The sequence below is a fragment of the Arcobacter acticola genome (assembly GCF_013177675.1).
Taxonomy (GTDB): Bacteria; Campylobacterota; Campylobacteria; order Campylobacterales; family Arcobacteraceae; genus Aliarcobacter; species Aliarcobacter acticola.
On sequence record NZ_CP042652.1, the window covers coordinates 2,767,858 to 2,825,528 of the forward strand.

58 protein-coding genes and 3 tRNA genes (2 of these 61 only partly in view) are annotated in these 57,671 nt (G+C 27.5%); 10 read left to right on the forward strand and 51 right to left on the reverse strand.

Features of this window, described 5'->3' with window-relative positions; genetic code table 11:
- From AACT_RS14135 to AACT_RS14150, 4 genes are all read right to left on the reverse strand, one after another.
- On the reverse strand, positions 1-1,010 hold the 5' portion of the coding sequence (locus AACT_RS14135) for a tyrosine-type recombinase/integrase (protein WP_172127957.1). 244 nt of this gene lie to the left of the window's left edge; only the first 1,010 of its 1,254 coding nucleotides appear in the window; the start codon lies at positions 1,008-1,010; the stop codon falls past the left edge of the window.
- Between the two features lie 196 nt (positions 1,011-1,206).
- Positions 1,207-1,282: transfer RNA gene (locus AACT_RS14140), tRNA-Cys, on the reverse strand.
- 67 nt (positions 1,283-1,349) lie between these two features.
- Positions 1,350-1,438, reverse strand: a tRNA-Ser gene (locus AACT_RS14145).
- A 9-nt stretch (positions 1,439-1,447) separates the two neighbouring features.
- A tRNA-Leu gene (locus AACT_RS14150) sits at positions 1,448-1,534 on the reverse strand.
- Between the two features lie 194 nt (positions 1,535-1,728).
- Here AACT_RS14150 and ilvD point away from each other — a divergent pair.
- From ilvD to AACT_RS14170, 4 genes are all read left to right on the forward strand, one after another.
- Complete coding sequence (gene ilvD, locus AACT_RS14155) at positions 1,729-3,417, forward strand: dihydroxy-acid dehydratase (RefSeq protein WP_172127959.1); 1,689 nt, start codon at positions 1,729-1,731, stop codon at positions 3,415-3,417.
- 116 nt (positions 3,418-3,533) lie between these two features.
- The gene (locus AACT_RS14160; RefSeq protein ID WP_172127960.1) at positions 3,534-4,967 is read left to right on the forward strand and encodes a Do family serine endopeptidase; all 1,434 of its coding nucleotides are present in this window, start codon (positions 3,534-3,536) and stop codon (positions 4,965-4,967) included.
- Between the two features lie 10 nt (positions 4,968-4,977).
- A complete protein-coding gene (locus AACT_RS14165) occupies positions 4,978-5,655 on the forward strand; it encodes a response regulator transcription factor (RefSeq protein WP_216658243.1) in 678 nt (225 codons plus the stop codon).
- Positions 5,652-6,875: an ArsS family sensor histidine kinase gene (locus tag AACT_RS14170; protein ID WP_172127964.1), complete on the forward strand. Its 1,224-nt coding sequence runs from the start codon at positions 5,652-5,654 to the stop codon at positions 6,873-6,875. Before AACT_RS14165 ends, AACT_RS14170 begins: the two co-directional genes overlap by 4 nt.
- A gap of 20 nt (positions 6,876-6,895) precedes the next feature.
- On the opposite strand, the gene AACT_RS14175 is transcribed toward AACT_RS14170, so the two are convergent.
- Together AACT_RS14175 and cbiB are read right to left on the reverse strand one after the other, a co-directional pair.
- Positions 6,896-7,324, reverse strand: coding sequence for a hypothetical protein (locus AACT_RS14175; protein ID WP_172128715.1), 429 nt, complete (start codon positions 7,322-7,324; stop codon positions 6,896-6,898).
- The gene (gene cbiB, locus AACT_RS14180; RefSeq protein WP_172127966.1) at positions 7,324-8,211 is read right to left on the reverse strand and encodes an adenosylcobinamide-phosphate synthase CbiB; all 888 of its coding nucleotides are present in this window, start codon (positions 8,209-8,211) and stop codon (positions 7,324-7,326) included. Before cbiB ends, AACT_RS14175 begins: the two co-directional genes overlap by 1 nt.
- A gap of 92 nt (positions 8,212-8,303) precedes the next feature.
- Here cbiB and AACT_RS14185 point away from each other — a divergent pair, with 92 nt between their 5' ends.
- Entirely contained in the window at positions 8,304-9,722 is a 1,419-nt protein-coding gene (locus AACT_RS14185) for an SDR family oxidoreductase (RefSeq protein ID WP_172127968.1), read from the forward strand.
- Here AACT_RS14185 and AACT_RS14190 read toward each other — a convergent pair.
- From AACT_RS14190 to AACT_RS14275, 19 genes are all read right to left on the reverse strand, one after another.
- Positions 9,719-11,110, reverse strand: coding sequence for a cobyric acid synthase (locus AACT_RS14190; protein ID WP_172127970.1), 1,392 nt, complete (start codon positions 11,108-11,110; stop codon positions 9,719-9,721). The two genes, AACT_RS14185 and AACT_RS14190, sit on opposite strands and share 4 nt — an antisense overlap.
- A gap of 9 nt (positions 11,111-11,119) precedes the next feature.
- A complete protein-coding gene (locus tag AACT_RS14195) occupies positions 11,120-12,475 on the reverse strand; it encodes an ATP-binding protein (protein ID WP_172127972.1) in 1,356 nt (451 codons plus the stop codon).
- 147 nt (positions 12,476-12,622) lie between these two features.
- Positions 12,623-13,756 (reverse strand): hypothetical protein, encoded by a 1,134-nt coding sequence (locus tag AACT_RS14200; RefSeq protein WP_172127974.1) that lies wholly within the window; start codon positions 13,754-13,756, stop codon positions 12,623-12,625.
- Positions 13,757-13,943: 187 nt separating this feature from the next.
- Positions 13,944-14,201, reverse strand: a complete 258-nt coding sequence (locus tag AACT_RS15740; protein ID WP_172128717.1) for a type II toxin-antitoxin system RelE/ParE family toxin — start codon at positions 14,199-14,201, stop codon at positions 13,944-13,946.
- Positions 14,189-14,398: a hypothetical protein gene (locus AACT_RS14210; RefSeq protein ID WP_172127976.1), complete on the reverse strand. Its 210-nt coding sequence runs from the start codon at positions 14,396-14,398 to the stop codon at positions 14,189-14,191. Before AACT_RS14210 ends, AACT_RS15740 begins: the two co-directional genes overlap by 13 nt.
- A gap of 244 nt (positions 14,399-14,642) precedes the next feature.
- Complete coding sequence (locus AACT_RS15490) at positions 14,643-14,930, reverse strand: PDDEXK nuclease domain-containing protein (RefSeq protein ID WP_228720592.1); 288 nt, start codon at positions 14,928-14,930, stop codon at positions 14,643-14,645.
- Positions 14,931-14,950: 20 nt separating this feature from the next.
- On the reverse strand, positions 14,951-15,436 hold the full coding sequence (locus AACT_RS15495; RefSeq protein WP_216658206.1) for a DUF1016 N-terminal domain-containing protein: 486 nt from the start codon (positions 15,434-15,436) through the stop codon (positions 14,951-14,953).
- Between the two features lie 244 nt (positions 15,437-15,680).
- Positions 15,681-15,968: a type II toxin-antitoxin system RelE family toxin gene (locus AACT_RS14220; RefSeq protein WP_172127978.1), complete on the reverse strand. Its 288-nt coding sequence runs from the start codon at positions 15,966-15,968 to the stop codon at positions 15,681-15,683.
- Positions 15,969-16,190, reverse strand: a complete 222-nt coding sequence (locus AACT_RS14225; RefSeq protein ID WP_172127980.1) for a ribbon-helix-helix domain-containing protein — start codon at positions 16,188-16,190, stop codon at positions 15,969-15,971. It lies immediately after the preceding gene.
- Positions 16,191-16,242: 52 nt separating this feature from the next.
- Positions 16,243-16,929, reverse strand: coding sequence for an SDR family oxidoreductase (locus tag AACT_RS14230; RefSeq protein WP_172127982.1), 687 nt, complete (start codon positions 16,927-16,929; stop codon positions 16,243-16,245).
- 15 nt (positions 16,930-16,944) lie between these two features.
- Positions 16,945-17,550, reverse strand: a complete 606-nt coding sequence (locus AACT_RS14235) for a hypothetical protein (RefSeq protein ID WP_172127984.1) — start codon at positions 17,548-17,550, stop codon at positions 16,945-16,947.
- Entirely contained in the window at positions 17,544-18,557 is a 1,014-nt protein-coding gene (locus AACT_RS14240) for an aminotransferase class I/II-fold pyridoxal phosphate-dependent enzyme (RefSeq protein ID WP_172127986.1), read from the reverse strand. Before AACT_RS14240 ends, AACT_RS14235 begins: the two co-directional genes overlap by 7 nt.
- Positions 18,554-19,300: an adenosylcobinamide-GDP ribazoletransferase gene (locus AACT_RS14245; protein WP_172127988.1), complete on the reverse strand. Its 747-nt coding sequence runs from the start codon at positions 19,298-19,300 to the stop codon at positions 18,554-18,556. The genes AACT_RS14240 and AACT_RS14245 overlap by 4 nt, the downstream gene beginning before the upstream one ends.
- Positions 19,297-19,794 carry a bifunctional adenosylcobinamide kinase/adenosylcobinamide-phosphate guanylyltransferase gene (locus AACT_RS14250; protein ID WP_228720497.1) on the reverse strand — a complete coding sequence of 166 codons (498 nt, stop codon included), beginning with the start codon at positions 19,792-19,794 and terminating at the stop codon, positions 19,297-19,299. The genes AACT_RS14245 and AACT_RS14250 overlap by 4 nt, the downstream gene beginning before the upstream one ends.
- A complete protein-coding gene (locus AACT_RS14255) occupies positions 19,791-20,390 on the reverse strand; it encodes a MarC family protein (protein ID WP_172127990.1) in 600 nt (199 codons plus the stop codon). The genes AACT_RS14250 and AACT_RS14255 overlap by 4 nt, the downstream gene beginning before the upstream one ends.
- Before the next feature lie 67 nt (positions 20,391-20,457).
- On the reverse strand, positions 20,458-21,111 hold the full coding sequence (locus tag AACT_RS14260) for a GDSL-type esterase/lipase family protein (RefSeq protein WP_172128721.1): 654 nt from the start codon (positions 21,109-21,111) through the stop codon (positions 20,458-20,460).
- Positions 21,112-21,124: 13 nt separating this feature from the next.
- The gene (cobT, locus tag AACT_RS14265) at positions 21,125-22,189 is read right to left on the reverse strand and encodes a nicotinate mononucleotide-dependent phosphoribosyltransferase CobT (protein WP_172127992.1); all 1,065 of its coding nucleotides are present in this window, start codon (positions 22,187-22,189) and stop codon (positions 21,125-21,127) included.
- Between the two features lie 69 nt (positions 22,190-22,258).
- Positions 22,259-22,918: a response regulator transcription factor gene (locus AACT_RS14270; protein ID WP_172127994.1), complete on the reverse strand. Its 660-nt coding sequence runs from the start codon at positions 22,916-22,918 to the stop codon at positions 22,259-22,261.
- Between the two features lie 24 nt (positions 22,919-22,942).
- Positions 22,943-25,114: a sensor histidine kinase gene (locus tag AACT_RS14275; RefSeq protein ID WP_172127996.1), complete on the reverse strand. Its 2,172-nt coding sequence runs from the start codon at positions 25,112-25,114 to the stop codon at positions 22,943-22,945.
- Between the two features lie 110 nt (positions 25,115-25,224).
- On the opposite strand from AACT_RS14275, the gene AACT_RS14280 reads away from it, so the two are divergent.
- Entirely contained in the window at positions 25,225-26,631 is a 1,407-nt protein-coding gene (locus tag AACT_RS14280) for a DASS family sodium-coupled anion symporter (RefSeq protein WP_172127998.1), read from the forward strand.
- Between the two features lie 16 nt (positions 26,632-26,647).
- Here AACT_RS14280 and AACT_RS14285 read toward each other — a convergent pair whose 3' ends face one another.
- The 3 genes from AACT_RS14285 to AACT_RS14295 form a co-directional block, all read right to left on the reverse strand.
- Complete coding sequence (locus AACT_RS14285) at positions 26,648-27,391, reverse strand: sulfite exporter TauE/SafE family protein (protein ID WP_172128000.1); 744 nt, start codon at positions 27,389-27,391, stop codon at positions 26,648-26,650.
- Positions 27,392-27,462: 71 nt separating this feature from the next.
- On the reverse strand, positions 27,463-29,244 hold the full coding sequence (gene dsbD / locus AACT_RS14290) for a protein-disulfide reductase DsbD (RefSeq protein ID WP_172128002.1): 1,782 nt from the start codon (positions 29,242-29,244) through the stop codon (positions 27,463-27,465).
- Between the two features lie 10 nt (positions 29,245-29,254).
- Positions 29,255-29,617, reverse strand: coding sequence for a thioredoxin family protein (locus tag AACT_RS14295; RefSeq protein WP_216658207.1), 363 nt, complete (start codon positions 29,615-29,617; stop codon positions 29,255-29,257).
- A 144-nt stretch (positions 29,618-29,761) separates the two neighbouring features.
- Here AACT_RS14295 and AACT_RS14300 point away from each other — a divergent pair, with 144 nt between their 5' ends.
- Positions 29,762-30,115, forward strand: a complete 354-nt coding sequence (locus AACT_RS14300; protein ID WP_172128004.1) for a rhodanese-like domain-containing protein — start codon at positions 29,762-29,764, stop codon at positions 30,113-30,115.
- On the opposite strand, the gene AACT_RS14305 is transcribed toward AACT_RS14300, so the two are convergent.
- The 7 genes from AACT_RS14305 to AACT_RS14335 all read right to left on the reverse strand — a co-directional run bounded on the left by AACT_RS14305 (position 30,112) and on the right by AACT_RS14335 (position 36,223).
- Positions 30,112-30,567, reverse strand: coding sequence for an ATP-dependent zinc protease family protein (locus AACT_RS14305; protein ID WP_172128006.1), 456 nt, complete (start codon positions 30,565-30,567; stop codon positions 30,112-30,114). The genes AACT_RS14300 and AACT_RS14305 overlap by 4 nt on opposite strands.
- Positions 30,568-31,617 (reverse strand): succinylglutamate desuccinylase/aspartoacylase family protein, encoded by a 1,050-nt coding sequence (locus tag AACT_RS14310; RefSeq protein WP_172128008.1) that lies wholly within the window; start codon positions 31,615-31,617, stop codon positions 30,568-30,570. It abuts the gene before it with no gap.
- An 8-nt stretch (positions 31,618-31,625) separates the two neighbouring features.
- A complete protein-coding gene (gene rimK / locus AACT_RS14315) occupies positions 31,626-32,558 on the reverse strand; it encodes a 30S ribosomal protein S6--L-glutamate ligase (RefSeq protein WP_172128010.1) in 933 nt (310 codons plus the stop codon).
- Positions 32,559-32,569: 11 nt separating this feature from the next.
- Positions 32,570-32,992 carry an ATP-dependent zinc protease family protein gene (locus AACT_RS14320; RefSeq protein ID WP_172128012.1) on the reverse strand — a complete coding sequence of 141 codons (423 nt, stop codon included), beginning with the start codon at positions 32,990-32,992 and terminating at the stop codon, positions 32,570-32,572.
- Positions 32,993-33,050: 58 nt separating this feature from the next.
- The gene (locus tag AACT_RS14325) at positions 33,051-33,275 is read right to left on the reverse strand and encodes a hypothetical protein (RefSeq protein WP_172128014.1); all 225 of its coding nucleotides are present in this window, start codon (positions 33,273-33,275) and stop codon (positions 33,051-33,053) included.
- 63 nt (positions 33,276-33,338) lie between these two features.
- Positions 33,339-35,387, reverse strand: coding sequence for an EAL domain-containing protein (locus tag AACT_RS14330; RefSeq protein ID WP_172128016.1), 2,049 nt, complete (start codon positions 35,385-35,387; stop codon positions 33,339-33,341).
- A gap of 29 nt (positions 35,388-35,416) precedes the next feature.
- Positions 35,417-36,223, reverse strand: a complete 807-nt coding sequence (locus AACT_RS14335; protein WP_172128018.1) for a phosphatidylserine decarboxylase — start codon at positions 36,221-36,223, stop codon at positions 35,417-35,419.
- Between the two features lie 118 nt (positions 36,224-36,341).
- Between AACT_RS14335 and AACT_RS14340 the strand changes: the two genes are divergently transcribed.
- Positions 36,342-36,581, forward strand: a complete 240-nt coding sequence (locus AACT_RS14340; RefSeq protein ID WP_172128020.1) for a hypothetical protein — start codon at positions 36,342-36,344, stop codon at positions 36,579-36,581.
- A 7-nt stretch (positions 36,582-36,588) separates the two neighbouring features.
- Here the strand turns inward: AACT_RS14340 and mltA are convergent, their stop codons facing one another.
- From mltA to AACT_RS14365, 5 genes are all read right to left on the reverse strand, one after another.
- The gene (gene mltA, locus AACT_RS14345) at positions 36,589-37,707 is read right to left on the reverse strand and encodes a murein transglycosylase A (protein WP_172128022.1); all 1,119 of its coding nucleotides are present in this window, start codon (positions 37,705-37,707) and stop codon (positions 36,589-36,591) included.
- Positions 37,704-38,006, reverse strand: a complete 303-nt coding sequence (locus AACT_RS14350; RefSeq protein ID WP_172128024.1) for a hypothetical protein — start codon at positions 38,004-38,006, stop codon at positions 37,704-37,706. Before AACT_RS14350 ends, mltA begins: the two co-directional genes overlap by 4 nt.
- Positions 38,007-38,017: 11 nt before the next feature.
- Positions 38,018-39,904, reverse strand: coding sequence for a molecular chaperone DnaK (gene dnaK, locus AACT_RS14355; RefSeq protein ID WP_172128026.1), 1,887 nt, complete (start codon positions 39,902-39,904; stop codon positions 38,018-38,020).
- A gap of 193 nt (positions 39,905-40,097) precedes the next feature.
- Complete coding sequence (gene grpE, locus AACT_RS14360) at positions 40,098-40,658, reverse strand: nucleotide exchange factor GrpE (RefSeq protein WP_172128028.1); 561 nt, start codon at positions 40,656-40,658, stop codon at positions 40,098-40,100.
- Between the two features lie 8 nt (positions 40,659-40,666).
- Positions 40,667-41,488, reverse strand: coding sequence for a heat-shock protein (locus AACT_RS14365; RefSeq protein ID WP_228720498.1), 822 nt, complete (start codon positions 41,486-41,488; stop codon positions 40,667-40,669).
- Between the two features lie 284 nt (positions 41,489-41,772).
- On the opposite strand from AACT_RS14365, the gene AACT_RS14370 reads away from it, so the two are divergent.
- Together AACT_RS14370 and AACT_RS14375 are read left to right on the forward strand one after the other, a co-directional pair.
- Positions 41,773-42,726 carry a TAXI family TRAP transporter solute-binding subunit gene (locus tag AACT_RS14370; protein WP_172128030.1) on the forward strand — a complete coding sequence of 318 codons (954 nt, stop codon included), beginning with the start codon at positions 41,773-41,775 and terminating at the stop codon, positions 42,724-42,726.
- A 116-nt stretch (positions 42,727-42,842) separates the two neighbouring features.
- Positions 42,843-44,951, forward strand: a complete 2,109-nt coding sequence (locus AACT_RS14375; RefSeq protein WP_172128032.1) for a TRAP transporter permease — start codon at positions 42,843-42,845, stop codon at positions 44,949-44,951.
- A 29-nt stretch (positions 44,952-44,980) separates the two neighbouring features.
- Here the strand turns inward: AACT_RS14375 and AACT_RS14380 are convergent, their stop codons facing one another.
- The 11 genes in view from AACT_RS14380 to AACT_RS14430 are tightly spaced (at most 57 nt apart) and all read right to left on the reverse strand, a layout consistent with a single transcriptional unit that may run on beyond the window.
- Complete coding sequence (locus AACT_RS14380; RefSeq protein ID WP_172128034.1) at positions 44,981-45,703, reverse strand: response regulator transcription factor; 723 nt, start codon at positions 45,701-45,703, stop codon at positions 44,981-44,983.
- Between the two features lie 48 nt (positions 45,704-45,751).
- Entirely contained in the window at positions 45,752-48,277 is a 2,526-nt protein-coding gene (locus tag AACT_RS14385; RefSeq protein ID WP_172128036.1) for a PAS domain-containing sensor histidine kinase, read from the reverse strand.
- Positions 48,278-48,286: 9 nt separating this feature from the next.
- The gene (truA, locus tag AACT_RS14390) at positions 48,287-49,009 is read right to left on the reverse strand and encodes a tRNA pseudouridine(38-40) synthase TruA (RefSeq protein ID WP_172128038.1); all 723 of its coding nucleotides are present in this window, start codon (positions 49,007-49,009) and stop codon (positions 48,287-48,289) included.
- Between the two features lie 5 nt (positions 49,010-49,014).
- Positions 49,015-50,031 carry an LptF/LptG family permease gene (locus tag AACT_RS14395; protein WP_172128040.1) on the reverse strand — a complete coding sequence of 339 codons (1,017 nt, stop codon included), beginning with the start codon at positions 50,029-50,031 and terminating at the stop codon, positions 49,015-49,017.
- On the reverse strand, positions 50,028-50,801 hold the full coding sequence (locus tag AACT_RS14400) for a prepilin peptidase (RefSeq protein ID WP_172128042.1): 774 nt from the start codon (positions 50,799-50,801) through the stop codon (positions 50,028-50,030). Before AACT_RS14400 ends, AACT_RS14395 begins: the two co-directional genes overlap by 4 nt.
- On the reverse strand, positions 50,788-51,474 hold the full coding sequence (locus AACT_RS14405) for a di-trans,poly-cis-decaprenylcistransferase (RefSeq protein WP_172128044.1): 687 nt from the start codon (positions 51,472-51,474) through the stop codon (positions 50,788-50,790). The genes AACT_RS14400 and AACT_RS14405 overlap by 14 nt, the downstream gene beginning before the upstream one ends.
- A complete protein-coding gene (gene coaBC, locus AACT_RS14410; protein WP_172128046.1) occupies positions 51,467-52,738 on the reverse strand; it encodes a bifunctional phosphopantothenoylcysteine decarboxylase/phosphopantothenate--cysteine ligase CoaBC in 1,272 nt (423 codons plus the stop codon). The genes AACT_RS14405 and coaBC overlap by 8 nt, the downstream gene beginning before the upstream one ends.
- Before the next feature lie 6 nt (positions 52,739-52,744).
- Positions 52,745-54,043, reverse strand: coding sequence for a bifunctional UDP-N-acetylglucosamine diphosphorylase/glucosamine-1-phosphate N-acetyltransferase GlmU (glmU, locus tag AACT_RS14415; RefSeq protein WP_172128048.1), 1,299 nt, complete (start codon positions 54,041-54,043; stop codon positions 52,745-52,747).
- 14 nt (positions 54,044-54,057) lie between these two features.
- Positions 54,058-55,992 (reverse strand): ankyrin repeat domain-containing protein, encoded by a 1,935-nt coding sequence (locus tag AACT_RS14420; protein ID WP_172128050.1) that lies wholly within the window; start codon positions 55,990-55,992, stop codon positions 54,058-54,060.
- 57 nt (positions 55,993-56,049) lie between these two features.
- Positions 56,050-57,621 carry a helicase-related protein gene (locus tag AACT_RS14425; RefSeq protein ID WP_172128052.1) on the reverse strand — a complete coding sequence of 524 codons (1,572 nt, stop codon included), beginning with the start codon at positions 57,619-57,621 and terminating at the stop codon, positions 56,050-56,052.
- A gap of 3 nt (positions 57,622-57,624) precedes the next feature.
- Positions 57,625-57,671: the 3' portion of a type II toxin-antitoxin system RelE family toxin gene (locus AACT_RS14430; RefSeq protein ID WP_172128727.1), read on the reverse strand. Its footprint extends 79 nt past the window's final position; the window shows 47 of its 126 coding nt (coding positions 80-126); its start codon lies off the right edge, out of view; it ends in the stop codon at positions 57,625-57,627.

The following is a 57,671-nucleotide window of genomic DNA, read 5'->3' on the forward strand; positions in this document are numbered from 1 at the left end:
AATTCCATAATCTTTAATGCTTTATTTGGACTCTCTTTATTTATGTGTGTATTATTATCAAAACCAAGAAATACATAATCTTGATTATTAGTGTGTAGGATTAATTCTCTTTTTTGTTCTTTTAGTATAGATATTACCTCATCGGATAAAGGCATTTTAAAATCTTCATAATTTGGATTTTTCAATTTCATCTGATTTCTAGGAATAGTCATAAGCTTTTTATCAAAATCTATTTGACTCCATTTAAGTGTACATAAATTTTCTGCTCTTAAAGGTATATGCAACACTAATCGCAAACAGTTCTTTACACTAAAACTACCGTGATAATTGTATATTGAATTTGTAAGCTCTTTCAATACTTCTTTATCTGTAATTTGAGCCATATGCTTAACTGTTCTTTTAGTGATAAGATGTGTTTTATTTACTTCTACTAAAAGATTTCTTTCACAGTATCCATTTAATACAGCAAACCCAAATAAGCTTTTTAGGTATCCGAATAATTTAGATGCAGTTTCTGGTGCTGTTTTATTTTTTGCTTTAATAACTGTTACAATATCTTGTATTGATACATCATTCATTTTTTTGTTTTTTAAATATGGTAAAACATCTTTTTCAAAACGATTCTTTTTCCAATCGTATTGTTCTATTTTTGCATTTGGTTTTTCATTTTCTAACCATTGATACATCACGTTTTTAAAGCTGTTTGTTTCTTCTTTCTTTTGTTGTTCTTTTTCTTTATTGAAATAATCTATTGGATTTATATTGTTATCTATGAGTTTTTTATATTCTGCTCTTTTTTCTCTTGCTTCTTTTAGTGTAGTAGTTGGATAACTTTTGAAGGTAGTTTCTTTTGAGCTACCATTTAACATAAACCTAAAAACCCATATTTTACTACCATTAGGTTTTATTTGAAGTCTTAACCCTCCACCATCATTTAAATAGTATTGTTTTTCTTTTGGTTTAGCTTGTTTAACTTCAGTATCTTTTAGTTGATTTAGTTCTCTACTCATTAAAGCCCCTCATAGGATTCTTTATCCATAAATTGGGGGTATGTCTTTTTGAGTAAAATATAACCCCCAAATATACCCCCAAATAAATATTAGTTTAATATGAATTAAGTTAGATTACATTAACATAAGAATGCTTTAAAAATGTTGATTTATTGGGATTTGTTTAGATTAAATTAGATTGATTGAAATTATGAAGTGGAGGAGGTAGTCGGACTCGAACCAACGCATGTCGGATTTGCAATCCGAGGCATTACCAGCTTTGCTATACCTCCAACAGAAATGTATAGTGGTTTATAAATCACATAAATTGAAAAAAGTTAGATGATTTATTTTAAATAATGGCAGAGGGCAAGGGATTCGAACCCTCGGAGGCTTTCACCTCGCCGGTTTTCAAAACCGGTACGATAGACCAACTCTGTCAACCCTCTACATTATAATGGTGCGAATGATCGGAATCGAACCGATACTCCGAAACCGGAATTGGATTTTAAGTCCAACGCGTCTACCTATTCCGCCACACTCGCAATATACTTTAGGTAAGCAACTTAGGTATTATCTACTTAAATTGGACGGGAATTATAATAGATTTTTTTTACCTTGTCAAGAGTTTTTTGAAAGAATTTTAAAATTTGTAAAAATTTATCTATTTAATAAAAATTGAACAGCAAAAAATGTATAATCTAGCATATTAATTATGCATATTTTAAAGGATAATACAGTGAGAAGTGATGAAGTAAAAAAAGGATTTGATAGAACGCCACATAGATCGTTATTAAGAGCTACAGGACTTAAAGACGAAGATTTTGAAAAACCATTTATTGGAGTTGCAAACTCTTTTATTGAGTTAATTCCAGGACACTTTTTCTTAGATAAAGTATCAGCTATTATAAAAGAAGAAATCAAAGCAAATGGTTGTGTACCATTTGAGTTTAATACTATTGGTGTTGATGATGGTATTGCTATGGGTCATGATGGTATGTTATTTTCATTACCTTCAAGAGAGTTAATCGCTAATTCTATTGAAACAGTAATGAATGCACATAAATTGGATGCAATGATTGCCATTCCTAACTGTGATAAAATTGTTCCAGGTATGATTATGGGTGCTTTAAGAGTAAATGTTCCTACAATATTTGTATCAGGTGGACCAATGGAAAAAGGTTATACTCAAGATGGAACTCCTATTGATTTAGCAACTGCTTTTGAAGCTGTTGGTAAACATGAAGCAGGTGAAATGAGTGATGAAGAGTTAAAAGATATCGAATGTAATGCATGTCCAAGTGGTGGTTCATGTTCAGGTATGTTTACAGCTAACTCTATGAATACACTTATGGAAGCTATGGGTATTGCACTTCCTGGAAATGGAACAATCTTAGCTTTAACACCTGAAAGAGAAGTTTTATATAGACAAGCTGCTAGAAGAATCTGTGAAATTGCACTTGATGCACAAGCAAGAGAAAAATATAAATTAACAAATATTTTAAATGATAATGCAGTTAGAAATGCCTTTGCAGTTGATATGGCAATGGGTGGTTCTTCAAACACTGTTTTACATATGTTAGCAATTGCAAGAGAAGCAAAAGTTAATTTCAATCTTGAAGATATTAATAAAATCTCTAAAAGAGTTTCACATATTGCAAAAATTTCTCCATCTTTATCTACTGTTCATATGGAAGATATCAACAAAGCTGGTGGTGTAAACGCTGTTATGAAAGAGATGAGTAAAAGAGGTGATGATATTTTATTAGATAACCTTACAATCTCTGGTGAAACATTATTAGAAAAAATCAAAGACTCTTATATCAAAGATACAAATATTATTCACACTATTGATAATCCATATTCACAAGTTGGTGGATTAGCTATTCTTTATGGTAACTTAGCGCAACAAGGTGCTGTTATTAAAACTGCTGGAATTACAGGAGCTAGAGCAATGACTGGTAAAGCTGTTTGTTTTGATGGACAAGCACAAGCTATCAAAGGAATTGTAAGTGGAAAAGTAAAAGCTGGTGATGTTGTAGTTATCAGATATGAAGGTCCAAAAGGTGGTCCTGGAATGCAAGAAATGCTAGCACCTACTTCACTTATTATGGGAATGGGACTTGGAGATAAAGTTGCACTTATTACTGATGGAAGATTTTCAGGAGCTACAAGAGGTGCATCTATTGGTCACGTGAGTCCTGAAGCTGCTGAGGGTGGAATGATTGGATTATTAAAAGATGGTGATGAAATTCATATTGATGTAGATGCATATGTTTTATCAGTAAATTTAAGTGATGAAGAAATCGCAAAAAGAAAAGCTGAGTTTGTACCTCTTAAAAAACCTCTTAACTCTTCTTGGTTAGGTCAATACAGAGCACTTGTAACAAATGCAAGTTCTGGAGCAGTTTTAAAAACTGATTTATAAAAAATAAATAGGGAGGAACCCCTATTTATTAACCATGCATTAACTATTGATTGGAAAATAGTTTACTCTTTTAGCTTAGAATCATACATATATAAAAATTAAAAAAGGATTTAAAAGTGAAGAAAAAACTTTTGATTATTTCTACATTAATTGCAACTCAACTATTTGCAAAAACTATAGATTTTGAGATGATGGATAAAAATCCAGTAAGAGTTACACCAAATTCAAATAATGAAATTTTATCTTTTAATGACAGTGTTAAGAATTCAGTAAATTCAATAGTAAATATTTCCGCAAAAAAACACGTTGATACAAATTTAGATTCAGTTCCATTACAACAAATGTTCAACGATCCATTATTTAAAAGATTTTTTGGTGATCAATTTGGTGAAAATCAATTTAAACAAAATAGAGTTCAAAGATCTTTAGGATCAGGTGTTATTGTTTCAAAAGAGGGATATATTGTAACTAATAATCATGTTATTGAAAATGCAGATGAAATCACAGTTACAATTGGTGATGATACAACTGAATATAATGGAAAATTAATAGGTCGTGATGCAGACAGTGATATGGCTGTTATTAAAATCGAAACAGAAAAAACATTAACTCCAATCAAAATTGGTGATTCAAATAGTTTAAAAGTAGGAGATCTAATTTTTGCAATTGGAAATCCATTTGGTATTGGAAGCACAGTTACTCAAGGAATTATCTCAGCTTTAAATAAAAATAAAGTTGGAATTAATAGATATGAAAACTATATTCAAACAGATGCTTCAATAAACCCTGGAAACTCAGGTGGTGCCTTAGTTGATAGTCGTGGTGCTTTAATTGGTATTAATACAGCTATTATTTCTAAAAGTGGTGGAAATAATGGAATTGGCTTTGCAATACCAATTGCAATGGTTCAAGATGTTGTTACAAAACTAGTAGCAGATGGAAAAGTAACACGTGGTTATTTAGGTGTAGCTATTGGTGATGTTGATAATGAACTAGCAAAAGTTTATAAAAGAAAAGAAGGTGCTTTAATTTTAGATATATCAGCTGATACTCCAGCTTCTAAATATGGACTAAAAAGAGGTGACTTAATTTATGCAATAAATGGAAAAGCTGTAAAAGATAGAACTTCTTTACAAAATACAATTGCATCTTTTAAACCTGAAGAGAAAATTGTACTTCAAGTTGAAAGAGATAGAAAAGATATTGATTTAAATATTGTATTAGGAGATAGAACTTCAAGTCTTGCAGAAGTTCAAACGGATAGTTCAGTACCTGTTCTTGGTGGATTAAAATTAAGTTTAATTGATGCAGAAAATCAAAAGAAATTTAGATTACCAACAGAAATAACAGGAATACTGATTTCAGATGTTGAGCCTAAATCACAAGCTGAGGAATCAGGTTTTCAATCAGGCGATGTTATTATTCAAATTGAAGACATTGAAATCAAAACGTTTGCAAATATTGATGCAGCATTAAAAAAATATAAAGAAAAATATAAAAGAGTTTATGTAAATAGATATGGTCAAACTATTCTATTCGTAACACAATAAAGGATTTCCCATTACAAAAGTACTTATGATAGAAGATGATTTAGAATTAGCTCAAATCATCTCAGATTATTTAAAATCATTTGATATAGAAGTTACAAATACAGATAGTCCATATAATGGTCTATCTATGTTAAATGTACACAAAGACTATCAACTTATTATTTTAGATTTAACTCTTCCTGAAATTGATGGACTTGAATTAATTCCAAAAATCAGAGAAAAGTCAAATATACCTATTATCATAAGTTCAGCTCGGGATGACATTCTCGATAAAGTTATGGGATTAGAAAGAGGGGCAGATGATTATCTTCCAAAGCCTTATAACCCAAGAGAACTTCAAGCTAGAATTAAAACTATTCTAAAAAGAGTTGAAACAAAAAACGAAACAAAAAAAGTTGAAACAAACTCTATGTTTCAAATTAAAGAAAGTGATATGCAAATATTATTTAAAGACACTGCACTTACTTTAACACTTGCAGAATATGATATTTTGAAATTACTTATTCAAAGAAATCATGGTGTAGTTGCACGTGAAGATTTTATTTATGCAAGTGATAATATAGAAGATGATTCATCACTTAAAAATATTGATGTAATTATTTCAAGAATTAGAACAAAGCTAGGGAAAATCGATCATAACAACACACATATTAAATCAGTAAGAGGTATCGGATATCAGTTAATATGATTAGAAATGTTTCCATATCGACTTTTATTAATATTATTTTTTCATTAGCTCTTGTATCTATTTTTATAACTTTTGGAATGTTTATTAATCATGATAAACAAAAACATGAGATTGCTTTACAAAATAGATATGAGTTGATTGCAGAAAACTTTTTAAGTTCATTTCAAAATCAACCAACCGTTGAATCTTTACTTGCTTTATATAAGAAATTTAAAGTTACGCCTATTGAAGATAGAGATAGAAAATTAAAAATCATTAAAAATGCACAAGAATTAACAATAACACAAAACTATTTAGGAACTTATAGGGTATATAAATATGCTGATAAATACTACATTTACGTACAGCAATATGGTTATAACTTAATGCTAAAAGATTCTGACAACAACAACTACAGTATGGCTTTTATAATCGTTGGATTTGTTATATCTTTACTTACATTTTTATTTTTATATGAAGTTCTAAAAAGAAAATTAAGACCTTTAAAAATATTAAATAAACAAATTATTGAGTTTTCAAATGGAAATAAAGACATAAAACTAAATTATACAAGTACAGATGAAATTGGTACCATTGCAAAAAGTTTTAATGAAGCTATAAATATCATAAATAATCAATCTAAATCAAAAGATTTATTTATGAGAAATATGATGCATGAGCTTAAAACCCCTATTACTAAGGCTATGTTTATTGCAGAAACTTTAAATGATGACAATAAAAGAGAAACTCTTCAAAGAGCATTTAAAAGAATGGATGATATTATCAAAGAGCTAGCGACTGTTGAAAAGCTAACTTCTAAAAATACTATGATTTATAAAGAAGAAACATCTTTTTTTAATATCTATACAAGAACCTTAGAAATCATGATGATAAATCCTGAGAATATAGCTACTAAAATAAGAGATTTCAAATTTGAAGTTGATGTATCTATGATGTCAATTGCACTAAAAAATTTAATTGATAATGCTATAAAATTCTCTCCAAATAAAAAAGCAATTATAAATGCAAATAAAGAAAGAATAGAAATCATTTCTTTAGGAGAACCTTTGAATAATGAACTTGCATACTATACAGAAGCGTTCTCTCAAGAAGAAAAAAGAAGTGATGGATTCGGGCTTGGTCTTTATATTGTAAAAACTATTGTATGTTTACATGGATATAAACTTGAATATAAATACGAGGGTGGAAGAAACTTTTTTATCATAAATATGATGAAATAGTTTCCTCTTTATTTTTATATTTAAGGCTTTGGTCTTACATCTTTCATTACTTCAAACCAATTTCTATTAAAATGTTTTTTAATATATTTAGCTCTATGAGGCACTATACAGCCTGAACAGTTCTGATGAATATAATCCTCACCTATATATTGAGAACCATCTCTAGACTTGATATTACAAACAGAAAATAAAGTTTTCCCATCATCTGTTTTTTCAAAACCTTCCATTTTATATCTAAAATTTGGACAGGCACACAAATAGCAATTTAAATCTTCCATATCATGGCATTTTTTATTGTCTTTATAAAGTGGACAAAAGTCTGGTTCATTTTTCACCATATTTTCAAATTTGAAATACTCTATTACCTCATCAACTGATTTATCTGTTAATTTTTTCATTACATTAGCATGTAGATTACCCTGTTGGATAAACCACTCTTCATAAGTCATCATAAAACTCCTAAAATTAATACAATTATAATAAATACATCTAAACGATTTCTAAGTTTCAAAGCATGTAAAACATCGCTATCTTCTATATTTATTTTTCCATCCCCAAAATAAGGCTTATTTTTTATTTTTCCAAAATATGAAGTTGGACCGCCAAGTCTAACATTAATAGCTAGTGCTAAAGCTGATATAGGTAGTCCTGCATTGAAACTTTCATGTTTCTTTCCATATTTTCTAAAGTTAAATAATGCCTTTTTACTAAAAAATAATATAGCAATTAAAACAGCTGTTATTCTTGCTGGTATAAAATTTACCACATCATCCAAACGTGCAGAAAACTTACCAAATCGTTCATACTTATCATTTCTATATCCAACCATAGAATCAAGAGTATTAACAGCTTTATACATAAAAGCACCTACAATTCCAAAACATAAAAGATAAAAAAGTGGCGCAATCACTCCATCATTTAAGTTTTCACCATACGTTTCAATGGCTGCTTTATTTACACCTGTATTACTAAGATTTGATGTATCTCTACTTACTAACATAGAGATCTTCTTTCTTTTTATTTTAATATCATCATTTGAAATCACATCTTTTACTGCATCATAAAGCATTCTAGATGAAAGTGCAAAAGATGCTAAAAATCCTTGTACATAAATATTATCAAATAAGGAAAAGAAATAAGACACTATAAAAACAATAATCAATAATGACGATGATAAAAGAATACCTCTAAAAATTGAATCCTTATAAAAAATTTTCTCAAACCAAGAGATATAATCTCCTATGAAAACAATAGGATGTTTGAGAAATTTTAATTCATGGAATTCTCCAAAAAATCTATCTATAATATATGCGATTAAAGCTACTTCATAATACATTGAACCTACAAATTCCCTATTTCTAAATTTTCAATTAGTGATATAATTAATTTTATGGAATATTAGCATTAGTTTAGTAAAAGGAGTCCATCATGAAAGTTTTATTAACAGGCTCAACTGGATATATAGGAAGAAGATTAAAACAAAAGCTTCTAGAAGATAAAAATATAAAACTAAGACTTTTGGTTAGAAATAAAAAAAGTGTCTGCGAGTTAGAAAAAAAAGTAGAAATAATTGAAGGTGACACTTTTAATAAAGATGCTCTAAAAATAGCTCTTCAAGATGTAGATACTGCTTATTATCTAATACACTCTTTAAGTAATGAAAACTATAAAGACCTAGATAAAATCTCAGCTCAAAACTTTTTAGATGTAGCAGTTGAATGTGGGGTAAAAAGAATAATCTATCTAGGTGGTCTTGGAGTTAAAAATGATGATACAAGCGAACACTTACTTTCTCGTATTGAAACAGGAGAAATACTTAGTTCTAATAAAAATGTTCAAACAATATGGTTTAGAGCAGGAGTAATAATAGGTTCAGGAAGTGCTAGTTTTGAAATCATCAGAAATCTAACAGAAAAACTTCCAGTAATGACCACTCCTAAATGGGTAAATACTATAGCTCAACCAATTGCAATAGATGATGTTTTATCATATTTACAGGAAGCTATAAATCTAGAAACAAAAGAAAATCTAATAGTTGATATTGGAAGTAAGGCTTTAAGTTATAAAGAGATGATGATAGGAACGGCAAATGCCTTAGGACTAAAAAGAGTTATTATTCCTCTTCCTTTTATGAGTATTAATATCTCATCATATTGGCTGAACCTTTTTACACCCGTTCCTTTTAGTGTGGCAAAAGCATTAATAGAAGGACTTAAATCAGAAGTAACCATACAAAATGACCATGCTAAAAAATATTTCCCTCAAATACAGCCTATTTCATATGAAGACTCTGTAAGAAATGCAATAAAAGAGATAGAAGAAAATCAAGTAATAAGTAGATGGAATGATACAGCAAATGGTGTTTGGGAAAAAAATAGCTCAAATGAAATCTCACAAGCTTTATATATGGATAGAAAAGAAGCAGACATCTCACATATTCAAGCTCAAAAAGTATATCAAGCTTTTACTTCTATTGGAGGAGAAAATGGTTGGTTTGCTTTTGACTTCCTTTGGGAACTAAGAGGTTTCATAGATAAGATGATTGGTGGAGTTGGTTTAAAAAGAGGAAGAAGAAGCCAATGTGATTTAAGAATTAGTGATTGTTTGGATTTTTGGAAAGTTGTAGATTTGAAAGAAAATGAAAGACTTTTATTATACGCACAAATGAAACTTCCAGGAGAGGCATGGCTTGAGTTTAAAATCAAAGATAATAAACTAATCCAATCAGCCTACTTCTATCCAAAAGGAGTATTTGGAAGACTCTATTGGTATAGCCTAGTTCCCCTACACTACTTTATATTTAAAAATATGATAAATAGTATTATAAAAAAAGCATCAACTCTTTAAGTGATGCTTTTTAATATATGATTGACATCTAGTTTTGCTTTTAATGTAGAAATAAAACTATCTATGGTTTGTTTTTTATACTCTTGAAAATCAAAACCCATATATTCATTTTTAATTGATTTGAAGTATTTTGTTCTAAACTCATTGTTATCAAAAATTCCATGAACAAAAGTACCTTTGAAATTTTCCTTTTCAAAAGATAGTGGATACTTTTCACACATACCGTGGTGTATCTCAAAACCTTCTATTTTTTCTTCAAATAAATCATAAGTTTTTTTCTCTAAAATCTTCTCTTTTTCAAAAACCACAATATCATCTATAAGACCAAAGCCCTGCTCTTTTACTGCTTGTTCATTTTCTAAAGCATACTTATCATCAAGAAAATTAAACATCATTTCATAACCACCACAAATGGCACAAATATCTTTTTTGTAGTTTTGTATTTGTTCAAATAAACCAGTCTCTTTTAGCCAAAGTAAATCTTTGATTACAAGCTTACTTCCTGGAAGTATCACTAAATCAAACTTTTCAAGGGAAATATTAGAACTCACAAACTCTACAAAAACTTCTTCATCTGCTATTAAAGGTTCAAAGTCATTGTAGTTACTCATATGTGGATATGAAATAACTGCAATATCAAGTTTTTTATTTCTTGGATGTTGAACAAAGTTTTTCAAAGATGCACTATCTTCAAATCCTAAATTAAAAGGAAGATATGGCAATACTCCCAAAACTGGAATTTTAAAATCCTCTTCTATGATTCTAATACCCTCATCAAAAAGTGATAAATCACCTCTAAATTTATTTACAATTACACCTATTACATTTTTTCGTAACTTTTCTGGAAGAAGATTATAAACTCCCCAAATCGAAGCAAAAACTCCACCTTTTTCTATGTCTGCTACTAATATGATTTTTGTGTTATATTCTGTTGCAATAAAAATATTAGATAAATCCTTATCCATAAGATTTAACTCCACAGGACTTCCAGCACCCTCACAAACAAGACAATCATACTTTGCATCTAAATACTCAAAACATCTCTTTACAGCAGGTTTAAGTAAGTCTAAATCACGGTAATACTCTAATACATCTTTATTACTCACAACTTTCCCCTCAACTATTAAAGAAGCCGAACTTCCACGACCTGATTTAAGTAAAATAGGATTTAGATGATATGAAGTCTCAACACCTAAAACCTCCGATTGAAAATACTGAGCGATAGCTATTTCACTTCCATCATCACAAACATGAGAATTATTTGATACATTTTGAGCTTTAAAGGGAGCAACACTATGACCTAAGTCTTGAAGTATTTTTGCTATTACAAAAGTGATAGTTGATTTTCCTGCATCACTACTTGTACCAAAGATTGAGATGTTATTCATTTATTAATCCTATAAAATATTTTCTACTAGTTTTATACTTCTATCTTCTAAACTAATTTTTATTAACTCATCTGTATAACCTGATTTAGAAAAGAGCATAAATTTTTTTATAGGTAGTTTTAATTCAATTTGCTTTGATTTTTCTTTTAAACTATTCAAAATATCAATACCTACTTTTTTATTTGTGTACTTACATTCACCTACGATTAAAAAATCTTCACCAACACCAACCATATCAATCTCTTCATTTTTGTTCCACCATCTACCACACTTTAATAGTTCTTCATTTTTAAGTGTGTATTCTATACATATATCTTCATAGGTTTTTGAAATATGATTTGTAAAACTCTCTTGTATTTTTGTTAGAACAAACTTTGTATTGTCCATTTCAAGTTGGCTTTTATATGGTAAACAATATGAAAACCAAAATCTAAAGAAGTTATCTTTTATAAAATACAATCCCTTTTTACTTTTTTGCGGATTTATTTCAGTTATTGGTACATCTTTATAAATAATATCAAGTTCCATCAGTTTTGAAATAAACGATGTTATATTTTGAACATTTTTATTTAATCTTCCTGCAATATTGCCAAGTTTATGTTCACCTCTTGCAATAGTTTCTAATATAGTAAAATAAGTAATTGGCTCATTTACTTCATTTTGTAATATAAATCTTGGTTCATCATAAAGAAAAGAGTTTTTATCTAAGATATTTTTTTCAATTGATTTATATATATCTTTAGTATCTTTAAACATTTCAAGATATTTAGGTACTCCATATAAAATAGAATATAATTCAATTAGTTCAATTTCACTCTTTTTTGAGAAAAACTCTTTTATATACTCAAATTTTATAGCTTCTAGTTTTATAGCACTTGTTCTTCTTCCATATAAAGGTGAATTATAAGAAAGTGTTTGCTCATACATCATAGATATAATCGAACCACATAATATAAGATGTATATTTTTTTGTTTTAATAACTCATCTATTATATATTGAAAAATCGAAGGAATAGAAGAATTTATTTTTGTTAGATATTGAAATTCATCTATGATTATTATTAGTTTCTTTTCAAAAGTTTTTTGAGATATATATTTAAAAATTTGCTCAAAACTATCTATTTTTAACTCTTTTAAAAAATCATCATTTAAATAATTGGCAATAATATCTTGAAATCTTTTTAAAACAATATTTTCACTTTCTAATGTAACTAAGAAATAAATAGACTCTTTATTTTGAATATACTCTTTTAAAAGTGTTGTTTTACCAACTCTTCTTCTTCCATAAAGTACTGAAAATCGAAAACTCTCTTCTTTATATTCATCATTCAAAAGTTGAAGTTCTTTTACTCTATTTACAAACATTTTATTCCTTTATCGTTTTTCAATTATGATAATATCAAAACGATAAATATTTGTAAAGGATTTTATTTATAATCTTGAAGTATTTTTGCTATTACAAAAGTTAGTGTTGATTTTCCTGCGTCACTTGAAGTTCCGAAGATTGAGATGTTATTCATTTATTAGGATTCCTGTTTCTATGAATTTGTTGATTTTTTGGAAGGTTTTATTATCTACATCTTTTGAAATATCTAGTTTATTTGCTAAAAATTTACTTTCATAATTTTTAAGATTACTTTCTAAAAAATTATTATGATATTTTCTTTTTTCCTCAGGTTTTTCTTTACCAGAGAAAATACTTTCTTTCAATTTTGAATAATAATCTTGAAACGTTGAAAGCAGCTTGAGATTTTCTCCTATTCCTCTTTCACTAAAATTGTTAGAATATTTTTCATGAATATCATAAAATCCTCTAAGTAAATATATGTTTTCTACTTTATGATTACAAATTGTATGAAATAGAATAAAATTGATATTCACCAAAATCAAACATCTTAAAACATCATCATTTATTTCTTGTTCTTTCTCTATCCATTCAACCAAATTATCTAAAACTTGAATATAAATTCTTGCATTTAATTCTTCTGTTTCTTCAATAGTTTTTAGGATAATTTCTTTATGCTCATCTAAAACTCTATATTTTTCATTACTAAAAATAGTTTCAAATAACTCTTTTATACTTGGTTCATATTTCAAAAACTTAGATACAGATTTCTCTTTTACTCTTGAAAATACATTTTTTTCTTCACCTTCAAAAACATCATCATTTAAAATTATCACAACTTTACAATTTAAATCAATTGCTAAATGAGAAATAAATCCAAACAAATCATTTAAATCTATGTCCTTAGATTTTCTCTCAAAATCATCAAAACAAACTATTCCACCATTTTCAAGATATGATAATGCACTTCTTTTAATATTTTTTTGTTGAATATCATCTATTCCATCTACTAATTTTGATACATCAAGAAGTGAGCAAAAACTTCCAAATCGTTTTCCAAAATCTTTTACTTTTTCATATCCAGATAGTACTGCATTTTTCCCACCAACTGAACAAAGATAAGCTTGTGCATAAATATTATCTTCTATTTTATCAAGTGTTCTGTTTCCGTATAAACTACTATATACATAAGCTTTTTGTTTTTCTGTTTGATTTTGTATTAACTCTTTTTCAATAATATTTTTCCAAAAAAAAGTTTTACCACTTCCCCCATTTTCCAGAAAGCATAATAACTTTACCATTTGAAATTTCTTTTCTTAAATAACCATCTTCACCAATTAAATATTTTTCTAATCTTTTTTGATTACTCATCATCCACCACCTTTAAATTCTCATTTTCAAAATGTGCTTCTATCTCTTCAATACTTGGCAACGATGATTTATACTCTTTTTTTATATTTTAGTTCCAAAGATTTTGATTAAAAATACCTAAGATGATGATTTTATGATTTTCTTTATCTTAAAAGGTATAGTATAACCTTTATAGATAAGTTCTCGTAAATTCTCATCTTTTGCATCTTCTCTTTTTCTGTAGATATAAGGATTATTTGGTATTGTTTTAATTTTAGAAATAATATCTTCGAAAAATTTATACACGCTATTAGGACAATCTATTTCTATAAAAAGAATTATTTCATCAAGTTCTTTTTTGAATCTTTTTGATTGTTCTAAGGTTAAAGTTTCGATAGTAACCTTTCTCTTATCTCATCTAATCCCGTACCAAAAGGTTCTGTTTCCATTTTTCCACTTCGATATTCTAATGATCTTTTTTTGATTTCTTCATCTAGTGATTTTTTTACTTCAACGGCATCTTTTGGTAAAGTTTTTAACATCTGTTCAAACTGTTCTAAATATTCATCTTTTATAGTTAATTTCATCGTCATAACAAGATACCTCCTTGCATTTTATATTTGATTATATCAAAACTATTTGTAAAATCTCAAAATATGCGTAACCGCTCTTAGTTTAGTTTCAAGTATTTCCATATCAAAGAAATTATATTTAAAGATTTATTTTAAAAGATTATTTAGACTCTGTTTTTTTAAAGTTCTATAAATATCAAAATCAATATCTATACTTACTATATTTTTAATATTTTCTTTATTTGCTATATACAGCAAAGTCGCATCAGCTAAATACTCTTTCAATCTTTTTTGATTTGCAAATAAGTATTCCTATGGCTGGGTTGTCATTTTTGTCTTTTATCTCTTCATCAACTGCTGATGTATAAAAGCTAAGTTTTCCTGCAAATTCTGGTTTGAACTCTGTGGCTTTTAGCTCTACTACCACATAACATTTTAGTTTTATATGATAAAAAAGTAAATCTATTCTAAACTCATCACCGCCAACAATTAGCTTGTATTGTCTGCCAACATATGCAAATCCACTTCCCAGTTCAAGTAAAAATTTCGTGATATTGTCTGTTAGGGCATTTTCTAGCTCTTTTTCTTGATAGCCTTTTGTAAGGCATAAAAATCAAAATTATAAGGGTCTTTTGTGATTTCTTTTGCTAAATCTGATTGAAGAGGTGGAAGAGTAGCTTCAAAGTTAGTGATGGCTTTGCCGTCTCTTGAATAAAGATTTGTTTCTATTTGATGAATAAGTACATTTCTACTTATTCCATTTTTGATTGTGTTTTGTACATAATATAGGGCTTCTTCGATAGTTTTGCATTTTTGAATAATTGCGATATTATGTCCCCAAGGTATCATCAAAATTTGAGCAACAACTTGTTGGCTTTTTTCTTCATCAAATTTCGAAACAAATTGTTTCGTATTTTCAATACTACTTTCGCCCACAACTTGTTGGCTTTTTATAGTTTTCAATTCACTCACAAGTTGTTGCCAAAATAAAAACCATTGTCTGATATTTTTTATATTTGTATATGAAAAACCTTTTACATCAGGAAATTCTGCAATCAAATCAACACTAAGTTGCTGTAAAAACCCACTTCCCCAAGTGCTATTTTTTGCTTTTCAACAATCTCATTTCCTAAATTCCAACAAAATTCTAATAATGTGCTATTTACTTGAATTATGCTTTTATTTGAGAACTTTAAAACTTTTGTTTTATTTGGCTTTGCCACTCTTTGTATTCAGATGTGATAATTTAATGGATTTCATTTTTTAGCACCTTTGAAGATAGGTAATTGGTTTTTATTTTATCTTATTTCCTATAAGAATTTTCCCTAGATTTTACAGCTACGACTAAAATAATTAGTCTATCTTCTTCTTTTTTATAAATTACTCTATAAGTTCTTAGTTTCAATCTATAAAGTTCTTCATTTAATCCTTGAAGTTTTTTGATTTTGCCAGTTTTTAAAAGTTCTTGTTCAAATTCAAAAGAGAAATTATTAGTAAACTCTAAAATAGAATCAGTCAAAAATTTTAGATTTGATTTATCTATACGTTTAAAATCATTAACAGCTGTTTTTTGATAAACAACGCTATACATTTAAATACCAAGTTCTTTTAATAATTCATCATGAGTTATTGTTCCTGTACTATCATTCAATCTTTTTTTAGCAAGTTGAATATCTTGATAATCCATATACATTTCAAGTGCTTCTGAAACTATCGCTGTTTTTTTCTTACCCATCTCTTTAGACATAGCATCTAAATCTTCTAATAATTCTAATGATAAAGTAAAGGTAGTTGGTTTAACTGTTTTATACATAATAAACTCCTTTTATATTGTCTATTATATTGTTTATTATATTTATTGTCAACTAAACATAAATCATCTTTTTAGTCATTCCACCATCTATTACAAAATCACTTCCTGTTATAAAACCTCTATTTTTTAATAGGAATTTTACAGTATCAACTATATCATCAGGTGTTCCCACTCGTCCACTTGGGTGTTGTTCATTATCTACTTTTGTTGGAAGATACTCTTCATTTGTATTTATCCATCCTGGGCTTATTGAGTTTACTTTTACATCTGGACTCAAAGTTATAGCTAATGCATGAGTTAAAGAACTAATTCCTCCTTTTGATGCACTATAAGCTTCAGTTCCTGCTTCACTCATTGAAGCTCTTGTTGAAGAGATATTTATAATATGACCTTTTGATTGTTTTAACATAGATGCAAACTCTTTTGAAAGAATATATGGAGCAGTTAGATTTATACTTATGATATTTTCCCACTCTTCTAAAGTCTGTTTTTCTAAACTTTTTGATGAAAAAAGTGCTGCATTATTTATTAGAGCATATAGTGAATCTATATTTGTTTTTATCTTTTCAATAGTTTTTAAAAGTTTACTCTTATCAGATAAATCACACTTATAAAAATCAACTTTATCCATCTTATTTTCAACTATATCAATATTTATAATATGATATTTTTTACTTAGTTTTTTTGCCAGTGCTCTACCAATACCATGTGATGCACCTGTTATTATAATATTTTGCATTTTTACTCCAAAATTCTATTTATATTCTAAACTATTTACTACTAATTTTTTATTTACAAATGGGTCAACAATTGCGCTTATTTCTTCAAATTTATAATTTAAAGGGAAACCTATTTTAGAAGCTGTTGCTGTACTTTCTAAGATATAAAAAGGCTTATTATTTACATATAACGCTTTTTTATTTAGTTTTATATTTTCCAAATTTATTATCACAAAGATATGTTTTGGCACCAAGACAAAATATGCTTCATATCCTCGCACTTTAAGTAATGAAATCAATAGATTTGATTTATCATCACAGTCTCCAAAATTTTGAGTAACCACTTGTTTTGAATTTCTTGCGACACTTTCATTTATTTTATATGGAATTGCAGTTACAAAATCTAGCATTGATTGAACTTCACAAAGCTTATTATCATTACAATTTTTTGTTAGATATGTTGCAAGTTTTATGGTGTAGTCATCAGTTCTTACTTGATTTACATAAGTTGAATCACCAATATCTATAAACTGATTTCTAACTATAAAAAATGATGTGATTATCATATAAATCACATAGGCTATAAAAATAGCTGATAAGAAAAAAGAAAAATATTTTATAAAACTATTTTTAATTAACATATCTGTTTTAAGGCCTCACTCAAAATATCATTTGCAGTTGAAGATTTAACTGCAACTCGTACATATTTCTCATCTAGACAATCAAAGTTTGAACAATCTCTAACCATTATTTTATATGGTTTTAATTTTTCTTGAAACTCTTTTGCCTTTAATGATGCTAGTTTTATAAGCACATAATTTGCACTACTTTCAAGTACAACTTCAACTAAATTTGAATTTTTTAAAATATTTTCTAACTCTATTTTATTTTTTATATTTATAGCTTTTGAGATAGATTTAAAAAGTTTATCATCTAAAGCAGCTTGTAAATAATTTGAATCAAATTGAGATAGTTTCCACATGGGTTCAAATCTTTTTAGTTTTTCAATATTCTCTTTTCTTGAAACCATTGTTCCAACTCTTATTCCCGCACTTGAATAAAACTTTGTCATTGATTTTAAGATATATAATTTATCATAAGATTTTAGATATTTTATTGCACTTGGCTTATCACAAAAATCTAAAAAACTCTCATCAATCAAAATTGTACAAGATTTTTTTATCCATGTTTTCATCAACTCTTCAAGCTCATAATATTTTCCATCAGGAGTTGAAGGATTTACAAATATCACAAATGAACCCTCTTTTACAGGCGCTGTAATATCATCAAATCTGTTTATAATATCAAGCTCATAGCCAAAATTTAAAGAGGCTTTTTTATACTCTAAATATGCAGGTGAATAAATTGTGCAAGATTTTAAATCAAGATGTTTAAACAAAGTAAAAATAGCAGAACTTCCACCATTAAACAGCTCTATTTCAGAACTTTCAACTGCATAATTATCTGCGATTTTTTTATATAATTTATCATAAGTTGGATATGAAGATATATCTAAAGTATTAAAATCAATATTTATTTGTGGTTTCACAAAATTTATATTTGAAGATAAATCAATTATTTCACTTACCTTGCATCCTAAATCAAATGCGAATTTTTCTATTTGACCACCGTGTTCAAAAGTTTTCATAGTATTATCATAAGTCCTATATTTAAAAGTACAAGTTCAGTGTGTTCAAGAGTAAAACCTAAACAATCACCATTTACAAAGCCAAATTTTTTATCCAAAACTTTTAGTATAAAATAAAAACTAAGAAGTGATAAGATAAATAAAAGCAACACATTTGAGCCAATAATAAAAGCAAAAATCAAATAAATCAAAGAAAGAATTTTTAAGGTAAAAACACTACCATTTGCAAAAGCCAAAGATAAAAAACTATCCTTACTAAATTTATAATATTCAAGTAAATAAATCAAGTTTAATCTTGAAAAAATGCAAACTATGAGAAAAAGAGCATATTGTTTTTCATATAAAACATAAGTAATAATTCCAACTTTTAAAAGCACAAAACAAAAAGCATACAAAGCCCCAATAGCTCCAATAGTTGACTCTTTCATAATCTTATAGACATCTTTTCCACTATAAGAAGCAAACCAAGCATCTACAACATCACAAATAGCTTCTGTATGTAAAAATCCATATAAAAATAGATAAATAACAGCAACCACAAAAGATGAATAAAGTGGATTAAAAAATTCATTTAAAAATAGATTTAAGGCTATTACAATTAATCCTAAAATAGCTCCAACTAAAGGAAGAAAAAACAGAGTATATTTATAAGTTTCTTCTTTTATTTCCATATTTTTTACAAATACAGGAATAATAGAGAAGTATGAAAGTGCAAAATAAAATGCGTTTAATATCTGTTTCATTTTAGTTTTTTCTCAATTGAATACTTTACTTCATAAACCTCATCACAAAGTTTTGCCAACTCTTGCCCTAAAATTCCTGAAAAATCCACAAATCTTCTTGACTCTTTATCAAGTGGTATTACACCACATGAAACATCATTTAAAATAAATATTATATTTGCATCTATTTTAAAAAGCGCTCTTAACTGCTCTTTTAAAAGTTCTTCTTTTTCTTCTAGATTATTTAAGATCCACATAGAAACACAATCTATCAAATAAGTTTTATTTGCTTTTATTACTTTTGTTAAATCATGTGATTCTTCAATAGTTATAAAATCATCTTTTCTCTCAATAATATGTTTATTAATTCGCTCAATCATTGAAGAGTCATTATATGTGTTATCATAAGTAGCCACATAATATGGCTTTTCATCTTTTGATAACGCTAATGCTTTTTTGATTCCAGCATTTGTTTTGCCTGATTTTTGCCCACCAAAATAAAATACTTTTATCATAATTCTAAAAAGCCTTTAATTCCAGTAAATACAATTTGAGCAGAAAGGGCAGCTAAAAAAAGTCCTGTTATTTTTGAAATAACCAAAAGACCTTGCTTTCCCATTAATCTTTCAAAAACACTTGAAGTATAAAGCATAACTCCTATAACTAAAACGGCACAAACTAAAGCTAAACTTCCCATTAACATAGAAGAAGTATTTTCAAAAGTGGCACCCATTACAAGTAAAATACCTATAGTTCCAGGGCCAATAGTCACAGGAATAGCAAGGGGAACAACTGCTAATTGTAAGATATCTTTATCCCCTACTTTTGCAGTATCTTTATTTCCTCGAACTAATTCAACTGCTGTTAAAAATAGTAATGCTCCAGCACCAATTCTAAAAGCATCAAGTGTAATACCAAAAATTTCAAAAATATGTTTTCCAAAAAACAATAATACTAAACTCATAACAATAACAGAAGTGGTAACTTTGATAGCTAATGCTTTTCTTTCTTTTGATGTTGCATCGTGAGTAACCGTTAAAAAAACTGACAACACAAAAAATGGTGTCATAATAAAAAACATTTTTAAAAATGTTGAAATAAAAATTTCCATAAAAATCCTATAATATATTGTATTTAATAAATAGCTTTTATTCTAGCTACTATCTTTTATAAAGCAATTAAAAATATTTTCTAATCTCTTGTGCCCAAAGTTTATAAGCAGTCCCATTTAAATGTAAATCATCAAAGGTAAACTCTTTTTTCAACACTTTATTTGGTGCAAAAATTGGATTTAGATTTATAAATGTTATATTATTTTCTTTTGCATATTTTTCTAATCTTTTATCTAAATCTTCAACTTTAATATTAAAATTTCCAGCCCTTCTTTCACCTATAAATAGTGTTGATTGAATATATACTTTGATATTTCTGTCTTGAAAGAATTTTATGATTTTTAAATAGTTAGAATAAACCTCATCAACTTCTTTTCCTCTCATAATATCATTTACACCAATCATTATAAAAACTTGTTTTATACTTTTATTTATACTATCAAGTCTTTCTAAAACACCATCTGTTGTATCGCCACTTATTCCTCTGTTTTGTACAAGTGGATTATCTAGTAATTCATCCCATTGTCCTTCGTCTGTGATTGAATCACCTAACATTACTGTTGTGTATTTTGTATTTTGAGATAACATTTGAAATTGACTCTTTTTGTGTTTATAGTATGGATCATTTTGTATTTTCCATGCTTCTATCTGTTTTGGCTGTTTTATATTGCATCCACTTAATAAAAGTGCAAATAAAAATCCTGATAATATTTTTTTCATTTTTTATCCTATTTTATACTAAGAAGCTTTCAACTTTTTTTGTAACTTGCTCTTTTGTTAAGCCATTAATTGCACCATAACATAAAGCACCACCACAACCAACTCCTTCTTTTGCTTCACCTTCGTCATAAAGTTTGAGTGCAGGATGTGAAGACTCTGAAAAGTCAAAATCACTTGCATAAGCATTTATAGGAAAATCCAGTTGCTCTAAAAGTGCTTTTATATTTGAATTTTCATCTTTATTTATCCATTTAGTTGTACAAAGTGCAAGGTTTGAGCTATCTATCTGCCCATCCATACTTCTTAAAATAGAATTTACAACAAGTAAAACAGCAGCCATTTGTGTACCACCTGCAAGTATTACTTTTAGATTATTTGCTCTACTTCCTAGTATAAATCCTGCATTAAAAATAATCATATTATCACTTAGAAAGCCTAATTTCTCAAATAAATCATTTTTTGATTCTACTCTTTTTAAAGCATTTACTATTGTTTCATTTTTTATATCACTTGGATTATTTTTATATGAACTTGAAAAATATCCTTCACATTCATAACCTAAAGCTAATGCAGTTGCATTTGCCGTTGTAGTTCCTGCTGGTATTGATTCAGCTAATATTACATAATCATCATTTGTTTTATAAGATTGACCAAACTCTATTGCTTTTTGAAAAATCTCTAAGGCTTGAATTCTTGCACCATCATCGATTCGTCCACTTGGTTTCATATTAAAATCATGTATTTTAAAATGACTTATTTGAGGTAATGTTTCTAATCCAAGATTTAAAATCTCAATATTTGAAAAAGCATTTAGTTCATGAACTGCTCTTGTAATTAAAGCAGGTGTTGGTACACCCTTTGGAGTTTGAGCTATTTGTGGCATTGAACGAACTTGTTTTGTGCATAAAAATTCAGCATCTAAAATAGGAGTCAAATGTAAAAAGCCAGGAATCCCTGCTTGTGAGATATTTGGAATTTCACAAGTTTTTGTAACACTAGCACTTAATAAAAATGTAGCTTTTTTACCCCTTAAAAACTCTAAAAAATCCACTTTCCCTAAAATTGTTTCAAAGTTCATCTAAACCCTTTTTAATTTTTTGCAAAGTATAACAAATCTTATATAAAGCTCTAGTTTCAAATATTTTTATTAATTAAATTTTCTAACTATGTTTAAGATATATCCCATTCCACCTTGAGAAAGTATTGTATCTTCTGGAAGTTTTTTTCTAAGCCTTTTGATTAGTGCTCTTATATTATCATTTGTGGTTAAATCACCTTCCCAAACATACTGTTCTATTTGTTCAAAAGTGATAATTTTTTCTAAATTTTTTGCAAACAAATTAAATACTAGTATCTCTTTTTTTGCAAGTTTGATTTCCTCTTTTTTATCATCTAAAAGTTTTTCTAAATCTAAATTATAGGTATATCCATTTGGTAGATTTATATCTTTTGAAACTTTTTTACAAAGCTTATCAATTCTAGTTTCAAGTTCATAAATATAAAAAGGTTTTTTTATATACTCATCACAACCTTTTACATAAGCATCTTTTATAGTTTCTAATTCCACATTTGCACTTATTATAATAGCAGGCGTTGTTTCATCCATAACTCTTAATTCTTTTAATAAACTCAAACCATCAATTCCTGGAACATTTATATCCAAAATAAAACAATCATATCCATTATGAATAGATTGTAATGCAAGTTTTCCATCTTCAAACCAATCAACCTTATAGTTTTTTTCTTCTAAAGCTTCTATAATCAAATTTGAAAGTCGTTTGTTATCTTCTAATAATAATATCTTCATAAACTTACCTATCTTTATATATTTTTACACATTTTTACTAAGAGCAATTAAAATATTAGCTCCATTTTCTTGTTCTACAGCTTTTATATTTCCATCCATTTTATCTTCAATTATTAACTTCACCATATAAAGTCCAAAGCCATCACCATTTATTTTATCTGTAAAAAAAGGCTCAAATATTTTTTCTAAATTTTCTTTTTTTATTCCTGTTCCATTGTCTTTTATACTTATATGAATATGGTCATTCTCATAAAATGTATCTATAGTGATTTTCCCTTGAAAATACTCTTCTTCTCTTTTTTTCAAAATACTATCTCGTGCATTATTTATAATACTCAAAATTGCTTGTTTAAATTCATTTGGATATCCACTTATTATATATTTTTTATTTTCTTGAAAATTCACTTCAACATCAATATAGTTATATTTAATATTATGCTCTATAATTCTTAGTAACTCTTCAATAGCTTCTCTTATTTCAAAATCACTTTTAGACATAGATGGTTTTATAAAAGATCTAAAGTCATCAATTGTTTTTGTCATATACTGAACTTGTGTCATTATTTCATCTACAAACTCTTTACTATCTTCTTTTGATAACTCTTTTTTATTTCGTTTATAAAGTAACTCTTGAGCAATTGTAGAAATCTCAATTAGTGGCGTTTTCCATTGGTGGGCGATTGATGTCATTATTTCACCAATTTCTGATAGTTTTGATCTTTGAATAATAAACTGCTCATCTTTTTTTCTTTGATTTTGTAGTTTTTTAATATCTGTCATATCATTTATTATAGTTACTATTCCTGCTTCTTGATTCTTTTTATTAAAATATTTTTTTCTTCTAATCAATACTTCCATAGAAATATTTTTAAAAGTTAATGTTGTTTCTAATTCATTTATAAAGGCATCACTATCTTTCATTTGATTACATAAAGAAGGAAGAATTTCTTCTATTTCTCTACCTATAATTTCTTCTTTTTTCATATCTAGAAGTAAACATAAAGCTTCATTACATCCTAAAAATATACCATCATTTGATTTCCAATATATAATACTTTTAATATTATTAAGTAAAACATTATCAAGTTTATTTTGTTCTACTAGTTTTATTTCTAGATTTATTCTTTTTGTTATATTTACAATCAATCCAATTATTAATAAAAATAATAATGGTAATAAAATAAAGGTGCCATCAATAAATTGTCTATTTTTCTCAAAGAAATTTTTTGGTTCATTAAGAATAGTTGATAACATAGGTATTTTTGAATTATTTAGATTAAACTTTTCTAATACTTCATAATCAAAATAATACTTAGAAGTAGGAATACTAATAGGCAGTAAAGAAGCATCTTTACCTTGCATAATCTCTAAAGTTTTTTTAGCTGCAAGATTTCCTTGCTCTTTTGCATTTACCATAACTCCTCCAATTACACCTTCACCTAAATGAATCTTATTAAGGGCAAAAATTGGGTATTTGGATGAGTTAAAAAAACTTCTTAATTGTGAAGAAGTGATATATTTTTCATTTATATCTTTATACAAAGAACTAAATAAAATAGCACTATTTTTAGGTAGTGAATTTACTTTATTTAATATGGTATCAATATCAATTTTATTATCAAAAACAATTTTTATATTTTTTTCAAAACTTTTTACATCATTTAAAATTTGCTCTTTTATAGCTAAAGATGAAAAAGTATCATCGCTGATAATATACAAAGTATTTAAGTCTGTAATTGTTTTTTTAATCAATTCTATATTTTCTTTTATTTCTTTATATTCCACAACACCTGTCACATATTTTTTTAACTCTAAAGGAATAAAATCTTTATCGAAGTTCTCAACTCCAGTAAATACAACAGATGACTCATCAAATAACTTTTTATGATTTTTTAGAACAAACTCATAGGCATAATTATCAGCAGCAATTACAACTGAATATTTTCTATTTGAGAATTTCTTTTCATACAAATTCATTAAAATATCAAAATATTCTTGACTATCTATTTTTTTACTATCCATATATTCTATTGTTAATTCAAACTCTGGATATTTATCTAAAATTTCTTTAATACCTTGGGTTATTCCATCGGTCCATTTTAAGCCATTATTATATGAATGCAAAAGTAAAATTTCTTTTGAGGAGTTTGCAAATATTGTTGTGATTGTTAAAAAGAAGAGGATTAGAAATTTCATATGATTTTACTTTATTTTATTTATTTGATTAGATTTTATCAAAAAAGTCCTATTTTTATCCCTTTAACTTCCTATAATTACAGTATATAAAAACTTAAAAAGGAGACTATATGTCAAGTCAAACAATTAAATTGATTCTTCCTGTTGCTGTTTTACTAATTTTCTGGTTTATACCAGCACCGGAAGGTTTAAGTGCTAATGCATGGCACTTTATGGCAATATTTTTTGCCGTTGTTGTGGGTCTTATTGTTGAACCCGTTCCTGCTGCTTTAGTTGGGTTTACTGGAGTTTCGCTTGTTGCTGCTTTAGGATTAATAGGAAATTCAAAAGAGAGTATCACATGGGCATTATCTGGATTTTCAAATAGTGTTATTTGGTTAATTTTTGCAGCATTTATGTTCGCACTTGGTTACAAAAAAACAGGTCTTGGAAAAAGAGTTTCATTGGTTATGATTAAATATATGGGTAAAAGCTCACTTGGTCTTGGTTATGCAGTTGCCTTTTCAGATTTAGTTTTATCTCCATTTATGCCATCAAACACAGCTAGAAGTGCAGGAACTATCTATCCAGTTGCTTCAAATATACCTTTGATTTTTGACTCAACACCTGAGCATGAGCCAAGAAAACTTGGAGCTTATATTTCATGGGTTGCGATTGCAACTACTTGTGTTACAAGTTCTATGTTCCTAACAGCACTTGCACCAAACTTACTTGCAGTTGATTTAATTAATAAAGGTACAGGACATATGATTTCATGGGGAGCATGGGCTTCTATTATGTTACCACTTATGATTCCATTGTTTTTATTAACTCCATGGTTAGTTTATGTTGTATATCCACCAACTCAAAAAACTTCTCCTGAAGCTCCAGCTTGGGCTGCTGAAGAGTTAAAAAAATTAGGTGGAATTACTTCAAAAGAACTTCTAATGGCAGGATTAGCAGTTGTTGCACTTGCACTTTGGATTTTTAGTAAAAACTTTGGAATTGATTCTACAACTACTGCTATTTCAATAGTTTCAATTATGGTTTTAGCAAATGTAATTACTTGGGATGATGTTATTTCAAATAAAGCAGCATTCAATGTTCTTATTTGGTTTGCTTCACTTGTTGCAATGGCAGCAGGACTTAAAAAAGTTGGGGTTTTAGATTGGATTGGAAGTAGTACAGAAGTATATCTATCAGGAATGAGTCCTACTATGCTTATACTTTCTATGCTGTTTTTATTCTTTGTACTTCACTATTTCTTTGCAAGTACAACAGCACATACAACTGCATTAATGCCAATATTCTTAGCAATTGCAGTAAAATTAATGACTCCAGAACAATTAATACCTTTTAGTATTTTACTTGCAGGTAGCCTTGGGGTTATGGGAATTATCACTCCATATGCAACTGGACCTTCACCTATTTGGTATGGAGCAGGATACATTTCTCAAGGAAGATGGTGGGCACTAGGTGCTATCTTTGGAGCTTTATATTTAGCAGCTATTATCATAGGCGCTTTAATATTTATTTAAAAGAGGGAAACCTCTTTTAAATAGTTTGATATACTAAAAAAGACGCAATTAAAAATAGAACAACTTTTATTACTTTCCTATAAATTTCTTGGGGAATCTTATTTTTAACCTTCAATCCCACAAACATACCAGTCATAACTATAAATAAACTAAAAAAAGAAATACTTAATAACTCTTCATTAAATGAGCCATGCATCGTAAAAAGTATTATTTGAATAATTTTTCCAAATAAGAAACACAAGTTTGTTGATTGAATAATCTCTTTTTTTGTATGCTTAGACTCAAGAGAATAAATAATCAAAATTGATGCCATTACATTTGTTAATCCACCAATAAAACCTGCAACTAATCCAAATACAACTACAGACAATCTTCTTTTCTTTTCTATCCACTGCATTTGTATTTTAAACTTTTGAATAAAAAGATATAAAAATATTGAAATTGCAAGTAAAAGTTTAAAAAAATCTGTACTGCTGTAAATAAGTATTTGAGTACCTATTGCACTTCCTATCATTCCCATTAATGCCAAAGGATAGAACTTTTTCACAGCTTGCAAAAAGTTTCCTTCACTATAAATACTAATTAGATTAATCAAAAGCGTGGGAATAGCTATATATAAAATAGCCGTTTTCATATCAGTTATCATGGCAAGAAGTGGAGTTGCAATCATAGGAAAACCAAAACCTATACTTCCATGAACTAAAGAAGAGATAAAAATTATAAGTGAAATGATTAATAAAAAATCAGTATTTAAATCCATAATAAATCCTAAAAAATTTATTATAGGGAAATATTATTAAGAAGTAAAATTAAAAGAGGGAAATTCCTCTTTTAAAAATTTTTGTTTACTATTTGTAAGAAATCTGTAGGATTTTTATATCCAACAATTTTTGAAGAAGTAACTTCTTTTTTATCTTTATCCCAAAATATTAAGCCAGGAGGTCCAACAATACCATATAGTTTTTGTAAAGCTTTGTCATCTTCATTATTAGCCGTTACATCTGCTTTTAAAAGAGTAAATCCTTGAAGTTTAGCAATTACTGCTTCATCTTTAAATGTAATCTCTTCAAGTTCTTTACAAGCTACACACCATGAAGCCCAAAAATCTAACATAACGGGTTTACTTGAGTTTGCAATAGCGAGATTTAATTCTTCTATATTTTTTATTTTTGTAAAAATTAATTTTTCATTACTTACTTGAACAGCTTTTGAAGAAGTAAATTTCTCAAACGGCTTAAGCGGATTTGTACTCCCACTAATTGCTCCAACTAATAAACTAACTCCTAAAACAAAGATAACAACTGTTAAAGTTTGAGCTAAAATATTCTTATAAATTTTTAAATAAATTGCAGTTCCTATTAATAATAATGCCCATAAATACATAAGTAATGTAGCATCTAAAACTCTATCTAATAACCAAATAGCAACACCTAACATCACAATTCCAAAGATTCTAGTGATTCCTTCCATCCAACCACCTGGTTTTGGCATAAATCTTCCAGCTCCAAGTCCTATTAGTAATAATGGAACTCCCATTCCTAAACTCATTACAAATAAAGCCATTCCACCAAGAAGTGCATCACCTGTTTGACCAATATAAACTAAAGCACCGGCAAGTGGAGGAGCAACGCAAGGTCCAACTATTAAAGCTGATAAGAATCCCATAATAGCAATTCCTGCAACTCCTTGTTTTTCTTTTCCATCTGTTGTTTTATTTAATTTTGTCTGAATTGACTCAGGAAGTCTAATTTCAAAATATCCAAACATAGAAAAAGCAAGGGCCACAAATATAAAAGCAAATACAACTAAAACATAAGGGTTTTGAAGGGCAACTTGTAAGTTTGCACCAAACACACCTGCAATAATTCCTGCAATTGTATAAGCAACACTCATAGATAAAACATAAACTAATGAAAGAAAAAATCCTTTACTAGCTGTCATTTTTTCTTTTTGAGAAGCCCCTACAATAATCGAAGATAAAATAGGAATCATAGGGAATACACAAGGTGTTAAAGAAAGCAATAATCCAAATCCAAAGAAAGTTGCAAGTATTAATAAGATATTTCCATCTTTTAAACTATTTGCAATAGTATCTGTTTCATTTAAATTTGTATCTTGTGATACAGTAGATTGTTTATTTTCTTCTACTACTTCTACAGTTTTTGATTCTACTGCTTTTGTCTCTTTTGTAACAATTCCATCAAGAGTTAAAGTGTATTTCTCACTCATTGGAGCATAACAAAGACCTGCTTTTGAACAACCTTGAAATTTAACTTCAACTTCAAATTCATTTGAATCAACTTTTGATTTTAATAATGCAAAAGGAATATCTATACTTTGGTTAGTAAAATGAACAATAAACTCTTCATAAGTTACTGGCTCAACAATATTAACATCTTCAGTAATATTAATACTTTGTGGCTTTGTAATAAATACTTGTAACTTATCATCGTACAAGTATATACTATCGCCTAAATCTAATTTAAAGTTTAGACTATCTTCATTTTTTGTAAAACTTGTTTTAAAAGCATCTTCTGGTTCTAAAAAATCTTGTTTGAACTCCAAAGAAAATGAGTAAACAAAAGCTAGTAGAAGTAATAGTAATTTTTTCATTTATTTATCTTTATTTAAAATTTTCTTTTGATGTTGCCGTTAATTCTTCAACACTTAATACTCCAACATAATCATTCACTGGTTTTCCATTTTTAAAATAGACTAAAGTAGGAAGTTTTGAAACTCCATATTTTTTTGCAAGTACCATTTGATTATCAATATTTACTTTAAAAATTTCTACATTATCTGGTTTAACAACATCAAAATCTTCTAAATTTGATGCAAGTATTTTACAAGGTGGACACCAAACTGCATAAAAATCAATAATAACATTTTTATCTTTTATTTTTTCATCAAAATTATCAACTGTTAACTCTTCGTATGCAAAAAGAGAAGCTATGCTAATAAGCATTAGCAGAATTATTTTTTTCATTAACGTACCTTATTTTTTTTTGTATTATATATTATCTTTGTAAAGAGTTTGTTTATAGTATTAATATAACTAAAAATATAAGTTATTTTATAAGTTTTTATTATATATTTTATGTTAACATTACTTTTTATTTAAAGGAATTTTATGAATAATTTAGTAGATTTACAAGCTAAAACAGTTGAAAAAATGATTGATGATAATATAGCAATGATTGATGTAAGAAGACCTGATGAATGGGCACGCACTGGAGTTATTAAAAATGCTCATCTAATGACTTTTTTTGATGAATATGGAAACCATGATGTTGAAAATTGGATGAAAGATTTTGAAAAAATAGTGACTTCAAAAGATCAAACTTTTGTACTTATCTGCGCACATGCAAATAGAACAAGAACTATTGGAAATTTTTTAATAGAACAAGGATATAAAAATACAGCCCATTTATTTGGTGGAATGGCGGTATGGCAACAAGAACTAAGAGAGACTATTAAGTATTAATTTTTAATACTCTCTTTTAAATTAAATGATAAATCTTTTTTACTCACATCAACAATAAAATCTTGACTTAGAATATCTCTTCCTAGTAAAAAAGCATATGTCATATTTCTTCTATCATTTAAAGAGAGTTCAGAAACATAAGTTTTTCCTAGAATTATAATCTGCGTTTTTATAAAATATCTTTTTTGAGAAATACCATTTGAGCTTTTTACCTCTTTTATCTTAGAAATTTTATTAGTGAAACTTTCTTTACCTAAGATATTACATTTAACAAATTTATCATCAATTTTTTCAATATTTGTACAATGAAGTGATGAATTTGTAGCACCTGTATCAATTCTTGATTCTACATTCTCAAGATTGAAAGCTGGAAAATCTAACTTATCAATAGAACCTATAATATCTTTTGCGTATAGATTAAAAACTAAAAAAAGACAAAAAATTATTTTCACTTATTCAATAATCTCTTCATTATTAAGTTCATGGAATTCACTTTCATCCATTGCAGAGTCATTAAAATATTCTAATTTACTTTCTGCACTTTCCAAGTTCTTTAATTTTGCAATATGGAAGATTGCATCCCCTTCTTGAACAAGAGGAATTTCAGATTTCCCAATAATAACACCATCAAAAGTAGCTCTTATTTCATAAATATCATCCCCTAAAGGTTCGTCAATAAAAGCAATTATCTCATCTTTTTTTACTATATCACCAAGTGCTTTTATAGTTCTTAACATTCCACTTTCACTTGATCGAATCCAGTTGCTATTTCTAGTTATAATTGGTGATTTAATTGTTTTCTTTTTTAATACTGCTGGAAGCATTTGTATTTCCCTAAGAACATTTATAATTCCTGCAACTCCAATTCTTATTGAAGTTTCATCAAATCTTAATGCCTCACCCGCTTCATAAAGCAAGATAGGTACACCACTATCTTGTGCAGTTCCTCGAAGAGATCCATCTCTTAATTCTGAATGTAAAACAACAGGAGCACCAAAAGCTTTTGCTAATTTAAATGTATATTCATTATCAATATTTGTTCGAACTTGTGGAAGATTTGATTTATGAATAGATGCTGTGTGTAAATCAATTCCTAAATCACATCTTAAAACTACTTCATCAAAAAAAGTTTTAGCTACACGAGAAGCCAGTGAGCCTTTGATACTTCCAGGAAAACTTCTATTTAAATCTCTTCTATCAGGTAAATACCTTGAAAGATTCATTATTCCATACACATTAACAATAGGAACTAGGATTAAAGTTCCTTTTAATTTATTAAGAATACTTAACTTTCTTAGTCTTCTGATTATTTCAATACCATTTAGTTCATCACCATGAATTGCAGCACTTACAAAAACAATTGGACCATCTTTTTTACCTCTTATTACTCTAATAGGAAGATTAGTTGGTGTATTATAAAGCTTTGGTAATTCAAGATTTATAGTAACTCTTGTTCCTCTTAAAATTTCTGTATCTGCTATTATTAATTTTGAATTTGGCATATTAATTATTAAGCTCCGATGCTATCTTTTTTGATTTTTCTTTTCTGTGGATTATCTGTATCTGTTGGTTTTGTACTTTTTTCAATAAATTCCATAATTTTTGCAGCTATATTAATATTTGTTGATTTTTCAATTCCTTCTAAACCTGGACTTGAATTAACTTCCATTACTAAAGGGCCTCTAGCTGATGGAATCATATCAACACCACAAACACCAAGGCCCATAGCTTTGGCAGCTGCGATTGCAGTTGCTTTTTCTTTTCTATTCAATTTATATAAAGTTGCACTTCCACCTTGGTGTAAGTTTGATCTAAAATCACCCTCAGCACCTTGTCTTTTCATAGCACCAACAACTTCACCATTAACAACAAAAGCTCTAATATCAGCTCCCCCTGCTTCTTCAATATACTCTTGTACAAGTAAGTTTACATCCATTCCATAAAAAGCATCTAGAACTGATTTAGCTGCTTTTTCACTATCAACTAATACAACTCCAACACCTTGCGTTCCTTCTAAAATTTTCAATACTAATGGTGCTCCACCACTTAACTCAATTACGTCTTTTGCGTTTGATTTATTTGAAGCAAAAACTGTTCTTGGCATATCAACGCTATTTCTTGATAAAACCTGTAAACTTCTTAATTTATCTCTACTTCTTGCAATTGCTAAATTTCCTGATGTACTAAATACTTCCATCATTTCAAAGTGTCGAACCATTGCAGTACCATAAAAAGTTCTACTTGCACCAATTCTTGGAATTATAGCATCAGGAGTAGGTAATACTTTTCCTTGATAATTAATTACTAATTCACCTTTCATAATTTCAATAGTACATCTTAAATAATCAATTACTTTAACTTCCCATCCTTTATTCTTAGCTTCTTCCACTAATCTTCTTGTAGAATATAATTCTTTATTTCTTGATAATACATAAATTAACATTTTAATCCTTTTTATATTGTTTTTGTAAGATATTCTTTTGAAACATCAACTAAAAAACGGTTTGTTAAAAATTTTCTTCCTATCAACATTGGATATTTCATATCAGAACGATCTGCTAAGGTAATGATTGTTTTATACTTTTTCCCAAAAAAAGAAACTGTAACTTGAACAGAAGCTCTTAATTGAACTTTTCCATTTGAACTTTTGATTTTTTTTAGTTTGTATAGTGGCATTTTTATTTTTTTGCCATGGTAAGATGCATGAACTTCATCTAATAATGTAAAATGTACAAACTTTTCATCATCAACATAAATATCATCGCAATGTATTGAATTTGAGTCAGCACCTGTATCTATCTTAGCATCTAAATCAAATAAATCTAAATCTAAAATAGAAATGATTTCTCTTCTACCTATAATTTTTTTTTGTGACATAATAAATCCTCTTTAAAAAAATATTATATCACAAAACTATTTTATAAATTTAAGGAATCTATTTTTTTGCATCCAGTGCTTTTTGTAAAACACTAATTACATCTTCTAAATTCTCGTAAGGAATATGAGATTTCCATTGAACATCTTGTCCATTTAAAGAGATACCAATACTTACAATATCCGGAGTATCTTTCCCATAAGGCTCAGTTACATTAGAGATAGAAATTTTACCTTTTTTAGTTCCTGATAATGCTAAACTTCCTAATTCAGTTATTGTAGACATATTAATCCTTTTTTATTTATTTTATTCAATATAATACAACAATAAGCTTTTATTTTATTAAAATTATTCGATTTTATTAGCAGGTTCTGCCAAATAAAAACCTTGAAATTCATCTACTCCTAATTCTAAAACTGTTTTATATACGTCAGAAGAATGAACAAACTCTGCAATTACTTTTATATTTAAAGCTTTTGAAAAATCTATAATTGATTTAACAAGTTCATAAGAACTTTTTTCTGTATTAATATTTTTAATTAAGGAACCATCAATTTTAATATAATTTGGTCTTATTTTTAAAATATGTGCAAAATTAGAATATCCAGTTCCAAAATCATCAATAGCTATTTGAATACCTTGTTCTCTATATTTTATAATAAATTCTTCTAGTAAAGTATAATCTGTAATATAATCACTTTCTAATATCTCAAAAACTAATTGTTGTTTCTTTTGATTATCAATTTTATCTAGGTTTTTATCTAAAGATATTACGAAATCTAAATCTAAAATATCTTTAAAACTCAAATTCAATGAAACTTGTTTTTCAGTTTTTGATAAATCTGCAAATGCTTTAGAAATAACTTGATTTGAAAGTTGTAAGTATTGTTTTGTTTTTACAGAAATATCAAGAAATAAATATGGACTTAAATAAATAGTTTCACCTTCATCGTTTTTATCTCTTATTCTCATTAAAGTTTCGTATTTAACAATTTCATTTTCTCTATTAAAAATTGGTTGATAAAAAGGTGTTACTAAATCTTCTTCAATCGCAAGTTTGATTTTTTCTCGCCAATACATAGATTTTTTTATTACTTCTTTTGTATCTATTTCATTATTGTAAACAAAAAATTTCATATTTGCTTTTTTTGCTTTTTTAAGAGCAATTCCAGCTGTTTTAATAGGTTCTTCTTGAGCAATTGAAATACCCAAAGTAATGTTTATAAAAATATCTAAAGATAACTCTTCTATATGAATAACTCTATTTTTAAAAAGCTTACATAATTCAATTATAAACTCATCATATCTGGAAAACCCCATCATTTTTTTATCAGCAAGACAATAAACATTTCCATAAAATCTATAAACATGCACATTATATTTTGTTGCAAATTCATTTAATACTTTTGCAACTTCGATTAAAACTAAATTTCCAGTTGAGAATCCATAAAGTTCATTTATATCATCAAAAGAATCAATATCAATCAAAGCAATAGATACAAAATCATCATCTTTTATATCATCTTCAAGGGCTGTTCTATTTTTTAGATTTGTTAATTCATCAATATATAATTTATTCTGAATCTCTTTTGTTTTTTGTTGAACATGCTCATCTAAAGTTTTTCTATTATTCTCAACTTGATCAAGTAAAGTATTAAATTGGCTTGCTAAAAAACCTATTTCATCTTTAGATTTCACTCCATTTTCAAACTCATTTTTACTAGAACTAACTTTTTGAACTTCTGAAAACATTTTATTAATAGGCACTATAACTTTTATTGCAATAAAAATCCCAATTACAGATAAGACACCAAATAAAAGCATAGAAATATTTAAAATTAAAGAATTAATCCCCTCTATAAAAGAAGAAAAATCATCTTTATAAACTGAAGATGCAATATACCAATTTAATTTTTGATTATATTCAATCCAAGAAATCTTTTGATAAGTATAGTTGTAAGGGTCATAAATTCTATTCCAACCATACTCAAAAACAGTTCTTTTATTGTATGCCTTTTTTAACTCTTCAAATAATAAATTATTGTTTGCACTTGGAAGTGGTATAGTTGAAAAATCTTTAGAGTCAAACTCTCCACTTGGATCAAAAACTATTTTTCCATCACCATCAAAAATATAAATATAACCTGTTTGACCTAAAGTAGTACTACTAAGAAGTAATTGAACTTCATTTATTAATTTGTCTTTATCTTCAATTGTTCGTGACTTACTGTTAATTATAGAAACTATTTTACTAAATTGAGTTTTTGAATTATTAATTTCTGTTTCACTCAAATAATTATTTATCTTAGGAGATAAAAAGAACACTACAAAAAATAAATAAGACAAAAGTCCAATTATAAATAGCCAACCAATTTTCAAAAATATTTTATTGTTCATATTTCTACTTTATTATTAAATTCTACAAATTACAAAATTTTAGCAATCTTTTGTCCAAATCTTACATCTTGATTTAATAGATTCTCTATTTCTACAGAATCTTCTTCCCAAATCATAACTACTGTTGAACCCATTTTAAAATAACCTAAGCAATCACCCTTAGCTATTTCAATATTATCATATTCATAAACTTTTATTTCTTTTGCATCTGTGTTTGTCTCAACTCTATCTTCAAATTCAAACACCATTTGACCAACATTTAAAGCACCCACAAAAACCATATAAAAGATTTTTCCATTATTTTCACACTCTAAAATAACTCTTTCATTTTGAACAAAAAGTTCAAACTCTTTATTTAAATATTTTAAATTTACAGGATAAAGTTTTCCTGGAACATGAATTAACTTTTTTAATTTAAAATCACAGGCTGCATGATATCTATGATAATCTTTTGGTGATAAATAAAAGTTCATAAATGAACCATTTTTTACTTTCTCAAAGTTCGAAGTACAATAGTATGTAAGTAATTCTTCAACACTATAACTCATACCTTTTATTTGTAATGCAATATCATCATTTAATTTTCCACACTCTGTAATTAAACTATCTGTTGGTGAAATAATTACATCTGTTGACTCATCTATTTCTCTTTTTATAACTAATTCTCTTGTAAATAGCGCATTTAAAGATTTATAATGCTTTGCATTTTTAAACTCACTCATATTTAATTTCATTAATTTTACATATGATGCATTTATAATTTCTTGTAAAAAAGATGGGAATTCTTTTCTAGCGAATTTACCAAAGTATTGAGAAATTAGATTTGTAATGTGCATTATTTTCCTTTTAAAATTATCATTTTTATTATTCTATCCATATTTTCTTCTTAAATTGCTTTAATAAAGAATTAGATATTCTACTGTTAATAATTTATGAGATTTTATAAGGATATATATGTACAAAATAGTTGTTGCAAATCAATGTGGATGTTTTAAAAATAGTAATTTAAAAAATAATTTAACTTTTGAATCAAAAGACGAAGCTTTAAGTAAAGCAATAGAAATGAAAAATCATATGAATAGTGAATTTTGTAAAAAACACAAATTTGAATTACAAGAAATGTTTAACAATTTTGTAATTTCATTTTATAGTGATGCAAGAGATAATTGTTGTGGAAATGGTTGTTGCATGTAAGCAACAACTATTTTTTAGGCATTAATATAAACATTTTTCCTTTTTCTTTCATTCTTCCTGCATATTCAAATGCATTGTCTCCAAATCCCCAAAAGAAATCTGCTCTAATTTCACCTTTTATTGCTCCACCAACATCAGCAGCCACCATTAATTGATTTATCGATTCTTTTGTTACTGGATTCTTTGTATTTAAAAATACTGGCATTCCAAGAGGTATATAATCTGTATCTACTGCTAAATTTCTTTGAGCTGTTAAGACACTTCCTAAACTTCCTGCAGCACCCTCTTTTGAAATTCTAAAAAAGATATAGCTATCATTTATATTTAAGATTTCATCTGTTTTTGAAGGATTTTTTATAAAAAAGTTTTTAATTCCTTGAATTGACATTTCATTTCTAGTAACATATCCTTTTTCAAGCATATAATTTCCAATACCAGTAAATGGCCAACCATTTTGCTGTCCATAACCTACATTTATGATATTTCCATCTTCTAATTGTATTCGTCCTGAACCTTGAACATGTAAAGAAAACAAATCATATTTATCATCAACATAAGCTATTACTTCAAGATTTGGATTATTTGGATTTGCTTCTATTTGTTTTCTTGTATCATAAGGAACTATTTTATTTCCAATAATTTTTCCTCTTAATTTATAATCTTTTAATTTTGGATCATCTGAAACAATTAAATTCTTCGGAATCTTATAAACTGGATATTTATATCTTTTAGTTTTTGTTAGACTTCCATATAAAAGTGGTTCGTAATATCCTGTAATTATTCCCTCATCACTTGATTTACTATCATAAAGTTTATATGCTTGGAAATTTATAATAAAGAATTTTCTTCCATCGGTTTCAAATTGAGCTTTATGACAAATATCTTTAAAAAGGTCATATCTTTTAGATCTATTACAATCCTTTTTAAAAACATCTAAAGCATAATCTAAATCATCTTCAAAAAATCCTTCAATTTCATAAAAATTTGAAAGATCTAGTCTATTTGAAGACTCAATTTCTTCAAAATCTATTTTTGCTAAAACTTCTGTTTTTTTAACTTCATTTTTATTTGAACATCCAAAAATGAAAAATATAGAGAATAAAAGAATTAATATTGAATTTTTCATATACCACAATTTGATGATGAGTTTATTGAGTGAACCTCTTTTAATCCACAGTTTTTACAAGAGTATTCAACTTCAATAACACCTGAACAACCATGATTTTTTAAAACTCTACTTGTTATTACTTCTTGAGTAAAGGTAGTATTTGTATTTTTATCAAAAAAAGTTTTTTTTGTTTCTTTGCAAGTTGGGCATTCTCCACTATTTAGGGAATCTACTCTACTTTTTTTAGTTTTGAAATATAAAAGTACTGAGAATATTGAGATTAGGAATAATATTAGTATTATAAAAAGAGTTTGCATGAAGCAGAGATTTACTCTACTTCTGCGTCGATAACGTCATCGTCATCTTTTTTAGCTTTTTGATTTGGTTGAGCACCAGCTTGATCTCCACCCTCTTTTTTATACATAGCTTCTGCTAATTTATGAGATTTTTCAGTTAAAGCTTTAACTTTTTCTTCAATTTGCTCTTTTGTAGCATTATCATCTTTTAAAGTCTCTTCTAAATCAGCTGCAGCATCAATAATCGCTTTTTTCTCATCTTCTGAAACAGCATCTTCATTTTCTTCTAAAGTTTTTTTAGTTGAATGTAAAAGACCATCAGCTTGATTTCTCATTTCAATTACTGCTTTTTTCTTAGCATCAGTTTCTTTATTTGCTTCTGCTTCTTGTACCATTTTTTCAATTTCATCATCACTTAACCCAGATGAACCAGAAATTGTAATTTTATTTTCTTTTCCAGTACCTTTATCTTTTGCAGATACATTTAAAACACCATTAGCATCAATATCAAATGTTACTTCGATTTGAGGTACACCTCTTCTTGCTGCTGGGATATCTGAAAGTTCAAACATACCTAAAGATTTATTATCTCTTGCAAATTCTCGCTCACCTTGTGAAACGTGAATAGAAACAGCAGGTTGATTATCTTCAGCTGTACTAAATACTTGAGATTTTTTAACAGGAATTGTAGTTCCTTTTTCAATTAATTTAGTCATAACTCCACCTAAAGTTTCAATCCCAAGTGATAAAGGAGTAACGTCTAGTAATAATACATCTTTAACATCACCTTTTAAAACTCCAGCTTGCACTGCAGCTCCAGCAGCAACTACTTCATCAGGATTTACACCTTTATTTAAATCTTTTCCAAAGAAATCTCTAACAACTTTATTTGCTTTTGGTAATCTTGTTGATCCACCAACCATAATAATTTCTTGAATTTCTTCTTTTTTTAATCCAGCATCTTTTAGTGCAGTTTTAATGTGCTCTAAAGTTTCATTAATTAAATCTTCAGTCATTGATTCAAATTTTGCTCTTGTTAATGATTTTACCAAGTGAACAGGACCAGCTGAACCCATTGAAATAAATGGTAAGTTGATTTCTGTTGATTCAGCTGATGATAACTCTTTTTTAGCATTTTCAGCAGCATCTTTTAATCTTTGTAATGCCATTTTGTCATTTTTAACATCAAAACCATTTTCGTCTTTAAACTCTTTTGCTAACCAATCAATAATTCTATTATCAAAGTCATCTCCACCTAGGAATGCATTTCCATCAGTTGAAAGAACTTCAAATGTTCCATCACCGATTTCAAGTACAGTAACGTCAAATGTTCCTCCACCTAAATCGTAAACAAGAACTTTTTCTTCACCTTTTTTTTCTAAACCATATGCAAGTGATGCAGCTGTTGGCTCATTGATAATTCTTAATACATTTAATCCAGCAATTGTTCCAGCTTCTTGAGTTGCTTTTCTTTGTGCATCATTGAAGTATGCAGGAACTGTAATAACAGCGTCATTTACAGGTTGACCTAAATATTCTTCAGCATCAGCTTTTAATTTTCCTAAAATTTTTGCAGAAATTTCTTGAGGTGTATAAACTTTTCCACCAATTTCAACTGCTGCTGCTCCACTTCTATCTACAATTTTGTATCCAACTTTTGATTGAGCTTCTTTTGCATTTGGCTCATCCATCATTAGACCCATAATTCTTTTAATAGAATAAATAGTTTTTTCTGGATTTGTTATTGCTTGTCTTTTTGCAGGATCACCTACTAAAACTTCACCTTTATCTGTGAATGCAACGATTGAAGGAGTTGTATTTTTACCTTCTTTATTAGGGATAATTTTAGCTTCCCCACCTTCATAAACTGCGATACAAGAATTTGTTGTTCCTAAATCTATTCCAATTACTTTACTCATTTTTTTTCCTTTATTTTATTTTATAAAATTAAGGGAACCTTTCCTCTTTTTATGTTCTTTAGCGGTTGAAATAAATTCAACCTAAGAACCAATCTAAAGCACAAGCTAGCTTGTGTTGTTTCCTTAATCTGTTTTTAATTTTTGCTTATATCTTTTCAAATCTATCTAGTTTTCTGACATTACGGTCAAATACTTAGTTAGAAATACTAACCATTGCAGGTCTTATTAATCTATCTTTTAATAAGTATCCTTTTTGTAATTCTTGAACTATTTGTCCCGTTTCATGATTTTCACTATCTACTTTCATTACTGCATTGTGTACATTTGGATCAAATTCACCATCTGTTTCTACTTTTGTAATATTATGCTTTTCAAATGCTGTATTGAAATTTTTAACTGTTAATTCAATACCTTCTTTTAATTTTACTAATAAATCAGCTGCATCTAACTGTGCATTTGCAGAGTGTAGTGCCATTTCAAGTGAATCAATTGGAGCTAATAAATCTTTTGCAAATTTTTCACTTGCAAAATCAATAGCTTGGTATTTCTCTTTTTCTAGTCTTTTTTTAATATTCTCAAAATCAGCATGAACTCTATAATATTTATCTTCGCTATCTTTTAATTGTTGCTCTAATCTTGCAACTTTTTCTTCTAAACTCTCTTCTTTTTCAACAGTCTCTTCTGTTGAGTCACAAGTTGTTTCTTCTTGTTTTATCTCTTCTTCTATTATTTGTTCTTTTGTTTCTTCACTCACGTTATCTCCTAAAAAGTTGTAATTTTTTCATAAAAATATTCATAATCTTTGGATAATTCACCAACAACTAACATTTTCACATCTTCATTATTGATTTTGCAATAATTACAGATTCCAATATAATTTACTGGTAAAAGTTTTTCAAAATATAAACCTTCTTTTAGCTCATCTAAATTTTGGCCCTTTAGAAAACTATTAATTGTATATTCATCAAAATTATAATTCAAAGCTAAATTTAAAAACTCTTTATAGTTAAAAATCTGAAAATCTGAATTTTGTAATGTTTGGTTTATTGATTCATAAACTTCATATGCACCAACATCTTTTGAAATTCTTGTAATATCTTTTAATTCTAAACCTATCATATCTTTCAAAAATCTATAAAGTGCATCTGAATACTTAACACTAATAGCAAATGAAGAAAATTCTAATATCATATATTTATTTTCTACATTTAAAATTTCTTTTAATATATCAGATTTCTCTTTTTTTATAAAAACAGACAGCCCTATATTTGAAGCAAAATATTCCAATGCTCGTAAATTTATTCCTGATAGTTTTTTAAAACTAAGTTTTGTTTCCCAATACTGTTTTAAAGCTTCAGTAGTAGGAGTTCTTCCACTACTTATATGTTCTTGTGCAAGATACCCCTCTTCTCCTAGCTTTTTAAAGTAACCTCTAATAGTTGCAGGAGAATAAGTAATATCATACATAGATTTCAATTGAGTAGAACCAATTGGTTCTAAATGCTCAATATAAGCTCTAATAATAGATTGTAATAAAAACTCTTTTTTATCTATCATAATACGACCACTTTCATAATTTAGCACTCACTATCTTAAACTGCTAAAGAATTATAACCTATTGAGTCTTTATTTGTCAAGTATTTTATTTCATTTTTTAAAAGTTTTTTTTAGAATATAAAATAATATTTTTTATATTTGTTTAAGTTAGAATAAACTTTTTCTATGATAAATTATAAATAATTGTAATTAATATACGATTTACATATAATTAATTATTTTATGCTATTTGTATTGTAATTAAAATAGTGTTATAATAAACTAATGTGTTAAGTCAAAACTTTTTACATAACTACAACTAAGGAGAAAAAATGAAAAAAATTGTTACAGCTACATTAGTAGGTATGCTATCAATTCCAGCTTTTGCTGCTGAGTTTATCACAATTGGTACAGGTGGAGTTACTGGAACTTATTATCCAACAGGTGGAGCTATTTGTAGATTAGTTAATCAATACAAAAAAGAAACAAAGATCAGATGTTCTGTTGAATCAACAGGTGGATCTGTTTATAATGTAAATACAATCAAAAATGGTGAACTTGATTTTGGTATTGTACAATCAGATGTTGTATACCAAGCTAGTAAAGGACAAGGTGCTTTTGAAGGTGCTGCTATTCCTAAACTAAAGTCAGTTATGGCTATTTATCCTGAATTATTAACTTTAGTTACTAGAAAAGATGCAAATATTAATTCTATTATGGATATAAAAGGTAAAAGAATTAACCTTGGAAATCCAGGATCAGGAAATGAAGCAACTGCATTAACTCTATTTGATGCAAGTGGAATCAAAAAAGAAGATTTAGCATTTGCTGGAGCATTAAAAGCTTCTGAAATGCCAGATGCATTAAGAGATAACAAAATTGATGGATATTTCTACATGGTTGGACATCCAACTGCAAATATTAAAGATGCTTCAACTTCTGTTGATGTAAAAATAACTCCTCTTGCTGGAGAAAATATTGATTCTTTAATTAAAAAATATCCATACTTTGCAAAAGCAAATGTTCCTGGAGGATTATATACTGGTAATGATGAGCCAACTCCTACATTTGGAGTTAAAGCTGTATTAGTTACAAGTGATGATGTAAGTGTAAATGCTGTTTATACAGTTGTTAAAGCAATTTTAGAAAACTTTGACGAATTCAAAAAATTACACCCTGCATATACTGATATTACAAAAGAATCTTTACTTGATGGATTATCAGCTCCTTTACATGAAGGTGCTAAAAAATATTTCCAAGAAGCTGGATTATTAAAAGCTAATTAACTACTACTTATCTAAGGATTTTATATCCTTAGATAAACCTCTTTTTCATAGGTCATTTAATATCTATTTTAAATGACCTATGAAAATAAATTTCATCTACTTTAAAAGGATAAATAATGGCTATTTATGAAGAAAAACCTCATAATATTTCCCAATTAGAAGAAGAACAAGAACACGAAACACAAGCTATTTTACATGAGCTTGAAGGACAGAGAGTTTTTGGTTCACAACACTATGAATTTTGGCTTATTTCAGCAATTGCACTTGCATGGTCTATGTTTCAATTATATATCGTAATTGAACCTATTAACTCGACAATTTCAAGATCTGTACACTTATCATTTGGTATGGTACTTGCATTTTTAATTTACCCAATGATGAGAAAACCTTACTTTCTAACAAAGATTAGATGGTTTGGATATACATTTGCAGCTATTGGTTTAGTAACAGCTTCTTATATTGCTGTTTTTTATAATGAAATTTCTTTAAGACCAGGTGATTATACTGCAACTGATATTTTTATAGCAGTTGTAGCAATTGTTATTTTACTTGAAGCGGGAAGAAGAGTTCTAGGATTAGCACTAAGTATAATTGCAATTGTATTTTTAGCTTACTCTTTCTTAGGTCCATATATGCCTGAATTGATTATTCATAAAGGTGCTAGTTTAAATAAACTTGCTGGTCATATGTATTTAACAACTGAGGGTGTATTTGGTGTTCCACTTGGGGTATCAGCTGGATTTGTATTCTTATTTGTACTTTTTGGTTCACTTTTAGATAAAGCTGGAGCTGGCGAATATTTTATTAACTTAGCTTATGCCTTACTTGGGAAATTTAGAGGAGGACCTGCTAAAGCTGCAGTTGTTGCTTCTGGGTTTACAGGTATTATGAGTGGAAGTTCAATTGCAAATACAGTTACAACTGGAACTTTTACTATTCCTTTAATGAAAAAAACAGGATTTAAACCAGAACAAGCAGGAGCAGTTGAAACTTCAGCTTCTACAATGGGTCAATTAATGCCACCTATTATGGGAGCTGCTGCATTTATTATGGCAGAGTTCTTAGGAATGGCTTATAGTGATGTTGTTATTGCTGCATTTATTCCAGCTTTTGTTGCATATTTTGCGTTAATTTATATTGTTCACCTAGAAGCATTAAAGCTTGGATTAAAAGGAATGAATGCAGAAGATCTTCCAAAAAAATGGAAAACTTTTGTTCAAGGTATTCATTATTTAATTCCTATCTTCTTTTTACTTTATACTTTGATTGTATTAAGACAAAGTGCTGCTAGTGCTGCATTTAATGCGATTATGCTTTTAATGTTCTTGATGGTAGTTCAACATCCATTTAGAGCTTTTTTAGCAAAAGAAAAGATTACAAAAGAAATTATATTAAGTGGTTTTGTAGATATTTTAGCAGGTATGATAAGTGGTGCTAAAAACATGGTTCCAATTGCAATTGCAACTGCACTTGCAGGTATCGTTGTAGGAACTATTACATTAACAGGTCTTGGTCAAGTTTTACTTGATGTAGTTGAAACGTTAGCAGATGGTAATATTTTTGCAATATTAGTTTTAGCAGCTTTAATTTCTATTATTTTAGGAATGGGATTACCAACAACTGCAAATTATATCGTAATGGCATCATTAACAGCTCCTGTTATTTTAACACTTGCTGCTGATAATGGATATTTGGTTCCTGCAATTGCAGCTCACTTATTTGTTTTCTACTTTGGTATTTTAGCTGATGTTACGCCACCTGTTGGACTTGCTGCTTATGCAGCTGCTGGTATTGCAAAAGCTGATCCTATGAAAACAGGAGTTATCGGATTCATTTACAATATAAGAACAGCTTTATTACCATTTATGTTTTTCTTTAACCCAGAATTACTATTGATTTCAGGAATAGATGCGTCAAATCCAAGTGATCCAATTGGTTGGGTATGGATAACAAATCCTTTAGATATAGCTATAATCTTTATAACTGCCTTTGCGGGAATGATTGCTTTTTCTTGTGCTACCATGGGATATTTCTTAACGAAAACAAATATAATAGAAAGAATATTATTTATAACTATTGTTCCGTTTATGTTTTTACCAAGAATTATGGAAGCGAAATTAGGATTAGGTGATCACCATATTTCATACCTAATTGGTTTTGGGATTTTTGTTGCTTTATACCTAATGCAAAAAGCAAAAATGAGAAAACAAGAAGTTATTGCTTAACCATAAATAAAAGAGCTAAGCTCTTTTATTTATTTACTTAAAACCTTTTCAATTATATACCCATAACCTTTATGGGAAATAATAAAATCATCATCTTTAATTTTATCTTTTAGTCTTTTCATCACTGTTCTAAATGATGAATCATTTATAGTAATATCATCCCAAACTATTTCTTTAAATTTGTCAACAGAGATTATTTCTCCTAGATTTTGAATAAGAACATCTAAAATTTCTGATTCTTTTTTTGATAACTTTACAATTATGTTTTTACAATAAAGTTTATTTGCTGATAAATCAAAAGTATAACTATTGTTTAAAGATATTAATGCTTTATTTTTTACTTCTTTTGGTTGTTTATCTTTTAAAACTTCTTCTTTTGCTTTTTGTAACATTTCCATCATATTATCAATATTTAATGGTTTTACAAAATATCCACAAACTCTTAGATTAATAAGTTTAAGTAAATCTTCTTCATTTTTATGGGCACTTACGATTATGAATCTTTGATTAGGAATTAATTTCAAAATCTCATCAATCATTTGAATACCACTTAAGTTTGGCATATTAAGATCTGTTAATACTAAATCAAAATTATCATTCTTTTCATAATTTTCTTTTATTAGCAAAATACCTTCTGCTCCGTCTTTAGCAAGAACCACTTCATCAAAAATTGTATTTAAATAAAAAGATAAAGTTTTTCTAGCTAAGTCTTCATCTTCAACTAATAAAACTCTTGTTTTTAAAATTTGCATTTTTTACTCTCTTAAATTGTATAATGATTGATTATATCTAAAATTATTTTAAGCCCTTAATTTTATAATAAATTCAACCCCATCATTTAAGTTTTTAGCTTCAATTTTACCCTTCATATTTTTTTCTATAATAACCTTTGTCATATAAAGACCAATTCCCGTTCCTTGGTCTTCAAACTTTGTTGTAAAATATGGTTCAAAAATACGCTCAATTATTTTTTCATCAATATTTCCACAATTGTTGAAAATAGAAATAAAAATATTTTTATCTTCTTTATAAATATTAATTTCAATTTTTGCATCAAACTTTATAATTTTACTTTTTATAATCTTTGCATCAATTGCATTATTTAATATATTTACAATCACTTGCTCAAATTCATTTTCAAAACCATCAATACTTAAAGATTCACCCAATATATCTAACTTTATTGCATTTTTTTCAATAGAGGAATGCACTATTTTTGAACTTTGAAGAATTGATTCTTTTATATCAAAAATCTTTCTTTCTTTTGATGGTTTATAAAAATTCCTAAAATCATCAATGGTTTGAGACATATAATCAATTTGTAATTTTGCATCTTTTATAACTTCACTTAGTTCATTTTGTGAAATTTTGCCATATGAATCTCTTATAAAATAAATTAATAAATTGATATTATTTAAAGGTTGTCTCCATTGGTGAGCAATATTTCCTAACATTTCACCCATGGAAGCTAGTTTATTTTGCTGAACCAATAATCTATCTTTCTCAAGATTCTTTTCCAGCTGAAGTTTTACTTTTTCTTTTAGTTCTGCTTCATTCATTTTTAGTTTTGTAATATCATTTAAATATCCATAAAACTCTATAACATTTCCATTATCATCTTTTATAATAATAGTTCTATTGTAAACCCATTTTATGTTATTGTCTTTATCTACAACCCTATGAATTGAAGTAAAAGAATCTGCATCATTAAATATTGATTTTTTTATTACTGTAATTAACTGGTTCACATCATCTTTATAAATAAAATCAAAGAATTTAATATTTTTTTCAAAATCTTTTACATCATATCCATAAGCTTTGATACTTTGAGATACAAATTTTACACTCATATTCTCATCATTTTCCCATCTAAAAATTACGATTCTTCCAAACTTAGTTAACAACTCAACATCTCTTAGCTCTTTAGTTAATTTCATCCTTTCATCTATATTCATAGCCATCATTAACATTCTATTTGAATTAAACTCTTTTCCTCTTTCTAGAATCCATTTATAATTTCCATCTTTAGCTTTTAATCTATATTCACAAACAAAATGTTCACTTTGTTTATTTATATGTTTTTCATACTCATTTAAAACTTTTTCTTTATCTTCATTATGAATTAGATTTATCCATTGTTCAAAATCTTGAATATCATTTCTTGTATAGCCAAACATATCTAACCATTTTTTTGAAAAAAATATTTTCCTTGATTTTAAATCCATATCCCATAATCCATCATTTGATGCGATAATTGCCAATTCATATCTTTCTTTCCACTTCTTAAATAAAAGATTTTTTTGCTCTAATCTTCTATTATATCTATTGAAAATAGTATTAATAAATCGCCCAAAAATGTTTGCAGATGTAATTAACAATAAAGCAATAAAAACGACCACTAAAAAACTCATAACCATTTTGGTTTGATATTGTTCTTCGATATCTCTTTTTTCTTTATTAAAAGGTCCATCTTTAATGAAAATTTTAAATTGATATTTAGGGAAAGTGTATGATAAATCATTTTTACTATCTTCTAAAAAATTCTTAATTTCAGATACATCTTTTACTTCATTATTCATATAATAATTTAAAATTTTTTTTTCATTTAAATCATAAAAATAGAAATGTGAATTGTTTAAAGTTTTACTTTTTGAATAAATTGAATCATAAATTACCTCTTTAGTAAGAAGAACCATATCATCTGTTTTTGAGTAAGCTCCTAAAAACATATTTAGAAATTCTATGTTTTTTAGATAACTTAATTGTATGCTCTTTTTTTGATTATCAATACTATACATTAGATTGTTATCACCAATATATTTTATATTTCTTAACATATATTTCTTAAATTTATCAGATTTATTTTCTGAATTTGTAAGCTCAATAAGATTTTCTAAAATTTCATCACCAAATAAAACAGAATAATCCCTTGTGTCAAAAAGTAAAAATTTTATTTTATTAGCTGATTCTATTTGTTTTAAGTGGGGCTTCAATAGTTCAATATCAAATTCATTATTTATTGTCATTTTAGCTTTAATAAAACCTATGATTTCATATATATAATTACCTAGGTCTGTTTCTATATCATCAAAGCTTGTACTTGTATTATATTTTATACTTGCAATATAGTTTTTTAATACATCATTTTTGTAAAAGTTTTCGCTTTGTATTAAATTGTCAATTTTATTCTTTTTTTCATATTCAAAGAAAAAATAGATTGAAGTGAATACAAGAATTGAAAGTATAAATATAAATATTAAAGGTGTAAAAACAATTTGATTTTTTATATCTAAAAGAGTATAAAATTTCTTCTTTTTAAAAAACATTTATTACCTTTAATATTTTATTTTTGCTAAATAAAGCCCATTTGCCTTTGCTGGAAGTTTAAATGTGTGGGTTTCTAATCTTAGCTGTTTTTTTAGATTTTCAATAGTTTGTTTATTATCATTTATTGCCAATAAAAATCCTACCATTAATCTAATTTGAGAACGTAAATACGAGTTAGCTGTAAATTTAAACACATACATATCTTTATATTTATAAAAAGTCGTATCAAAAACTTCTCTAATCGTAAGCTCTTTATCACTTCCTGTTTTGTGAAAATATTTAAAATCAAAAACACCTATATATTCTTTTATTGCTGTTTTCAATAATTTTTCATCTACATTTTGTACGTATGTAACAAACTTATCGTTAAAAGGATTCGTAGGTTTTGTAGTAATAAAATATCTATAGACTCTTTTTTTTGCATGAAATCTAGAGTGAAAGTCATCACTAACTTTTGAAATTTTATTTATTTTTATAGAGCTTGGAAGATTTCTATTTAAAACTTCTTTTAATTTAGAAAAATCATCCCAAAAATCAGGAACAATACAGTTGAACACCTGACCTGTTGCATGAACTTCTTTATCAGTTCGTCCACTTAAAACTATACTTGTATCTATATTTATTCTTTTAAACGCTTTTAAAAGCTTATTTTCAACTGTTAAACCATTTGGTTGCTTTTGACTTCCTTGAAATAAACTTCCATCATAGGCAATTACAAATTTTAAATTCATTAAGATTAATACTCTTTTTTTATTGTTTGAGAATATAAAATATAAGTTCCTATAATCCATACTGTTGGAATAATATATAAAGCATGTAATAAAATCTTATCTCCAATCATTTTTATTAAAACATAATATAAAACAACTGCAATTAAAGAGAAAAATACTGCTCTATTTTTTTCATATCTTGGATTAAAATATCCAAAAGTAATCACTAAGAAAAGTGAAAATAAAGGGAATAATGAGGTTAAAACAAAAAATGTCAAATCATCAATATCAATATTTTTTTGAATATTATGCTTCCAATAACTATAAGTATCTGTAAAAACTCCTATTTTACTATCTGCAATAGAATCATTAATATACATTGATTCATAATCAATTTGATTTAACTCTTTTTCATCAATAATAAAAGCTTTTCCATCAACTAATTTAAAACTTAGATTCCCTTTATCATTATCTAAAACAGCCGTTTTACTAATGATAAATTGATCTTTTTTTTCTTCAGTTTTAAATAGTTTTACATCGCTATAAGTTTTATCATTTTTATCATTAATATAAATCAACCAGTCTCCAAACTTTTGTCCAAATTCACTTGCTTTTATATTGAAATTTGCCTCTTTTTTCTTTGTTTCTAAAAATTGTTTTGTTAAGAATTTTGTTTTAGGAATTAAACCTACTGAAACCACTAACAATAATGCAGATAAAAGTAAAGTAAGAGGTAAAAATATTTTTAAAATATTTACAGGGTTTAATCCAAATGATGTAATAACTGTTAATTCATATTCACTTGCCAGTTTTGCAAGGGTAATAACCATTGATATAAAAAAAGAAATTGGCATAGTATAAAATATGATTTGAGGTACTACATATGCGAAAAGTCTAAATAATTCAAAGAAATCTATAGTGATTATTGAAGTTAATGATGCGATTTTTACTAAAAAAACAATTGATGTAATAAAAAATAATCCTAAAAAAATGGGAAAAAAAGTAATTGCAAACTGGGAATATAAATAATGATTTAATTTCAATAAAAGGCCTTTATAAATGTTTCTAAATTAAAAAAATATTCCACATAAAATCCTAAAACTAAATAAGGAATAAATGGTGTTTGGATATCTTTTTTTACTATATTTGAATAAATTGAAGGTATTATAGCAAAAAAAGCAGCTAAAAATATTGCAAATATGCCTGAACTTAATCCAAGAATAACTCCCATCATTGCAATAATAGGAATATCACCTTCACCTAAAGCCTCTTGGGTTTTCAAAGATTCATCTTTTAATATTTTTGCTTTTATATTTTGTATATAAAAAGTTATTACAAAATTAAGTAAAACAAGTGCCCCTGAAAATAAAAATGCATTTTTAAAAGCATCTAAAAGATTAGAATTTGTTGTAAAAAAAGATAAAAATAAAGCTATTAAAAGTAAATAATCAGGAGCTGCTTTATATTTTAAATCAATAAAAGATAAAACTATTAAAACATAAGATAATAAACACATAAAAATAAATTCAGAACTTAATCCTATTTTTAAAAACAAAAGTAATGTTAAGAAAGCACTAATACTTTCTACTAAAAAGTATTGAAATGAAATCTTAACACCACAATAAGAACATTTTGCTTTTAAAAATACATAAGAAAGAATTGGAATATTATGATACCAATAAATCAAATGACCACAAGAAGGGCATTTACTTCTTTTATTTGAAAGTAATGATTCCCCAAGAGGAAGTTTTAAAATTAATACATTTAAAAATGAACCAATACAAGCTCCAAAGATAAAACTAAACAGCTCCAAATCTTCGCTCTCTTCTTGAAAAATCGCTTATTATGTCATCAAGTTCTGTTTTTGTAAAATCGGGCCAATATGTTTGAACAAAAAACATCTCAGCATAAGCATTTTGCCATAATAAATAGTTTGAAAGACGAACTTCCCCACTTGTTCTTATCATTATATCCACAGGAGAAATTCCAGCTGTATCAAGGCATGATTCTAGATTTTTTTCACTTACTTCAAGACCTTTTTCGTTTAACTTTTTTATGGCTCTTATTATTTCATCTTTTGAACCATAATTTAGTGCTAATACTTGAGTTAATCCATTGCAAGAAGAAGTTAATTCTTGAGTTTTTAATATTCTATTTTGTAAAGACTTTGAAAACTTTGATAAATCACCAATAGCTCTAAATCTAATATTATTTTCTAAATAAACTTCTAGTTCTTCTTTTAAATATTTTTCTAAAAGCTTCATTAGATATTCAACTTCAAGTTTTGGTCTTTTCCAGTTTTCTGTTGAAAAAGCATATAAAGTTAAATACTTTATTCCGATTTTTGCGCAATATGTAGTTATTTCACGTACAACCTCTGCGCCTTTTTTATGTCCTGCAGTTCTTTTAAGACCTCTTTCTTTTGCCCATCTACCATTTCCATCCATAATCATGGCAATATGTTCTGGGAGTCGTAAATCACTCATATTCGTTAAACTCTGCTTTCAGCTTTTCTAAAATATCTAAAGAAATATCTAATTTTGAGCCTTTGAATTCATAAGAGTTATTTTTTAAAATTAATTCTATACTATTATTATCACTTCCAAAACTATTCTCTTCATTTATTATATTTAGACAAACCCCATCAAGATTTTTCTTTTCAAGCATTGTTGTAGCATTTGTAGAAGCAACTTGTTCATCCATTTCAGCTTTAAATCCAATAGAGATTAATCCTTCTTTATCTAAAGATTTTAAAATATCCATATTTTGTTTTAACTCTAAATTCCATGAAGTTCCAATCATTTCTTTTTTTAGTTTACCCTCTTGTGGGAAAGATGGAACATAATCACTAACGGCTGCTACCATAAATAAATAAGGTTTTTTTAGTATTAAAGTTGGACTTGAACTATCCATTAAAGTAGGTTTTGTTAAAACACCTTTTTTAGCAACTCTAATTGAATCAACTAAGTACTCATACATTTCATTTGAACTTTCAACTTTTATTAAATGAATACTTGCAGGTAAGTTTTCATGACCTCTAGTGCTAACTAAACAAACATCTGCACCTTTATAATATAAAGCACGAGCTAAAGATGAAGCCATTTTCCCTGATGAGAAGTTTGAAAGATATCTAACATCATCAATTCTTTCAATAGTTCCTCCACCACTTAATACTACTTTTCTATTTATCCAATAATCAACTTTAAGAAGTTCTTTGCAAGTTGCATCAAAAATATCTTGAGGTTCAGCCATCGCTCCATCACCAACATCTTTGCATACAAGCTCTTTTGTAACAGATGAAATAATCTCATAATTACAAAGTTTTAGCATCTTTAGACTTGCTTGTGTAATTGGATTTTTTAGCATATTTGTATTTGCGGCAGGTGCTATTAATTTCATTCTAGGATATGCTAAAGCTGTTTGTAAAAGAAGATTATCTGCTAGTCCATTTGATAATCTATTAATTGTATTTGCACTTGCAGGTGCAATTACAAAAATATCTGACCACTTGCCAATATCAATATGATTATAATCTTGACTTTTATCCCAATTTTCACTATCTTCACACAATACTTTATTTTGAGATATTGCTTCAAATGTAATTGGATTTATAAACTTTTTTGCACCATCTGTCATAATAACTCGAACAATTGCACCTGCTTTTATATAAAGTCTTATTAACTCTAAGGCTTTATAAATTGCAATTGAACCTGTTACTCCAACTAATATCTTTTTATTTTTTAGTAACATGTTTTTCTACTTTTTTTTACTTGAAAAATGTTTGTAAAAGTAACCATCAATAGTTTTTGCTTTTGCACGTGTTAAAAATAACTGACCTTTTTTTACATTTCCAGTTACCGTTGAGCCAGCTCCTATTAATACATCATCTTCGATATTAACAGGTGCCACAAACTGAGTATCACTTCCTACAAATACATTTTTACCAATAATTGTTTGATGTTTATTAATCCCATCATAATTACAAGTTATTGTTCCACAACCTATGTTTGTACCCTCATCAATAGTACAATCACCAAGATATGATAAATGACCTGCTTTTACACCATTTAAAATAGCTTTTTTTGTTTCAACAAAGTTTCCAATATGTGTTTTATTTAAATCACTACCAGGTCTTATTCTTCCCATTGGACCAACATCACTATTTCTTACAATTGAGTCTTCAACAACAGAGTTTGTTTTGATATGTGAATTTATGATTTTTGAATTACCTAAAAGAGATACTCCATTTTCAATAATACTTTCACCCTCAATTTGTACACCCTCTTCTATATAAATAGTATCAGGCAATCTCATAATAACACCAGCTTTTAAGAACTCTTTTTTTATTCTATTTTGATGAATAACCTCAGCATCAGCTAATTCAACTTTTGAGTTAACCCCTTTGAAGTTCTCCTCATTTACAGCAAGTGGCTTTAAAACTTTTCCTTGCTCTATTGCCATTTCAATTAAATCTGTGATGTAATACTCTTTTTGTGCATTATTATTATTTAGCTTTGCTAAGTTTTCAAGTAAGAATTTTGTTTCAAATTGATAAATTCCTGCATTTGCAGTTGTGATTGCTAACTCTTGCGCATTTGCATCTTTTTGTTCAACTATTTTTTTAACATTTCCATTTTCAATAATTACTCTTCCGTAGCCATCAGCACTTTCAAGTTCTAGTACGGACATTACAATAGTTGCATCGATGTCAAATTTTTCCAATTCACTTGCTTGAATAAGTGGCATATCTCCATTTAAAACTAAAACTTTAGGATATTTTGGAGTGATATTCATAACAGCTCCACCAGTTCCTGGATAGTTTGCATGGTCTTGAATAACATAGTTTATATTTTTGAAATATTTTTCCATCTCAGTTTGAACTCGTGCTGCTTGATGAAATAAAACCACTGTAATATCATCACTTAATTTTAAAGCCTCTTTTATTGAATAATATAACATTGGTTTCCCAGAAATTCTATGTAATACCTTTGGAGTATCAGATTTCATTCTTGTTCCTGCACCTGCTGCTAAAACTATAATTGATTTGTTAAACATATTTTCTTCCTTTTTTATATTAGTGCTTCATTAATTTCTTTTTTTAGATTTTCTACAACTTCTTCTAATGCCTTTTGCATTTTTAAATCGTTTGTATTTGTAACTAACAATTTCTCTAAATTATTTTCCCTATCTTTAAAAAATTGTGCTACTTTTCTATTCTTTGAATTTCTATTATACATAAGAACTCCAGATGCAATCAGTGCAATAACAAGTCTTACATGACCAAAAATAGCTGCATAATTTAATAATGTAAATCCACTATTATCAAGCTGATTCATATCAGCACCTGCTGCTATTAACCATCTTGCAATTTTATAATTCCCATGCCATTGGGTATGATGAAGAGCTGTTCTTCCATGTATATCTGTAATTGTTAAATCAGCTTTTTTTGTTAAAAGCTTTTCAACAACCGTTAGGTCATTTGCAATTACAGCTTTATGTAAAACAGTTCTTCCATCTACATCTTGAATATCAACACTAACTCTATATTTTAAAAAATAGACTAATCGTTCAATAAAAAATTCTCTTTCTTTTTTATCTTTAATTTTCAAGCCTTCTTCAACCATATACATTAATGGTGTTGATCCTCTTTTATCTTTAATATTTAGATTGACACCATAATTTATAATCATTTTTAATGTTTCAAAATCATTGTATGTAACTAAATCAAATAAAATATTTTTGCCATCTAATCTTTGTGCTTCAATATTCGGTCTATATGTTAATATTTTCTTTAAAAGAACATCATATTTTTCATTTTCTTTTATAAAAGCTGCTAAGACTGGATTTACTTTTTTAAAACCTTTTGTAATGGCTATTATTTCTATAATATCATCAAAAATTGTTTTTTCATCTAAATCTTTAGCTTCTAAAGAAGCACCTTTTGAAACAAGGAAGTCTATCATTTGATAGTTTGAATATCCCTTTAAAATCTCTTTATAAATTATATTCTTATCATTTTCATCGACAACATTTAAATCAGCACCACAATTAACCAAAAACTCTACATTTGCAAAGTTTTTATTTTCTATTTCAATTTGAAGTGTTGTTTTACCATCTTCGTGTATCTTATCAATATCTAATCCATTGTTTATAAACATTAAGGCTAAAGGCAAATACTCTTTTTCAGGGGTAATTAGTTTATATTTACCATCTAACTCTTTTGAAGTATTTTTTTGTAAATCATGAACATACAAAAGCTCATCCAGAACATTCTTGTTGTTATTATCAACAATATTCATATTTATATCTTTCTTCATTAGAAGTTCTATAATAGGAATATTTTTTGAACCTTGTAAAATAGTATTAAAAAGTACATTTTGACCATCTTTATCCAAGAAATTTACATTTATTCCATGAACTATCAAAAGTTTTGCTATTTCAATATTATCTTTTAAAACTGCTTTAAAAAGTGCTGTTTGGTAGTTTTCATCTAGGATATTTAAACTATCAACATTATTTACAACATCTTTTATGATGTTGATATTTTGGCCTTCAACTGCATCAAATAATACAGTTTTTCCATAACTATCTTTTATATTAAAATCAGGTCGATTATTCATTAAAATTTGAAATATTTTATAGTCACCTTCTAAGGCAACATCTTGAAGAATTGTTCGACCCATACTATTTTTACGGTTAATATCAAAACCATTATCAAGAAAAAATCTAATCATTATTCCATCTGATCTTAAAGCAGCTTCATCTAAAACTGTTCTTCCATATCTATCTTCTATATTTATATTGATATTATTTTTCAATAAAATTCTTATTGCATCTATTTTTCTTTTTGCACTAAGTATAAAAAGGATACTTCTTCCCTTTTCATCTTTTTTATTTATATCAATACCTTTTTCTATATATTTTTGGATTTTATTAATATCAATATCATCTGATAGTAGCTCTTTATAAAAAAGATCCTCACTAACTTTAAAAAATCCAAACACTATAGATATTCCTTTTATATTTCTTTGTTTAAGTCTTATATTTTAGCTAATTTTTTATTAAATTGCTTTTCTTCTTCTTGGTTTATAATTTTTTTTATCATTTTTCTCATTTTTATGATCAGTATATGTTTTTTTTGGGAAAGTTTTTCTAGGTATTTCTTCTTGAATTAAACTTCCTCTTAATGATTTTTCTATAAATGAATTAAAAGAATTTCTTAAAATATATGCTTTATCATGGTCAGGAAAAAGTTGAGGAAATTTGTAAGATAACCATAAATACAATGATATTTTTTTTACTTCATCTTCCACTAGTAATAAATCCCTTTGAGTAATAGCTTTTTTAGGCAAAGTAATAGATGGTTTATAATGGCAAACTCTTTTTTTAATAACACTTGCAATATAAGCATCATAAGCTTGAATAATAATATTTGATTTAGCAGTAATGGGAGCTTGAGCTAAAAGATATTTTTCATCAAGTTTTAGATTAAATTTTGTATCAACAATTTTTGCAGCTTCTATCATAGATGAAATATTTGCAGCTATAAATGGTCCTGAAAAATACATATTATCAGCAAAAAACTTTAATACTTTTGTTAAAGAATTTGTTTTAATATGTGCGGCTAAAGCCTCTAGTTGATTTGCATTTATTTTTACTTTAAAAGGTGGTTTTATAGTTCTTATTGGAGCTTCAAACTCAACTTTAATATGTTCTAAAACATCTCTTCTGGTGGCACCTAAAAACCCTGCTTCAAAGTGACCATAACGCCCTGCACGACCTGCTATTTGAGTGATTTCATTTACTGTTATTTTTCTTTTACTAACACCATCAAATTTTGTATCTGTTGTAAACAAAATAGTTTTAATAGGAAGATTTAATCCCATCGCAATTGCGTCTGTTGCTATTAAAATCTGGCTTTTCTTTTCTCTAAATCTTTGTGCTTCATCACGTCTTACTTCAGGTGATAAATTTCCATAGATAACTGAAACTGTATAGTTTTTTTGAAGTCTATGTTTTAGTTTTAAAACATCTGCTCTTGAAAATGCTATTAAGGCAGTTCCATCTTCTAGTTTATCTAAAGCTGTCCATTTTGATAAAACTTTTAGTTCATTTTTTCTTTGGTGTTTTACTATCTCTAAATCTTCATCTAAATATGCAGCTATTCTTTTAACAGCATCAAGTGCATTTACACTTCCTGTCATAATGATTTTTTTAGCAGGACATCCAATAATTGCATTTACCCATGCCCAACCTCTATCTATATCATCAAGCATTTGAACTTCATCAATAACAGCCACATCAACATCTAAATCAAAATCTAGCATTTCAATTGTAGAGCAAACATGAGCTGCATCTTCATTTAACATTTGTTCTTCACCTGTGATTAGTGAAGCTTCAAGATTCGAAGCTTTTAAATCTTCATAACCTTCAAGTGCTAAAAGTCGCAAAGGTGCTAAATAAAGTCCAGAGTTTGCCTCTTTTAATTTTTGCATTGCATTATATGTTTTACCACTATTTGTAGGTCCAACATAAAACTCTAGCTTTCTATTTAAACTTCTAGCTAGCGGATATAAGGTTTTTAAATCACAATTTAATAGTGATTGTAGTTGTTGTTGCCAATTTTCTTTCATTTATTAATAACTTTCTTTTCTATGTAAAATTCTACCTATAATTATAATAT

Bases quoted from the DNA above. Each gene is read 5' to 3' on its own strand.
- AACT_RS14170 (WP_172127964.1), top strand. From the start codon at position 5,652: ATGATTAGAAATGTTTCCATATCGACTTTTATTAATATTATTTTTTCA.
- AACT_RS14175 (WP_172128715.1), bottom strand. From the start codon at position 7,324: ATGACTTATGAAGAGTGGTTTATCCAACAGGGTAATCTACATGCTAAT.
- cbiB (WP_172127966.1), bottom strand. From the start codon at position 8,211: ATGTATTATGAAGTAGCTTTAATCGCATATATTATAGATAGATTTTTT.
- AACT_RS14185 (WP_172127968.1), top strand. From the start codon at position 8,304: ATGAAAGTTTTATTAACAGGCTCAACTGGATATATAGGAAGAAGATTA.
- AACT_RS14190 (WP_172127970.1), bottom strand. From the start codon at position 11,110: ATGAATAACATCTCAATCTTTGGTACAAGTAGTGATGCAGGAAAATCA.
- AACT_RS14195 (WP_172127972.1), bottom strand. From the start codon at position 12,475: ATGTTTGTAAATAGAGTAAAAGAACTTCAACTTTTGAATGATGAATAT.
- AACT_RS14200 (WP_172127974.1), bottom strand. From the start codon at position 13,756: ATGGTAAAGTTATTATGCTTTCTGGAAAATGGGGGAAGTGGTAAAACT.
- AACT_RS14210 (WP_172127976.1), bottom strand. From the start codon at position 14,398: ATGACGATGAAATTAACTATAAAAGATGAATATTTAGAACAGTTTGAA.
- AACT_RS14220 (WP_172127978.1), bottom strand. From the start codon at position 15,968: ATGTATAGCGTTGTTTATCAAAAAACAGCTGTTAATGATTTTAAACGT.
- AACT_RS14225 (WP_172127980.1), bottom strand. From the start codon at position 16,190: ATGTATAAAACAGTTAAACCAACTACCTTTACTTTATCATTAGAATTA.
- AACT_RS14230 (WP_172127982.1), bottom strand. From the start codon at position 16,929: ATGCAAAATATTATAATAACAGGTGCATCACATGGTATTGGTAGAGCA.
- AACT_RS14235 (WP_172127984.1), bottom strand. From the start codon at position 17,550: ATGTTAATTAAAAATAGTTTTATAAAATATTTTTCTTTTTTCTTATCA.
- AACT_RS14240 (WP_172127986.1), bottom strand. From the start codon at position 18,557: ATGAAAACTTTTGAACACGGTGGTCAAATAGAAAAATTCGCATTTGAT.
- AACT_RS14245 (WP_172127988.1), bottom strand. From the start codon at position 19,300: ATGAAACAGATATTAAACGCATTTTATTTTGCACTTTCATACTTCTCT.
- AACT_RS14250 (WP_228720497.1), bottom strand. From the start codon at position 19,794: ATGATAAAAGTATTTTATTTTGGTGGGCAAAAATCAGGCAAAACAAAT.
- AACT_RS14255 (WP_172127990.1), bottom strand. From the start codon at position 20,390: ATGGAAATTTTTATTTCAACATTTTTAAAAATGTTTTTTATTATGACA.
- AACT_RS14260 (WP_172128721.1), bottom strand. From the start codon at position 21,111: ATGAAAAAAATATTATCAGGATTTTTATTTGCACTTTTATTAAGTGGA.
- cobT (WP_172127992.1), bottom strand. From the start codon at position 22,189: ATGAACTTTGAAACAATTTTAGGGAAAGTGGATTTTTTAGAGTTTTTA.
- AACT_RS14270 (WP_172127994.1), bottom strand. From the start codon at position 22,918: ATGAAGATATTATTATTAGAAGATAACAAACGACTTTCAAATTTGATT.
- AACT_RS14275 (WP_172127996.1), bottom strand. From the start codon at position 25,114: ATGAAATTTCTAATCCTCTTCTTTTTAACAATCACAACAATATTTGCA.
- AACT_RS14280 (WP_172127998.1), top strand. From the start codon at position 25,225: ATGTCAAGTCAAACAATTAAATTGATTCTTCCTGTTGCTGTTTTACTA.
- AACT_RS14285 (WP_172128000.1), bottom strand. From the start codon at position 27,391: ATGGATTTAAATACTGATTTTTTATTAATCATTTCACTTATAATTTTT.
- dsbD (WP_172128002.1), bottom strand. From the start codon at position 29,244: ATGAAAAAATTACTATTACTTCTACTAGCTTTTGTTTACTCATTTTCT.
- AACT_RS14295 (WP_216658207.1), bottom strand. From the start codon at position 29,617: ATGAAAAAAATAATTCTGCTAATGCTTATTAGCATAGCTTCTCTTTTT.
- AACT_RS14300 (WP_172128004.1), top strand. From the start codon at position 29,762: ATGAATAATTTAGTAGATTTACAAGCTAAAACAGTTGAAAAAATGATT.
- AACT_RS14310 (WP_172128008.1), bottom strand. From the start codon at position 31,617: ATGCCAAATTCAAAATTAATAATAGCAGATACAGAAATTTTAAGAGGA.
- rimK (WP_172128010.1), bottom strand. From the start codon at position 32,558: ATGTTAATTTATGTATTATCAAGAAATAAAGAATTATATTCTACAAGA.
- AACT_RS14320 (WP_172128012.1), bottom strand. From the start codon at position 32,992: ATGTCACAAAAAAAAATTATAGGTAGAAGAGAAATCATTTCTATTTTA.
- AACT_RS14325 (WP_172128014.1), bottom strand. From the start codon at position 33,275: ATGTCTACAATAACTGAATTAGGAAGTTTAGCATTATCAGGAACTAAA.
- AACT_RS14330 (WP_172128016.1), bottom strand. From the start codon at position 35,387: ATGAACAATAAAATATTTTTGAAAATTGGTTGGCTATTTATAATTGGA.
- AACT_RS14335 (WP_172128018.1), bottom strand. From the start codon at position 36,223: ATGCACATTACAAATCTAATTTCTCAATACTTTGGTAAATTCGCTAGA.
- AACT_RS14340 (WP_172128020.1), top strand. From the start codon at position 36,342: ATGTACAAAATAGTTGTTGCAAATCAATGTGGATGTTTTAAAAATAGT.
- mltA (WP_172128022.1), bottom strand. From the start codon at position 37,707: ATGAAAAATTCAATATTAATTCTTTTATTCTCTATATTTTTCATTTTT.
- AACT_RS14350 (WP_172128024.1), bottom strand. From the start codon at position 38,006: ATGCAAACTCTTTTTATAATACTAATATTATTCCTAATCTCAATATTC.
- dnaK (WP_172128026.1), bottom strand. From the start codon at position 39,904: ATGAGTAAAGTAATTGGAATAGATTTAGGAACAACAAATTCTTGTATC.
- AACT_RS14370 (WP_172128030.1), top strand. From the start codon at position 41,773: ATGAAAAAAATTGTTACAGCTACATTAGTAGGTATGCTATCAATTCCA.
- AACT_RS14375 (WP_172128032.1), top strand. From the start codon at position 42,843: ATGGCTATTTATGAAGAAAAACCTCATAATATTTCCCAATTAGAAGAA.
- AACT_RS14380 (WP_172128034.1), bottom strand. From the start codon at position 45,703: ATGCAAATTTTAAAAACAAGAGTTTTATTAGTTGAAGATGAAGACTTA.
- AACT_RS14385 (WP_172128036.1), bottom strand. From the start codon at position 48,277: ATGTTTTTTAAAAAGAAGAAATTTTATACTCTTTTAGATATAAAAAAT.
- truA (WP_172128038.1), bottom strand. From the start codon at position 49,009: ATGAATTTAAAATTTGTAATTGCCTATGATGGAAGTTTATTTCAAGGA.
- AACT_RS14405 (WP_172128044.1), bottom strand. From the start codon at position 51,474: ATGAGTGATTTACGACTCCCAGAACATATTGCCATGATTATGGATGGA.
- coaBC (WP_172128046.1), bottom strand. From the start codon at position 52,738: ATGTTACTAAAAAATAAAAAGATATTAGTTGGAGTAACAGGTTCAATT.
- glmU (WP_172128048.1), bottom strand. From the start codon at position 54,043: ATGTTTAACAAATCAATTATAGTTTTAGCAGCAGGTGCAGGAACAAGA.
- AACT_RS14425 (WP_172128052.1), bottom strand. From the start codon at position 57,621: ATGAAAGAAAATTGGCAACAACAACTACAATCACTATTAAATTGTGAT.